At 61.2% G+C, this 55,520-nt stretch carries 55 protein-coding genes and 3 tRNA genes (2 of these 58 running past the window's edge); 43 read left to right on the top strand and 15 right to left on the bottom strand.

The window, feature by feature from the left end; genetic code table 11:
* The 10 genes from hisB to tatC form a co-directional block, all read left to right on the top strand.
* A protein-coding gene (gene hisB, locus ABEA02_RS01645) for an imidazoleglycerol-phosphate dehydratase HisB (RefSeq protein WP_345531084.1) crosses the window boundary here: on the top strand, positions 1 to 208 show its 3' end. It extends 395 nt beyond the left edge of the window; 208 of the gene's 603 nt are visible here — the last part of the coding sequence; its start codon lies off the left edge, out of view; its stop codon occupies positions 206 to 208.
* A 30-nt stretch (positions 209 to 238) separates the two neighbouring features.
* A complete protein-coding gene (gene hisH / locus ABEA02_RS01650) occupies positions 239 to 883 on the top strand; it encodes an imidazole glycerol phosphate synthase subunit HisH (RefSeq protein ID WP_345531085.1) in 645 nt (214 codons plus the stop codon).
* 92 nt (positions 884 to 975) lie between these two features.
* Positions 976 to 1,722, top strand: coding sequence for a 1-(5-phosphoribosyl)-5-[(5-phosphoribosylamino)methylideneamino]imidazole-4-carboxamide isomerase (gene hisA / locus ABEA02_RS01655; RefSeq protein WP_345531086.1), 747 nt, complete (start codon positions 976 to 978; stop codon positions 1,720 to 1,722).
* 28 nt (positions 1,723 to 1,750) lie between these two features.
* A complete protein-coding gene (gene hisF, locus ABEA02_RS01660) occupies positions 1,751 to 2,509 on the top strand; it encodes an imidazole glycerol phosphate synthase subunit HisF (protein WP_345531087.1) in 759 nt (252 codons plus the stop codon).
* A complete protein-coding gene (gene hisI, locus ABEA02_RS01665; protein ID WP_345531578.1) occupies positions 2,503 to 2,931 on the top strand; it encodes a phosphoribosyl-AMP cyclohydrolase in 429 nt (142 codons plus the stop codon). The genes hisF and hisI overlap by 7 nt, the downstream gene beginning before the upstream one ends.
* Positions 2,924 to 3,250: a phosphoribosyl-ATP diphosphatase gene (locus tag ABEA02_RS01670; protein WP_345531088.1), complete on the top strand. Its 327-nt coding sequence runs from the start codon at positions 2,924 to 2,926 to the stop codon at positions 3,248 to 3,250. The genes hisI and ABEA02_RS01670 overlap by 8 nt, the downstream gene beginning before the upstream one ends.
* On the top strand, positions 3,250 to 3,597 hold the full coding sequence (locus tag ABEA02_RS01675; RefSeq protein ID WP_345531089.1) for a histidine triad nucleotide-binding protein: 348 nt from the start codon (positions 3,250 to 3,252) through the stop codon (positions 3,595 to 3,597). Before ABEA02_RS01670 ends, ABEA02_RS01675 begins: the two co-directional genes overlap by 1 nt.
* A gap of 12 nt (positions 3,598 to 3,609) precedes the next feature.
* The gene (gene tatA, locus ABEA02_RS01680) at positions 3,610 to 3,822 is read left to right on the top strand and encodes a Sec-independent protein translocase subunit TatA (protein ID WP_345531090.1); all 213 of its coding nucleotides are present in this window, start codon (positions 3,610 to 3,612) and stop codon (positions 3,820 to 3,822) included.
* Between the two features lie 78 nt (positions 3,823 to 3,900).
* The gene (tatB, locus tag ABEA02_RS01685; protein WP_345531091.1) at positions 3,901 to 4,368 is read left to right on the top strand and encodes a Sec-independent protein translocase protein TatB; all 468 of its coding nucleotides are present in this window, start codon (positions 3,901 to 3,903) and stop codon (positions 4,366 to 4,368) included.
* Positions 4,368 to 5,099 carry a twin-arginine translocase subunit TatC gene (gene tatC / locus ABEA02_RS01690; RefSeq protein ID WP_345531092.1) on the top strand — a complete coding sequence of 244 codons (732 nt, stop codon included), beginning with the start codon at positions 4,368 to 4,370 and terminating at the stop codon, positions 5,097 to 5,099. The genes tatB and tatC overlap by 1 nt, the downstream gene beginning before the upstream one ends.
* 49 nt (positions 5,100 to 5,148) lie before the next feature.
* On the opposite strand, the gene ABEA02_RS01695 is transcribed toward tatC, so the two are convergent.
* The gene (locus tag ABEA02_RS01695) at positions 5,149 to 5,436 is read right to left on the bottom strand and encodes a hypothetical protein (protein WP_345531093.1); all 288 of its coding nucleotides are present in this window, start codon (positions 5,434 to 5,436) and stop codon (positions 5,149 to 5,151) included.
* A 129-nt stretch (positions 5,437 to 5,565) separates the two neighbouring features.
* A complete protein-coding gene (locus ABEA02_RS01700; protein WP_345531094.1) occupies positions 5,566 to 6,729 on the bottom strand; it encodes a trypsin-like peptidase domain-containing protein in 1,164 nt (387 codons plus the stop codon).
* A gap of 29 nt (positions 6,730 to 6,758) precedes the next feature.
* Here ABEA02_RS01700 and ABEA02_RS01705 point away from each other — a divergent pair, with 29 nt between their 5' ends.
* A complete protein-coding gene (locus tag ABEA02_RS01705) occupies positions 6,759 to 7,505 on the top strand; it encodes a Nif3-like dinuclear metal center hexameric protein (RefSeq protein WP_345531095.1) in 747 nt (248 codons plus the stop codon).
* Between the two features lie 28 nt (positions 7,506 to 7,533).
* Here ABEA02_RS01705 and ABEA02_RS01710 read toward each other — a convergent pair whose 3' ends face one another.
* Positions 7,534 to 9,699: a type IV pilus assembly protein FimV gene (locus ABEA02_RS01710; RefSeq protein WP_345531096.1), complete on the bottom strand. Its 2,166-nt coding sequence runs from the start codon at positions 9,697 to 9,699 to the stop codon at positions 7,534 to 7,536.
* Between the two features lie 437 nt (positions 9,700 to 10,136).
* Between ABEA02_RS01710 and sucC the strand changes: the two genes are divergently transcribed.
* The 13 genes from sucC (at position 10,137) to ABEA02_RS01775 (ending at position 20,658) form a co-directional block, all read left to right on the top strand.
* Positions 10,137 to 11,297, top strand: a complete 1,161-nt coding sequence (sucC, locus tag ABEA02_RS01715) for an ADP-forming succinate--CoA ligase subunit beta (protein ID WP_345531097.1) — start codon at positions 10,137 to 10,139, stop codon at positions 11,295 to 11,297.
* A gap of 24 nt (positions 11,298 to 11,321) precedes the next feature.
* On the top strand, positions 11,322 to 12,215 hold the full coding sequence (gene sucD / locus ABEA02_RS01720; protein WP_345531098.1) for a succinate--CoA ligase subunit alpha: 894 nt from the start codon (positions 11,322 to 11,324) through the stop codon (positions 12,213 to 12,215).
* Positions 12,216 to 12,280: 65 nt separating this feature from the next.
* The gene (locus ABEA02_RS01725) at positions 12,281 to 12,988 is read left to right on the top strand and encodes a TerC family protein (protein WP_345531099.1); all 708 of its coding nucleotides are present in this window, start codon (positions 12,281 to 12,283) and stop codon (positions 12,986 to 12,988) included.
* 188 nt (positions 12,989 to 13,176) lie between these two features.
* Positions 13,177 to 13,890, top strand: coding sequence for a TerC family protein (locus ABEA02_RS01730; RefSeq protein ID WP_345531100.1), 714 nt, complete (start codon positions 13,177 to 13,179; stop codon positions 13,888 to 13,890).
* 49 nt (positions 13,891 to 13,939) lie between these two features.
* Positions 13,940 to 14,884: an ornithine cyclodeaminase family protein gene (locus tag ABEA02_RS01735; RefSeq protein ID WP_345531579.1), complete on the top strand. Its 945-nt coding sequence runs from the start codon at positions 13,940 to 13,942 to the stop codon at positions 14,882 to 14,884.
* Positions 14,885 to 14,939: 55 nt separating this feature from the next.
* On the top strand, positions 14,940 to 15,692 hold the full coding sequence (locus tag ABEA02_RS01740) for an FHA domain-containing protein (protein WP_345531101.1): 753 nt from the start codon (positions 14,940 to 14,942) through the stop codon (positions 15,690 to 15,692).
* Positions 15,693 to 15,716: 24 nt separating this feature from the next.
* Positions 15,717 to 16,484: a 3',5'-cyclic-nucleotide phosphodiesterase gene (locus tag ABEA02_RS01745; protein WP_345531102.1), complete on the top strand. Its 768-nt coding sequence runs from the start codon at positions 15,717 to 15,719 to the stop codon at positions 16,482 to 16,484.
* Between the two features lie 102 nt (positions 16,485 to 16,586).
* Positions 16,587 to 18,947, top strand: a complete 2,361-nt coding sequence (locus ABEA02_RS01750) for a GspE/PulE family protein (RefSeq protein WP_345531103.1) — start codon at positions 16,587 to 16,589, stop codon at positions 18,945 to 18,947.
* 144 nt (positions 18,948 to 19,091) lie between these two features.
* Positions 19,092 to 19,673 (top strand): peroxiredoxin, encoded by a 582-nt coding sequence (locus ABEA02_RS01755; protein ID WP_345531104.1) that lies wholly within the window; start codon positions 19,092 to 19,094, stop codon positions 19,671 to 19,673.
* Positions 19,639 to 20,118, top strand: coding sequence for an FKBP-type peptidyl-prolyl cis-trans isomerase (locus ABEA02_RS01760; protein WP_345531105.1), 480 nt, complete (start codon positions 19,639 to 19,641; stop codon positions 20,116 to 20,118). Before ABEA02_RS01755 ends, ABEA02_RS01760 begins: the two co-directional genes overlap by 35 nt.
* A 201-nt stretch (positions 20,119 to 20,319) precedes the next feature.
* A tRNA-Pro gene (locus ABEA02_RS01765) sits at positions 20,320 to 20,396 on the top strand.
* Between the two features lie 64 nt (positions 20,397 to 20,460).
* A tRNA-Arg gene (locus ABEA02_RS01770) sits at positions 20,461 to 20,537 on the top strand.
* Between the two features lie 45 nt (positions 20,538 to 20,582).
* Positions 20,583 to 20,658, top strand: a tRNA-His gene (locus ABEA02_RS01775).
* A gap of 73 nt (positions 20,659 to 20,731) precedes the next feature.
* Here the strand turns inward: ABEA02_RS01775 and ABEA02_RS01780 are convergent.
* Positions 20,732 to 21,394, bottom strand: coding sequence for a glycine zipper domain-containing protein (locus ABEA02_RS01780; protein ID WP_345531106.1), 663 nt, complete (start codon positions 21,392 to 21,394; stop codon positions 20,732 to 20,734).
* A gap of 127 nt (positions 21,395 to 21,521) precedes the next feature.
* On the opposite strand from ABEA02_RS01780, the gene ABEA02_RS01785 reads away from it, so the two are divergent.
* Positions 21,522 to 23,339, top strand: coding sequence for a M61 family metallopeptidase (locus ABEA02_RS01785; protein WP_345531107.1), 1,818 nt, complete (start codon positions 21,522 to 21,524; stop codon positions 23,337 to 23,339).
* Positions 23,340 to 23,342: 3 nt separating this feature from the next.
* On the opposite strand, the gene ABEA02_RS01790 is transcribed toward ABEA02_RS01785, so the two are convergent.
* Positions 23,343 to 23,921 (bottom strand): hypothetical protein, encoded by a 579-nt coding sequence (locus ABEA02_RS01790; protein WP_345531108.1) that lies wholly within the window; start codon positions 23,919 to 23,921, stop codon positions 23,343 to 23,345.
* A gap of 388 nt (positions 23,922 to 24,309) precedes the next feature.
* Between ABEA02_RS01790 and ABEA02_RS01795 the strand changes: the two genes are divergently transcribed.
* Positions 24,310 to 25,455 carry an ROK family transcriptional regulator gene (locus ABEA02_RS01795; protein WP_345531109.1) on the top strand — a complete coding sequence of 382 codons (1,146 nt, stop codon included), beginning with the start codon at positions 24,310 to 24,312 and terminating at the stop codon, positions 25,453 to 25,455.
* Here the strand turns inward: ABEA02_RS01795 and ABEA02_RS01800 are convergent, their stop codons facing one another.
* Complete coding sequence (locus tag ABEA02_RS01800) at positions 25,456 to 26,211, bottom strand: spermine/spermidine synthase domain-containing protein (protein WP_345531110.1); 756 nt, start codon at positions 26,209 to 26,211, stop codon at positions 25,456 to 25,458.
* A 249-nt stretch (positions 26,212 to 26,460) separates the two neighbouring features.
* Between ABEA02_RS01800 and ABEA02_RS01805 the strand changes: the two genes are divergently transcribed.
* Positions 26,461 to 27,138, top strand: coding sequence for a pectate lyase (locus ABEA02_RS01805; RefSeq protein WP_345531111.1), 678 nt, complete (start codon positions 26,461 to 26,463; stop codon positions 27,136 to 27,138).
* A 49-nt stretch (positions 27,139 to 27,187) separates the two neighbouring features.
* Here the strand turns inward: ABEA02_RS01805 and ABEA02_RS01810 are convergent, their stop codons facing one another.
* The gene (locus tag ABEA02_RS01810) at positions 27,188 to 29,278 is read right to left on the bottom strand and encodes a sialidase family protein (protein ID WP_345531113.1); all 2,091 of its coding nucleotides are present in this window, start codon (positions 29,276 to 29,278) and stop codon (positions 27,188 to 27,190) included.
* Between the two features lie 181 nt (positions 29,279 to 29,459).
* Here ABEA02_RS01810 and ABEA02_RS01815 point away from each other — a divergent pair, with 181 nt between their 5' ends.
* Genes ABEA02_RS01815 through moaE form a run of 5 tightly spaced genes read left to right on the top strand, consistent with a single transcriptional unit; the run spans position 29,460 to position 32,984 of the window.
* The gene (locus tag ABEA02_RS01815) at positions 29,460 to 30,524 is read left to right on the top strand and encodes a LacI family DNA-binding transcriptional regulator (protein ID WP_345531114.1); all 1,065 of its coding nucleotides are present in this window, start codon (positions 29,460 to 29,462) and stop codon (positions 30,522 to 30,524) included.
* Between the two features lie 3 nt (positions 30,525 to 30,527).
* Positions 30,528 to 31,088 (top strand): molybdopterin-guanine dinucleotide biosynthesis protein B, encoded by a 561-nt coding sequence (gene mobB / locus ABEA02_RS01820; RefSeq protein WP_345531115.1) that lies wholly within the window; start codon positions 30,528 to 30,530, stop codon positions 31,086 to 31,088.
* A gap of 18 nt (positions 31,089 to 31,106) precedes the next feature.
* Complete coding sequence (locus ABEA02_RS01825) at positions 31,107 to 32,291, top strand: molybdopterin molybdotransferase MoeA (RefSeq protein ID WP_345531116.1); 1,185 nt, start codon at positions 31,107 to 31,109, stop codon at positions 32,289 to 32,291.
* Entirely contained in the window at positions 32,288 to 32,536 is a 249-nt protein-coding gene (moaD, locus tag ABEA02_RS01830; protein WP_345531117.1) for a molybdopterin converting factor subunit 1, read from the top strand. The genes ABEA02_RS01825 and moaD overlap by 4 nt, the downstream gene beginning before the upstream one ends.
* A gap of 1 nt (position 32,537) precedes the next feature.
* Positions 32,538 to 32,984: a molybdopterin synthase catalytic subunit MoaE gene (gene moaE / locus ABEA02_RS01835; RefSeq protein WP_345531118.1), complete on the top strand. Its 447-nt coding sequence runs from the start codon at positions 32,538 to 32,540 to the stop codon at positions 32,982 to 32,984.
* A gap of 17 nt (positions 32,985 to 33,001) precedes the next feature.
* Here the strand turns inward: moaE and ABEA02_RS01840 are convergent, their stop codons facing one another.
* Both ABEA02_RS01840 and ABEA02_RS01845 read right to left on the bottom strand, forming a co-directional pair.
* Positions 33,002 to 33,649, bottom strand: coding sequence for a type IV pilin protein (locus ABEA02_RS01840; protein WP_345531119.1), 648 nt, complete (start codon positions 33,647 to 33,649; stop codon positions 33,002 to 33,004).
* Positions 33,650 to 33,651: 2 nt separating this feature from the next.
* Positions 33,652 to 34,164: a type II secretion system protein gene (locus tag ABEA02_RS01845; RefSeq protein WP_345531120.1), complete on the bottom strand. Its 513-nt coding sequence runs from the start codon at positions 34,162 to 34,164 to the stop codon at positions 33,652 to 33,654.
* Positions 34,165 to 34,337: 173 nt separating this feature from the next.
* On the opposite strand from ABEA02_RS01845, the gene ABEA02_RS01850 reads away from it, so the two are divergent.
* The 5 genes from ABEA02_RS01850 to ABEA02_RS01870 all read left to right on the top strand — a co-directional run bounded on the left by ABEA02_RS01850 (position 34,338) and on the right by ABEA02_RS01870 (position 38,924).
* Positions 34,338 to 36,491 carry a WD40/YVTN/BNR-like repeat-containing protein gene (locus ABEA02_RS01850; protein ID WP_345531121.1) on the top strand — a complete coding sequence of 718 codons (2,154 nt, stop codon included), beginning with the start codon at positions 34,338 to 34,340 and terminating at the stop codon, positions 36,489 to 36,491.
* A 380-nt stretch (positions 36,492 to 36,871) separates the two neighbouring features.
* The gene (locus tag ABEA02_RS01855) at positions 36,872 to 37,210 is read left to right on the top strand and encodes an ArsR/SmtB family transcription factor (protein ID WP_345531122.1); all 339 of its coding nucleotides are present in this window, start codon (positions 36,872 to 36,874) and stop codon (positions 37,208 to 37,210) included.
* The gene (locus ABEA02_RS01860; protein WP_345531123.1) at positions 37,207 to 37,704 is read left to right on the top strand and encodes an ArsI/CadI family heavy metal resistance metalloenzyme; all 498 of its coding nucleotides are present in this window, start codon (positions 37,207 to 37,209) and stop codon (positions 37,702 to 37,704) included. Before ABEA02_RS01855 ends, ABEA02_RS01860 begins: the two co-directional genes overlap by 4 nt.
* A 54-nt stretch (positions 37,705 to 37,758) precedes the next feature.
* Complete coding sequence (locus ABEA02_RS01865) at positions 37,759 to 38,250, top strand: arsenate reductase ArsC (RefSeq protein WP_345531124.1); 492 nt, start codon at positions 37,759 to 37,761, stop codon at positions 38,248 to 38,250.
* A gap of 2 nt (positions 38,251 to 38,252) precedes the next feature.
* Complete coding sequence (locus ABEA02_RS01870; protein WP_345531125.1) at positions 38,253 to 38,924, top strand: aquaporin; 672 nt, start codon at positions 38,253 to 38,255, stop codon at positions 38,922 to 38,924.
* 49 nt (positions 38,925 to 38,973) lie between these two features.
* Here ABEA02_RS01870 and ABEA02_RS01875 read toward each other — a convergent pair whose 3' ends face one another.
* From ABEA02_RS01875 to ABEA02_RS01890, 4 genes are all read right to left on the bottom strand, one after another.
* A complete protein-coding gene (locus ABEA02_RS01875) occupies positions 38,974 to 39,669 on the bottom strand; it encodes a pectate lyase (protein ID WP_345531126.1) in 696 nt (231 codons plus the stop codon).
* 371 nt (positions 39,670 to 40,040) lie between these two features.
* A complete protein-coding gene (locus tag ABEA02_RS01880) occupies positions 40,041 to 41,831 on the bottom strand; it encodes a tetratricopeptide repeat protein (protein ID WP_345531127.1) in 1,791 nt (596 codons plus the stop codon).
* Positions 41,828 to 44,218, bottom strand: coding sequence for a tetratricopeptide repeat protein (locus ABEA02_RS01885; RefSeq protein WP_345531128.1), 2,391 nt, complete (start codon positions 44,216 to 44,218; stop codon positions 41,828 to 41,830). Before ABEA02_RS01885 ends, ABEA02_RS01880 begins: the two co-directional genes overlap by 4 nt.
* Before the next feature lie 182 nt (positions 44,219 to 44,400).
* Positions 44,401 to 45,090, bottom strand: coding sequence for a pectate lyase (locus tag ABEA02_RS01890; RefSeq protein ID WP_345531129.1), 690 nt, complete (start codon positions 45,088 to 45,090; stop codon positions 44,401 to 44,403).
* A 717-nt stretch (positions 45,091 to 45,807) separates the two neighbouring features.
* Between ABEA02_RS01890 and ABEA02_RS01895 the strand changes: the two genes are divergently transcribed.
* The 6 genes from ABEA02_RS01895 (at position 45,808) to ABEA02_RS01920 (ending at position 53,338) form a co-directional block, all read left to right on the top strand.
* Positions 45,808 to 48,114 (top strand): putative bifunctional diguanylate cyclase/phosphodiesterase, encoded by a 2,307-nt coding sequence (locus ABEA02_RS01895; protein WP_345531130.1) that lies wholly within the window; start codon positions 45,808 to 45,810, stop codon positions 48,112 to 48,114.
* 113 nt (positions 48,115 to 48,227) lie between these two features.
* Positions 48,228 to 48,869: a DedA family protein gene (locus ABEA02_RS01900; RefSeq protein ID WP_345531131.1), complete on the top strand. Its 642-nt coding sequence runs from the start codon at positions 48,228 to 48,230 to the stop codon at positions 48,867 to 48,869.
* A gap of 112 nt (positions 48,870 to 48,981) precedes the next feature.
* Complete coding sequence (gene purN, locus ABEA02_RS01905; protein WP_345531132.1) at positions 48,982 to 49,638, top strand: phosphoribosylglycinamide formyltransferase; 657 nt, start codon at positions 48,982 to 48,984, stop codon at positions 49,636 to 49,638.
* Between the two features lie 225 nt (positions 49,639 to 49,863).
* Positions 49,864 to 50,685: a DUF3108 domain-containing protein gene (locus tag ABEA02_RS01910; RefSeq protein WP_345531133.1), complete on the top strand. Its 822-nt coding sequence runs from the start codon at positions 49,864 to 49,866 to the stop codon at positions 50,683 to 50,685.
* A 102-nt stretch (positions 50,686 to 50,787) separates the two neighbouring features.
* On the top strand, positions 50,788 to 52,053 hold the full coding sequence (locus ABEA02_RS01915; protein WP_345531134.1) for an RsmB/NOP family class I SAM-dependent RNA methyltransferase: 1,266 nt from the start codon (positions 50,788 to 50,790) through the stop codon (positions 52,051 to 52,053).
* Positions 52,054 to 52,057: 4 nt separating this feature from the next.
* Positions 52,058 to 53,338 (top strand): mechanosensitive ion channel family protein, encoded by a 1,281-nt coding sequence (locus tag ABEA02_RS01920; protein WP_345531135.1) that lies wholly within the window; start codon positions 52,058 to 52,060, stop codon positions 53,336 to 53,338.
* A 163-nt stretch (positions 53,339 to 53,501) separates the two neighbouring features.
* Here the strand turns inward: ABEA02_RS01920 and ABEA02_RS01925 are convergent, their stop codons facing one another.
* A complete protein-coding gene (locus ABEA02_RS01925; protein WP_345531136.1) occupies positions 53,502 to 55,394 on the bottom strand; it encodes a DUF1631 family protein in 1,893 nt (630 codons plus the stop codon).
* Positions 55,395 to 55,480: 86 nt separating this feature from the next.
* Positions 55,481 to 55,520 carry the 3' portion of a 2-isopropylmalate synthase gene (gene leuA / locus ABEA02_RS01930; protein WP_345531137.1) on the bottom strand. The gene runs 1,646 nt beyond the window's last position, so the window shows 40 of its 1,686 coding nt (coding positions 1,647–1,686); the start codon falls outside the window, past its right edge; it ends in the stop codon at positions 55,481 to 55,483.

Raw genomic sequence — 55,520 nt, forward strand, 5'->3', positions numbered from 1 at the left:
CGACTTCGATGTCGACCTCGTGCGCGAGTTTTTTCAGGGCTTCGTCAATCACGCCCTCGTGACCCTGCACATCGACAACCTGCGCGGCATCAATGCCCATCACCAGTGTGAGACCGTGTTCAAGGCTTTCGCCCGCGCCCTGCGTGCGGCGGTAACGGTCGATCCGCGCGCTGCGGGCAGCATTCCTTCCACCAAGGGGGCGCTGTAATCAGGGAAGCCTGAGGTAGCGGTGACAAGCATGAAAGTAGTGATCGTGGATTACGGCATGGGCAACCTGCGTTCGGTGGCCAAAGCCGTCGAAAAGGTGGCTCCGCAGGCGCAGGTCATTGTCAGCGATCAGCCACAGACCTTGCTGGACGCTGACCGGATCATCGTGCCGGGGCAGGGCGCCATGCACGACTGCATGCGTGAATTCCTGGCACGCGGGTTGCATGATTCGCTGCTGCGTGCGGCCGAAGACAAGCCGTTTCTGGGGATTTGCGTGGGTATGCAGATGCTGTTCGACCATAGCGAAGAAGGCGATACCAAGGGCCTCGGGCTTTTGCCCGGCCGTGTGCGCCGCTTTGCGGGTGACATGGTGTCACCGGATGGAGGCCATCTGAAGGTGCCCCACATGGGTTGGAACGAAGTGCTGCCGTCGGCTCCCCATGTCCTGTGGGAGGGCATCGCCACGCCTGAGGGGCAGGGCGAGCGGTTCTATTTCGTGCATAGCTACTACTGCGAACCGGCAGACAGCGGCGCCACGGCGGCTCGCACGGTTTACGGCGTGCCCTTTACCTGTGCAGTGGCCCAAGCTAATATCGCCGCCATCCAGTTCCACCCCGAAAAGAGCGCCGCCGCTGGCTTGCGTCTCCTGTCGAATTTTATTGCCTGGCGACCCTGAACGTACCCGACTGTTTCGTACGCCCCCATCCGGTTCCCTTCCGCCAGGCCAAACCTCTCCAATCCCCTTCTCTCACCGCCCCCGACTTCATCATGTTGCTGATCCCCGCCATCGATCTCAAGGACGGACATTGTGTGCGTCTCCGTCAGGGTGATATGCAGGATGCCACCGTGTTCTCCGAAGACCCCGCCGCCATGGCGCGCCATTGGGTCGAGCAAGGGGGGCGACGCCTTCATCTTGTGGACCTGAACGGTGCGGTGGCTGGCAAGCCCAAGAACGAAGCTGTCATCAAGGCCATCATTGCCGAAGTCGGTGATGAGATCCCCGTGCAGCTCGGTGGAGGTATCCGCGATCTGGACACAATTGAGCGCTACCTTGACGACGGCATCAGCTACGTCATCATCGGAACCGCGGCGGTCAAGAACCCTGGCTTTCTGCACGATGCCTGCGGCGCTTTTCCGGGCCACATCATCGTTGGCCTCGACGCCAAGGATGGCAAGGTTGCCGTGGACGGTTGGTCCAAGCTGACTGGTCACGACGTCATCGACCTCGCCAAGAAGTTCGAAGACTACGGTGTCGAGGGCGTTATTTACACCGATATCGGTCGTGACGGCATGCTGGGCGGTGTCAACATCGAAGCCACCGTCAAGCTTGCGCAGGCGCTGCGTATTCCCGTCATCGCCAGCGGTGGTGTGACCAATCTTGACGACATTGATGCGCTCTGCGCCGTCGAAGAAGAAGGCGTCATCGGTGCCATCACTGGTCGCGCCATCTACGAAGGCACGCTGGACTTCAAGGCCGCGCAGGCGCGTGCTGACGAACTCAACGGCGAAACCTGAACCCACCGCCGCGAACGCGGCTATTCCCATGCTAGCCAAACGCATCATTCCCTGTCTTGACGTCAACGCTGGTCGTGTCGTCAAGGGCGTCAATTTCCTGGAACTGCGCGACGCTGGAGACCCGGTCGAAGTGGCGCGACGTTACGACGAGCAGGGCGCTGACGAAATCACTTTCCTGGATATCACCGCTAGCTCCGATGAGCGGGACATCATCCTGCATATCGTTGAGCAGGTTGCGAACCAGGTGTTCATTCCCCTGACCGTTGGTGGTGGCGTGCGCAGTGTGGCTGACGTGCGCCGCCTGCTCAACGCGGGCGCTGACAAGGTGAGCATGAACAGCGCGGCCATCAGCAATCCTGACCTTGTCGCCGAAGCTTCCGGCAAGGTGGGTAACCAGTGCATCGTCGTGGCGATTGACGCGAAGCAGACTTCACCCGGCAAGTGGGAAGTTTTCTCTCACGGCGGCCGCAAGAACACGGGTCTTGACGCCATTGAATGGGCACGCAAGGCCAATGAACTGGGCGCTGGGGAGATCCTGCTGACCAGCATGGATCGTGACGGTACCAAGAGTGGCTTTGATCTCGAACTGACGCGCGCCGTGGCCAATGCCGTCAGCATTCCCGTGATTGCCAGTGGTGGCGTGGGCTCGCTAGCTCATCTTGCGGACGGCGTACAGCAGGGGCGTGCCGACGCAGTGCTGGCAGCCAGCATTTTTCATTACGGTGAGCATACGGTGCGCGAAGCCAAGGCCTTCATGCGAGATCGTGGCATCGAGGTGCGATTGTGAGCGATACACGCTGGCTCAATCAGGTGGCTTGGGATGAGCAGGGGCTCGTTCCTGCGATCGCGCAAGACTATGAATCCGGTGAGGTCCTGATGTTCGCGTGGATGAATCGCGAGGCACTGGAGCAGACCGCGGCTTCAGGCGAGGCCGTGTATTGGTCGCGCTCGCGCCGCAAGTTGTGGCACAAGGGCGAGGAGTCTGGTCACATCCAGCGCGTGCACGAGTTGCGCATCGATTGCGACAACGATGTGGTGCTGCTGCGCATCGAGCAGGTCGGCGGTATCGCTTGTCACACCGGGCGTCGCAGCTGCTTCTTTCAGAAATATCTGACTGATGAGGGCTGGCAGACGGTGGACGGCGTGTTGAAGGATCCAGCTGCCATCTATGGCAAGGCGAAGCAAGATGGGGAGCACAATCATGATTGATCCCGAAATTCTGCAACGTTTGTCCGCCACACTGGCCGAACGCAAGGGAGCAGCACCGGAGTCATCCTATGTTGCCAAGCTTTACAGCAAAGGCACGGACGCGATCTGCAAGAAGGTGGCTGAAGAGGCTGCCGAGACGATCATGGCGGCCAAGGACGGAGATTTGCGACACTTGGTTTACGAAGTGACGGACCTGTGGTTTCACTCTCTGGTCCTGCTGTCGCATTTCGGCTTGTCGGCAGATGATGTGCTGGTCGAGATGCGTCGTCGCGAAGGCATCTCCGGTATCGACGAGAAGAACGCCCGCAAGGAGAAATGATGTCGGACTGCATTTTCTGTCGCATCGTTGCGGGCCAGATTCCTGCGACCAAGGTTTTCGAGGATGAGGACGTCGTGGCGTTTCGCGACATCCATCCGCAGGCTGCATTGCACGTACTGATCATTCCCAAGAAACACATCGCCACGCTGTTCGATGTGGTACCCGAGGAGGATCAGGCCGTGCTGGGAAAGATGCTGGCGCTGGCCCCGCGTATTGCTTCGGAAAACGGGAGTGCCGATGGCTTCCGTACGATTATCAACACCGGCAGGCTGGGTGGGCAGGAGGTGTATCATCTCCACATCCACGTTGTTGGCGGGCAAGCCATGCCGGCCATGCTGAAATATTGAGGAGAGTTTCAAATGGGTTCCTTTAGCATCTGGCACTGGTTGATCGTTCTGGTCATCGTCCTGCTGGTTTTCGGCACCAAGAAGCTGCGCAACATCGGCGAGGATCTCGGTGGTGCGGTCAAGGGCTTCAAGCAAGGCATGAAGGACGGCAACGAGTCGGGTGGTTCGACCGCGTCGACAGACGCCAAGACCATCGAAGGCCAGGCCAGCGAAAAGAAGAGCTGAACCGAGTTGCCTGGATACTGCGGGGCGCTGCGAGCGCCCCGCTTGTTTTCAGCACAGTGAATTTGCCGGACAGGATCCATGTTTGATATCGGTATTTCGGAGCTGGGTGTCATCGGCGTGGTGGCCTTGATCGTCATAGGGCCAGAGCAATTGCCGCGCGTGGCCAGAACAGCTGGTCATCTGCTGGGGCGTTTGCGTCGCTATGTGTCTGACGTGAAGTCAGATATCAGCCGTGAGATGGAGCTGGCTGATTTCAAGCGCATGCAGGAAGAAATCCAGACGGCTGCCGGGCAGTTCGAGCAGAACATGAATCAGGGCATTGCAGCGGTGAACGAACAGGTGGGGGAGATTGCTGCCCCGGTAGTAGCCGCTGCACAAGAGGTTTCAGACTCTGCGAACCAGGCGTTGCAGAATGCCGCTGCGCCGGATGGTGGAACGGAGGATGTGCCCGCTGTCGATGAGAATCAGCCGGACCTTTTCGCCCTGTCTGAATCGGCTCAGCCCGCACCAGCACCGAAAATTGCTCCGGACGGGGAGAAGCACTGATGGCGTTCGGTGAAGACAGTTTCCTCTCCCACCTTGTCGAGTTGCGCAACCGACTGATCAAGGCCGTACTGGCTATCGTAGTTGTCTTCCTGTGCATGATGCCGTTTGCCAGCAAGATCTACGATTTGCTGGCCTTGCCCATGCTGCAGAACCTGCCCGAAGGCACCAAGATGATCGCGACAGGTGTCGTTGCACCGTTCTTCGTGCCGATCAAGGTGACCTTGCTGGCGGCCTTCGTGGTGGCGCTGCCGGTGGTGCTTTATCAGGCTTGGGCCTTTGTTGCCCCGGGGCTTTACGCTCATGAGCGCCGCTTTGCGCTGCCGATGATTGTGGGCAGCACCGTGCTATTCCTCTCTGGCATGGCGTTCTGCTATTTCTTCGTGTTCGGGATGGTGTTCAAGTTCATTGCCAGCTTTGCGCCGACAAGCATTACCGTTGCGCCGGACATTGAACAGTACTTGTCTTTTGCGATCAGTATGTTCCTGGCGTTCGGTGTCACCTTCGAGGTGCCGATCGTTGTGCTGATCCTGGTGAAAACGGGGCTGGTGACTGTGGCGCAGCTGCGCGAAGCACGGCGCTATGTGATAGTGGGCGCCTTTGTCGTTGCCGCCGTGGTGACGCCGCCGGATGTCACATCCCAGCTTCTACTGGCTATCCCGATGTGCCTGCTTTACGAGGTGGGGGTGCTGCTGGCCGCGATGATGAAGCGGGGCGACCCCAGTCCGACGTGATCCAGGCCTTGCAGGGCGCCTTAGGGCGCCCTGATCACATGAAGACTGCTCAGTGAGCAGTCTTCAGGCGTGCGGCGAAGTTGCCTTCGGCCGACGAGGGGAAGCTGTGGCGGGCGAAGAGGTTTTGCAGCGCGTCCTCATCGATGGACTGGCCGTCGTCGCTTTCGAAGCGGATGCCCAGCGGCTGGCCGTGCGCGGCCAGTGTCATGAACGCCATGTGCCACAGTCGTGCTTCGACCAGGCGCTCGCGCAGTTCTTGTTCGTTGCTGATCTTGACGCCGGCGCGTTTGAGCGAATCCAGGAATGCGTCAATCGTTTCGTGGCTTTGCTGCCCCATGTTCATTCGTCCTGATAACCGGTCATCTGACCGACACTTCCACTAACGCGGCAGTTTCGGGGAGGTTGACGCCCAGATGAAAAAACCCGGTCAAGAAGCGCAATGAGTCGTTGAACTGGTTGTAAAGCCTCATTCGGCGCGCTGGTTGTCCGGGCCTGGACGTTTGGCAACAGTCATCTTGAGCTCGATGGCTTGGCCTTTGCGAATGAATCCGACCCGAGCGCTCTTGCCTGGCTGCAGCGCAGCAATGCGTTCCAGCATGGCCTGCACGTCTCGTATGGCTTCGCCCTCAATACTCACCAGCGCATCGCCTGGCAGAACGCCAGCCGTGTCGGCCGGGCTGTTGCGGGCCACGCCGGCGATCAGAGCCCCCTGACGCGGCACCTTGAAGGCCTCCGACAGGTCCGGGGTGATTTCCTGGACTTCGACGCCAATCCAGCCGCGGGTAACTCCGCCAGTGCGGATGATCTCCTGCATGATCTTGTTGGCCGAGTCTGACGGGATGGCAAAGCCGATGCCCAGCGAGCCGCCGGAGCGCGAGTAGATGGCGGTATTGATACCTACAAGCTGCCCTCGAATATCGACCAGGGCGCCGCCCGAGTTGCCCGGGTTGATGGCTGCATCGGTCTGGATGAAATTCTCGAAGGTGTTGATGCCAAGGTGCGAGCGGTTGAGCGCGCTGACGATGCCCATTGTGACTGTCTGGCCCACGCCGAAGGGGTTGCCGATGGCGAGCACGACATCGCCAACATGCAGCGCTTCGCTGCGTGCGAAGGTGATCGCGGGCAGGGGGCGGTCGACATCCACGCGCAGTACGGCGAGATCGCTGTCCGGATCGCGCCCGATGATGCGCGCCATACGGCGGCTGTTGTCCGGTAACGAGATTTCGATTTCATCAGCAGCCTCGACAACGTGGTTGTTGGTGAGGATGTAACCGTCAGGACTGACGATTACGCCGGAGCCAAGACCTGACGCGCGACGGGTGCCGCTGTCCGGACGCTCGCCGAAGAAATGGCGGAACAGCGGATCGTCCAGAAACGGATGACGTTGCTGTTTGATGGCTTTGCTGGTGAAAATCGGCACGACGGCGGGCAGGGCTGCTTGAGCCGCCTGCGCATAACCCGTTGCGGGCAGCGCAGCGGAAGCCGTGCTGGGTGGAGCGCTGAGCACCTGGACTGCGGGTGCCGGCGCATCGCCACGAGGCAGCCAGTCTGGCCGCAGGACGCTCACGACGAGGAGCAGGGCAAGAGCGATCGTGACGGTTTGTGCGAAGATGAGCCACAGGCGCCGCATGCTTGGTATCCGCCCCCGGAATGATTGTTATGAACCGACAAGAGCTGCAAACACATCTGGATGAATTATTGGCGTGTTCGCGCGTCAAGGATTATTGCCCAAACGGCTTGCAGGTGGAAGGAAAGGCCAGCATTCAGAGGGTGGTTTGCGGCGTGACGGCGAGCCTCGCGTTAATTGAGCGGGCCGTGCTTGTGCAAGCTGACGCGATCATCGTCCATCACGGCTGGTTCTGGCGTGGCGAGGACGGCCGGGTGACAGGACATCGACGCCAGCGGATGGCGACGTTGATGCAACACGACATCAATCTGTTTGCGTACCACTTGCCGCTGGACCTGCATCCGGAGCTTGGCAACAACGCGCAACTTGCAAAGCTTTTCGGTTGGCCCGTGACGGGGCGTTGTGGCGAGAGGGAGTTGGTGTTCTTTGGTGATTTGCCCGAGCCCGCCCCGGCTTCGTGCTGTGCGGCGCAGGTCGCTGCGGCGCTTGGTCGTCAGCCGCAGCTGGTGGGCGATGCAGACAGATTGGTAAAGCGAGTGGCGTGGTGCACCGGGGCGGCACAAGGCAGCTTCGAAGAGGCCATCATGGCCGGCGCAGATCTTTACCTGTCGGGCGAAATTTCGGAGCCCACCGTGCATCTGGCGCGCGAAAGTGGCGTCCCCTATCTGGCGGCCGGGCACCATGCGACTGAGCGCTATGGCGTGAGGGCCCTGGGTGCTTACCTCGCGGAGCGCTTTGGTCTGGATGTCATGTTTGAGGACATCGACAACCCGGTGTGAAAGACCGGCTCGTTGCGCTGTGCCGAGATCAGTCCAGGTCCAGACGACGAGGCTCCATCGAGGTGCGCGTGTCGTCGCTATCAGGCAGATCGTCGAGGTTGATGTGCAGGGTGCGCGTCAGGTCTGCCGTTTCTGTGCCCAACTCAAGATCAGGGAATGTCGGCGAGGCGTTGCGCGTAAGCGTGGTTTCGGTAAGACGCGTAGTGGTCGTGGCAACTGTCGCGGGAAGGGCAGTCAGTGGTGTCTCCTGCTCTGGATCATGTTCCGGGCGGTAAGGCCCCAGGCTGGCTTCCAGGATCGCCAGTAGCAACAGGATTTCATCAACGATGGCAAGCGGGAAACCCTGGCGCGTGCCTTGCCGGTTATCTCGCAGTAACTGATGCAGCCAGGCCTGACACTCACGCGTGCCCCAAACCCTGCAGAGTCGTTCCTGCACGTGGGGAATATGTTCCAGTGATTCCGGTGCGCGCATGGCGATTTCAAAGTCGTCCCACGCGACCGGCTTCACATTGAAGGTTTTATTCAGTTGCAGCGTCAGCGCTTCGAACTCGGCGCGCATGTCGCCCGCCTTATAGACCTCGAGGAGCTTCACCCAGGGTTTGACGGCTTGCAGCGGGTTGGCACGGATGTAGTCGGCGAGTGTCTGCGCTGCACCTTGAACACGACCGAAAGACAGCATGATTTCAGCGAGTTCGACGGCCGAGTCATGTTCTTCGACATCTTCGACGATGTGCAGTACGGAAGCCGGACCATGCTCGCTCAGCGAGGGAAGGTCCGCCAGCTCCGGCCGGGTTGCGGGAGACTTTCCGGGCGCCAGATCAGGCCAGATGTCATCTTCCGATAGCGGCTCGAACAGATTGTCGGCGGCCGTTTCACTGGCCTGCGCAGATTCGGGTTGGGGCGACAGGTTCGACGCGGTGTTGTCAGTACCTGTGCGTGTTCTCCACTTTAGCCAGACCAACACCAGCGCACCGACAATTGCTGACGCGAGGGCGGTGATCACCCACCAAGGGAAGGCACTTTCAAGGCCGGGTTTCTGTGCGATTACCTTTGGGGTAATGGCGATGGTGGGGGCTGTGCTGGCGGCCGGGGCGCTCCCTGCTACGCTGGCTGAAGTGGCCAACGTGCTATCGGCCGCTGGAACGAGCGCGGACTGCTGTGCCTGCAGTTTCGATTCGAGGGCCTGGACATCCGATTGCAGGCGGGTTTGCAGGGCTTCCAGCTGGCGCAGCTTTTCGCTGAGCTCCAATTGCGTGGCAATTTTTTCATCCAGTGTGGCAATCAGCTGCAGTTCAGTTCGCAGGCGTTCGCGTTCGACTTCCGACAGTTCTTTACGCCCCTCCAGTTGGGTTGCCATCTGCAAAGAGCTGTCGCCGCGCCCAAGTACCAGCCGCGGCTGGGGGCGAGGAGCAGGGCGCTCGGCGACAGGGCGCGGCGTATTTTTACGCTCCAGGCTGCTTGCCTGCACCGGGCGAGGTGCCAATGTTTGCGCTGCTGGCGTTGCGGCGCTGTTCATGACAGCACCGATCTCCGGGGCGGCGAGCTCCGTGTTAGGAGGCAGCGGTGTGTGGTTCTGGAAGGTGTTCAGCTTGCCGGGGTTCTGCTGGCGCAACATCGTGATGTAGCGCGCTTGCAGCCCACGGTCGTTGGGAAAAAGGCTGCCCGCAATGGACTGCAGGGTCTCGCCTTGCGTGGTGCGAAGGGTTCCCGCATTGGGCGACGGCGGGGTCTCGATGGGGGCGGAAGGCCTGCTCGCCGGGGTATCGACGACCTCGGCGGGATTCAACAGCAGGGTGTATTCGCGGCGCAGTGCGGTGCCACAGTCCACGCGGATCGCAAACATCAGGATCGGTGAGCTGATCGTGTCTACCGAGCTCACGATGATCACGGGTTTACCATTGCGGCTTTCCAGCCTCAGTCGGCCGGTGCGCAGCCATGGCAAGTCTTCTCCTGCATCACGGCGGGGGCCCTCCAGCCGGATGCAGTCGGCCGAGATCTCCTCGTCGACGTTGGCCTGAACGGCAATACGAGCATGCAAGAGTTGCCCCAGGCGGCTGCTGGTCTCGGCATCTCCAAGTCCCACTGCCTGAGCCAGGCCGAACCAGCTGGTTCCGCAAAGCGCCACCACACATCTGCGCAGGCGTGCAGTACCGCCAGTCGAGACTGCGGCGAGCGGACTGCGGGATTTCCACATCCACCCGGTATTGCGGCGGCGAAAGGGAAGTGGCGGGATTGGCGTCATTTGGCCCGATTCTAGACGACACGCCCGCGCCGCAAAGCCGGAAAAGCCTCGCCAAGCCGCATATTTTCAGGTTTTTGTGCGGTATGACAGGCTTCCGTCGCCTTCCAGGTGGGTCCCTCGTTGGCAGGTGGGCGATCTGTTCCGGGGCGTGGAGGGGGCTCCTGAGCTTTGTGCGGAACAGCATGCCTTTAGGTACAATCACGGGCTGCATCCAGCAGTAAGCCGATTCAGCCTCCCCCTGACAAGAAGCTGTGTTCGTGTCCAGTGACCGCCGCCACGCAGTGCCAAAACGGCGGATCTGGTACCGGCCAGGATGTCCGCGTCAAATTCCAGGTGATCCAATTGCAGCAACGTCCTCGTCGGACGCGGGCTGCGTTTGAAGGACAAACATGAAAATTCACGAGTACCAGGCAAAAGAGATTTTGCGCAAGTTCGGGGTGGTAACGCCTCGTGGCATCCCCTGTTTCAGCGTTGATGAGGCCGTCGCTGCGGCCGACACGTTGGGCGGTTCGATCTGGGTGGTCAAGGCCCAGATTCATGCGGGCGGCCGTGGCAAGGGTGGCGGCGTCAAGCTGGCTCGTTCCAAGGACGAAGTACGCACGATCGCCGGCCAGATCCTCGGCATGCAGCTGATCACGCACCAGACCGGTCCGGAAGGCCAGAAGGTCCGTCGCCTGATGATCGAAGAGGGCGCTGACATCAAGAAGGAATACTACGTTGCCGCGCTGACCGACCGCGCTTCGCAGAAGGTGGCCATCATGGCTTCCTCCGAAGGCGGTATGGACATCGAAGAAGTCGCCCACAACACGCCCGAGAAGATCATCAAGGTCTTCGTTGATCCGGCCACCGGCCTGACCGACGCGCAGGGTCTGGAGCTCGCCAAGGGCATCGGTGTTCCCGAAGGTTCGCTCGACAAGGCTGTCGACACCTTCAAGAAGCTCTACACCTGCTACATGGAAACCGATGCTTCGCTGGCGGAAATCAACCCGCTGATTCTCGAAGGCAACGGCAACATCAAGGCGCTGGACGCCAAGTTCGATTTCGACTCGAACTCGCTTTTCCGTCATCCGGAAATCGTCGCCCTGCGCGACATCGAAGAAGAAGATCCGGCTGAAATCGAAGCTTCCAAGTTCGACCTGGCCTACATCTCGCTCGACGGCAACATCGGCTGTCTGGTGAATGGTGCCGGTCTGGCCATGGCGACCATGGACACGATCAAGCTGTTCGGCGGTGAGCCGGCCAACTTCCTTGACGTCGGTGGCGGCGCCACGACCGAAAAGGTGACCGAAGCCTTCAAGATCATGCTCAAGAACCCCGAAGTGAAGGGCATTCTGGTCAACATCTTCGGCGGCATCATGAAGTGCGACACCATCGCCAACGGCGTGGTGACCGCAGCCCGCGAAGTGAAGCTGGCTGTGCCGCTGGTGGTGCGCATGAAGGGCACGAACGAAGACCTGGGCAAGAAGATTCTTGCCGAGTCCGGTCTGCCCATCATCGCTGCCGACACCATGGCAGAAGCCGCCCAGAAGATTGTTGCTGCCGTGGCGTAAGCCGGGCACTCAGGAGTTCAGAAAATGTCGATTTTCATCAACAAAGATACCAAGGTCATTACCCAGGGCATCACGGGCAAGACCGGTCAGTTCCACACTGAAAAGTGCCAGGAATACGCCAACGGCAAGAACTGCTTCGTTGCGGGTGTGAACCCCAAGAAGGCAGGCGAGTCGATTTTCAACATTCCCATCTACGGTTCCGTCAAGGAAGCCGCGGGTGCAACGGGCGCTACCGTGTCCGTGATCTACGTGCCGCCCGCAGGGGCAGCCGCAGCGATCTGGGAAGCCGTGGAAGCCGACCTCGATCTGGCCATCTGCATTACCGAAGGCATCCCCGTGCGTGACATGCTGGAAGTGCGTAACCGCATGAAGGCGAAGGAAGCCGCTGGTGGCAAGAAGACCCTGTTGCTGGGCCCGAACTGTCCCGGCCTGATCACGCCGGACGAAATCAAGATCGGCATCATGCCGGGCCACATCCACCGCAAGGGCCGCATCGGCGTCGTCTCGCGTTCCGGAACCCTGACGTATGAAGCTGTGGCTCAGCTGACCGAAATCGGTCTGGGCCAGTCCAGCGCCGTCGGTATCGGTGGTGACCCCATCAACGGTCTGAAGCACATCGATGTGATGCGTGCTTTCAACGACGATCCTGAAACCGATGCTGTGATCATGATCGGTGAGATCGGTGGTCCGGACGAAGCTGAAGCCGCCCAATGGTGCAAGGCCAACATGAAGAAGCCGGTGGTTGGCTTCATCGCAGGCGTGACAGCGCCGGCCGGCAAGCGCATGGGCCACGCTGGTGCGCTGATCTCCGGCGGTGCCGACACCGCAGACGCCAAGCTCGCCATTATGGAAGAGTGCGGCTTCAAGGTGACGCGCAACCCGTCCGAGATGGGCAAGCTCCTCAAGAGCGTGCTTTGATCTGAGTCGTTGCAATATGCGGGCAGCCGAGTGAGGCTGCCCGTTTTCGTTTAAAGAGGTCCTGAGTGGATACCAACTTGCTGATGACCGGCGCATTCTGGATGGGCTTGGTCAAGATCATCTGGGTCAACATCCTGCTGTCCGGCGATAACGCGGTCGTGATCGCGCTTGCAGCGCGTTCCCTGCAGCCCTCACAGCAGAAACATGCCATCGTGTGGGGCTCTGCTGCGGCAATCGTGCTGCGTGTGGTGCTGACTATCTTTGCGGTCAAGTTGCTTCAGCTTGAATGGCTCAAGCTGATCGGTGCGTTGCTGCTCTTGTGGATCGGGGTGCAGTTGCTGGCCAGTGAGGACGATGAGGCAGATATCAAGCAGTCGGGCTCCCTGCTCGGTGCCATCAAGACCATCCTGATTGCAGATCTGGTCATGAGCCTTGACAACGTGCTTGCTGTAGCGGCGGCGGCTGACGCGGCGCCGGCTGAGGCTAAGCTTGTCCTCCTCGTGCTGGGGCTGGCGATGTCGATTCCTATTGTCATTTTTGGTAGTGCCCTGGTTCTCAAACTGATGGAGCGTTTCCCCGTGGTCATTACTCTTGGCGCCATGCTGTTAGGCTGGATTGCTGGCGAGATGGCGAGCAGTGAGCCAGTGGTGGAACGCTGGATACATATCGATCTGATCCTCCACTTTGCTTTTGCTTCGGTCGGGGCTGCGTTGGTGTTGGTAGTGGGTCGGGTCATGAACGCACGCTCTGCAGCCAGAGCAGACGGTCGATAATTGATCCAGTGGCGGGTTTATGTGGATACGCGGGGCACTTCAGGTGTCCCGCGTTGTCCCAAGGTTGCGAAATTTGACCGCTGATGGATGAGCACGGTGATATGCCGGCGAGTTGGTACCGATTTCAGCCTTAACGCTTGGCCTGTAAGCAGGCTGATGAATACCCATAGATTGCAACGGAGAAACGTATGGAGCAGTTTCTGACGCCCGAGTTTTTGCTCGCGGTTGGCCAGATCATCATGATCGACATCCTGCTGGGAGGCGATAACGCAGTTGTGATCGCCCTTGCATGCCGACAGCTGCCAAGCAAGCTGCGCACGCAGGGCATTATCTGGGGCACGGCTGGCGCGGTGTTGCTGCGGGTTGTTCTGATCTTCTTTGCTCTGACCTTGCTGCAGATTCCCTATCTCAAGCTGGTGGGCGGCCTACTGCTCGTTTGGATCGGTGTGAAGTTGCTGACCCAGGAGGAGGAAGGGCACGAAGAGATTCCCGGAAGCGATCGCCTGCTGTCCGCCATCAAGACGGTCATTGTGGCGGATCTGGTGATGAGCATTGACAACGTTCTGGCAATCGCCGGGGCAGCCGAGGCTGCAGGTTCTCATCAAATGCCGCTGGTGATCTTCGGGCTGCTGGTCAGTATTCCAATCATAGTTTTCGGTAGCCAACTGGTCCTCAAGCTGATGGAGCACTTCCCCATCATCATCACCTTGGGCGCCATGCTGCTGGGCTGGATTGCCGGCACGATGGCGATTACCGATCCGGCCGTGATGACCTGGCTGGGTGCGACCGAGGTGAGCGATGCATTGAAGTACGGTTTCGGTATTGGTGGTGCATTGCTGGTGTTTGCAGTGGGCAAGCTTGTGGTTGCTCGTCGCCCGGCGGCGAAAGCAGATAAGGGATGATGTGACCGCGCGCTTTCTCAGTGAGGCGGACGTTGCGCCCTTTCTCGACATGGGCAGGGTACTGCCTGCTGTCGAGGCGGCGCATCGTGCGCTGACAATGGGTGAGGCGATCGACGTGCCACGTCGGCGCGTGCGTGGCGGTGGCGCCATGCAGCATCTGCTGCAGGCAGCCTGGCCGGTGCGCGGCGTGATGGGGTTCAAGACCTACACCTCGACAGCCAGAGGGGCACGCTTCTGGTTGCATCTGTTTGACGCTGATAGTGGCGCACCGCTCGCTGTCATGGAAGCCGACCAGATCGGCATCATGCGGACCGGCGCGGCAGCTGGACTGGCTGCCCGCGCATTGTCCCGCCCCGATGCGGCGGTTGTCGGTCTCTTGGGGGCTGGGCGCCAGGCTCGCGGTCAGATGCTTGGGCTCACTGCGGTCAGGACCGTCCGGCTGTTCAAGGTCTACGCGCGTCGGGCAAATGAGCTGGCGGAATTCTGCGTGCGCATGGCTGCAGAGCTGGGTGTCCCGGTGGAGCCTGCCGTGAGTGCCGAGGCTGCTGTACGCGACAGCGACATTGTGGTGACGGCTACAACTTCGTCAAAACCTGTACTCGAGGGCGGGTGGCTCGCCGACGGAGTGCATGTCAACGCGATCGGCTCTAACTCATTGCTGCGGCGCGAGCTGGACGAAGTCGCTGTGCTGCGCGCAGGCCTGGTTTGCGTAGACAGCCGTGATACGGCGTTGCTGGAGGCGGGCGATTTGACCGCCTTGATGGAGAAGGGGCGCCTGGCGCCACGTGAGCTTGTCGAGTTGGGTGATGTACTGACAGGACGCCACCCGGGACGGCAAGATGTGAAACAGATCACGCTGTTCGAGTCACAGGGCCTGGCGATTCAGGACATCGCCGTTGCTGCGATGGTGTTGCAAGATGCGGGCTTGTCGGATAAGTTGTCCGCAGCGGAGAACGGCTCAGCCAGTCACTGCGGGCAGCAACTGCCTTATTGATGCCTCTCAGGCAAAGTCTGCGGACGCGCACAAGTAAATCGGGGTTGAGGAGAAAATGGCGAAGCTTGTTCTAAGCATGGATGGTCTGGTGCTCAAGGAAATCATGTTGAGCAAGGAGCGCACCTCCATTGGCCGCAAGCCGCACAACGATATCCAGATCGACAATCTGGCAATCAGTGGCGAGCATGCTGTCATCGTCTGCATTCTCAATGACGCTTTCCTTGAAGACCTGAACAGTACCAACGGTACTTACGTCAACAGTCAGCCCGTGAAGAAGCATGTGCTGAAGGATGGGGATGTGGTGGAACTCGGCAAGTACCGCCTCAAGTTCATCAAGGACACACCCGAGTTCGCAGCAGGCAGCACCTTCGAAAAGGCTTTTGTGCCGGCGCCTGAGGCGGCAAAACTCACCAATACTCCGCGTGGCCACACTGACACCATGGTGGGTTTCGGCGTTGAAACCTCGGTGAGCGACGCTTCTTCGACAGGTGGCTGGAGCGGCCCTGCCGGCGAACAGAACCGTCCGCGCGGCGACGAAGCGATGGGCATGGTGCAGATCCTTTCCGGTCGCAATGCCGGGCGAGAGCTGGAACTCTCGAAATCCCTGACCACGCTTGGCAAACCGGGCACTCAGGTGGCTGTGATCACGCGGCGACCGCACGGTTACTTCATTACCCACGTTGAGGGTGACAGCTTCCCGATTGTTAATGGTCGGCAGCTCGACGCGCAGGCGCATCTGCTGGCGGATCAGGATGTGATCGAGATTGCCGGCGTCAAGATGGGCTTCTACTTGCGGCCGCAGGGCTGATCGGACCCCAGACGGCGCGCCCGCATGGAAATCCGGGTTCTAGGCTGTAGTGGCGGGATTGGCGGTATGGAGAACCGGACGACGTCGCTGCTGGTCGATGAGGACATCCTGATCGATTGCGGCACCGGCCTTGCGGTCGTTCCATTCGAGTCGCTGCTCAAGATCGACCATGTGTTCCTGACGCACGCGCATCTCGATCACATTGCGATGTTGCCCATGCTGGTCGACACGGTGGGTGACTTTCGCGATAAACCCATCACCGTACATGCGACCGAGGAAACCCTGCGCATCCTTCGCTCGCATATCTTCAACTGGCTTGTATGGCCTGACTTCAGTGCGATCCCGGATCGTGACAATCCGTTCTTGCGTTTTCAGACCCTGGCTGTGGGTGAGAGCTGGCAGCAAGGTAGCCGCGAGATTCGCGCTTTGCCAGCGTCGCATGCGGTTCCTGCCGTGGGCTACAGCCTGAGTGACGGGGCTGGGGGCTTGGTGTTCTCTGGCGATACCGGACCGTGCGATGCCCTGGTGGATGCGTTGAACAGTATGCCGGACCTGCGCTATTTCATTGTCGAGACAGCTTTCCCCGATGGTCAGCACGATCTGGCCATGGCAGCACGTCATCTGTGTCCCAGCATGCTGTCCGTCATGCTGGATCGTCTGGTTGCTACTCCCGAGATCTTTATCACCCACCTCAAGCCGGGCATGAGCGAGCAGATCGTGCAGGAGATTGTCGACAAACTCGCGCGCTTCCAGCCCAGAATTCTGGAGAACGGGCAGATCTTTACGATCTGATTGTGAAGGTTTCCCGTTCCAGGGCCGATATGGAGCGTGAGATGTACCCGATTTGAAGCGCCAGCGCTGACCGAGCAGCCAGACGTTGATAGGTACAAAGGCATGAGCACCCGCACTCCGAGCACCGGAAAATCCAATGCCATGGCACGCCGGCTGGCCTTCTTCAAGGGGCTGCAGGCACTGACCACGCGTATTCACGAAACGCACGACATTGACGAGATCATTTTCGACGTCTCAATCGAGATCTGTGCATTGTTTGGTGCCGAGCGCCTGACCGTATATACGATCGACGAGAGCGGCGCCTATCTCAATGCCCGCGTCAAGACCGGGTTGGACGAGAGCCGTTCGATTCGTCTTGCGGTGGCGGATGACAGCGTCGCCGGGTATGTTGCCGCGCACCGTCAGACACTCAACCTGCGCAATGTCTATGACCGGGAAGAGCTGAATGCGATTTCTCCGGATCTCGAGTTCCGTCAGGAGATGGATCAGCGCCACGGCTTCCAGTGCCGACAGATGCTGGCAACGCCTTTGGTCGACACCGAAGATGAGGGCTTGATCGGCGTTGTGCAGCTGATCAATACGCACGATGCACAGCCGTTCTCTCCCATTGAGGAAGAGGGGGTTCTGGCGCTTGCACAGACACTGTCGATCGCGTTCGCGCAGCGCCTGCGGGCCGAAATGCCCCTACGTTCGCGCTTTGATTACCTGGTGCGCAGCGGTCGTCTCGACGCCGAAGAAATGGATGCGGCCCAGGAGGCAGCGAGGTTACGCGGCGTTGCGCTAGAAGACTATCTTTGCGATGAGTTGGGGTTGTCGCTGGCGGAGCTTGGCGAAGCCATGTCGCAGTTCTATGGTGTGCCCTACGAACCCTTCCGGCCCGACCGCATCCGCCCCATGGACTTGCTGCGCAACCTGAAGCGCGAATACGTCATGCGCAACCACTGGCTGCCACTGGAAGAAGGGCCGGACGGGATTGCTGTGCTGGCCGTCGACCCCGAGCAGGTGATCGGCACTCGCGTCGTGCACAACGTTTTCCACGGTGCGTCGCTGCACTACAGGGTCTGCTCGCAGCGCGAGTTCGAGCGGACCGTTGCGCAGTACTTCGATCAAAGCGGGGATGAGCTTTCTTCCGTCGGCGATCTGCTGTCCGAGATGGCTGAGGAGGGGGATGCCGCGAATCATGAAGATCTCGCCGCAGCAGCCGACAACGAGCTGGTCAAGCTGGTCAATCGCGTGATTGTCGATGCGCATCGCCAGGGTGCCTCGGATATCCACATCGAGCCACGCCCCGGCAAGGAAAAGACCCTGATCCGGTTCCGCAAGGACGGTGCGTTGATGCCCTATGTCGAAGTGCCTGCGAGCTATCGCAACCCCATGGTGGCGCGCATCAAGATCATGGCCGACCTCGATATTTCCGAGCGTCGCAAGCCGCAGGACGGCAAGATCAAGTTTCGCAAGTATGGCCCGCTAGACCTTGAGTTGCGGGTGGCGACGGTCCCCACGGCAGGCGGGATGGAGGACGTCGTGATGCGCTTGTTGGCGCAGGGCGAGCCGCTGCCATTGGATGCGCTGAACCTGTCCGTGCAGACGCTCGCACGCCTCAAGGAAACGGTGGCCAAGCCTTACGGCATTTTCTTCGTTTGCGGCCCGACTGGTTCAGGCAAGACCACTACGCTGCACTCGATCCTCAAGCACATCAACACGCCGGACACCAAGATCTGGACGGCGGAAGACCCGGTGGAAATCACCCAGAAAGGTTTGCGCCAGGTGCAGGTCAATCGCAAGGCGGGGCTGGACTTCCCGGTCGTCATGCGTGCCTTCCTGCGTGCCGATCCCGACGTGATCATGGTGGGCGAAATGCGTGACCGCGAGACCGTCACCATCGGCCTCGAGGCATCCCTGACGGGGCATCTCGTGCTGTCTACGTTGCACACGAACAGCGCGCCGGAGTCCATCGTGCGCCTGTTGGACATGGGTATGGATCCCTTCAACTTTGCGGATGCCCTGCTGGGGGTACTGGCACAGCGCCTTGCGCGCCGTGTCTGCCGCCGTTGCGGCGAGGCGCATTCGGCAACTGATGCAGAGCTGGATGCCTTGCTGGACGAATACTGCGAAGACCTTCGTCAGACCCCGGGATTCGCGGCTGACCCGGCGGCAGCTCGCGCTGCGGTGCGCGCAGACTGGCTTGAGCGCTTTGCAGATGGGGCCGGCCGTATACAACTAATGCGCCCCAAAGGCTGCGACGAGTGTAGTGGCACCGGCTATCGCGGCCGTGTCGGCCTGCATGAACTCATGCTCGGCTCTGACTCTGTCAAGCGTCTCATCCAGACCCGGGCCAGGGTTGCGGAACTGATGATCACGGCCCTCGATGACGGCATGCGTACGCTGCGGCAGGATGGCATAGAGAAAGTCCTCGCGGGGCTGACCGATATGAGTCAGGTGCGCAAGGTGTGCATCCGCTGAAGCCTGCGGGTCGTCGCTTGTGAAAAATGTGACAGACGGCGTGATCGTGAAGGATTGTGGAATGGCTGCGCAATAAACTTGTCTCTCGCCGTGTCGTTGACTATCTCAAGAGAAAGCCCCTGGGAGATTTCAATGGCGCGACTGATGGAACTCGACTCGAACCGTTCGCAGCGGACGCTCTCCAGCGTACAATCGACTACGCATGGCATGGTCGCCGAATTGACCACCGGAAGCCCCGCGCCGCTTTTTTCCCTGCCGGACGCAGACATGGAAATGTTTGACCTGCGGGAAGCGTTGAGCCGACACAACGTCGTGCTGTACTTCTATCCCCGTGACGGCATGCCGTCGAGCACCCAGCAGTCCATCCTGTATTCCGATCATGAATCGGAGTTCATGGACTGTGATGCTGAAGTGGTAGGGGTCAGCCTTGACGACTGTCTGCGGCACGCGGATTTCCGGGACGAGCACGGCCTGTCCATGCGGCTGCTCTCCGATGAAGATGCTGAGGCTTGCCGTCTCTACGGCGTCTGGCACCAACAGGAGATCGGTGGGGTGCCAAAGGCTTCGGTGCAACGGAAAACCTTCATCATCCGGCGCGACGGTGTGATTCACCGCGTGTTTCAGGATGCGGGCTCACGAGAACACCTGGCAGCGGTGCTGCAATCATTGAAAGAACTGACCAGGAGTGAGCATGGAAATCGTCAAGAACACCGTCGTAACGCTTGATTACACGGTTCGTGATCCGGACGGCAACGTGGTGGACGAAGGCAAGCAGCCGTTGGTCTACCTGCATGGGGGCTACGACGGCATTTTTCTGTTGATTGAGGAAGGCCTGCACGGCAAGAAACTTGGCGAAAAGCTTGAGATCAAGCTGCAGCCGGACGATGCGTTTGGCGAGTACGACGAGAGTCTGGTGATGATCGAAGACGCCCAGCTCTTCCCGCCCGATATCGAAGTCGGCATGGCTTTCGAGCGAGTGGGTGAGGACGGCGAGGAGGATCTGATCTTCCGCATTACCGACATTGAGGACGGCAAGGTTGTCGTCGACGGTAACCATCCCCTTGCGGGCACGGCGTTGGTGTTCAGCATTACAGTGGCGGAAGTGCGTCAGGCTACGCTGGAAGAAATCACCCACGGGCATGTGCACGGTCCCCACGGCCATCACCACTGAACTTCACGGATCAAGCTACTGCGCGGGCCAATCTCGAAATTCCGGCGCTCAACGTACTAGCGTACGTCTCCGCTCCTCATTTCGACCTGGACCCGCTCGCCAGGATTTCTCCGAGAATCTTTTCATGGCAGTAGAAGAGGGCGCGGAAGTCGTCACAAACGTTTGACGCGCTGCATCGATTCACATAGAATTCGCCCTCCTCGGGGTGTAGCGCAGTCCGGTAGCGCGCTTGCTTTGGGAGCAAGATGTCGGAGGTTCGAATCCTCTCACCCCGACCAAGGTTCCCGGCAAGTGAGTGCGGGAGCGGCGACCCGAGAGCTGTCGAAGGACCGCGAGCCAGAACTGCCCGTAGCTCAACTGGATAGAGCAACGGCCTTCTAAGCCGTAGGTTAGGGGTTCGATTCCCTTCGGGCAGGCCAAGAATTCGTAGTACCGACGTTGAACAGGTTTTGTAGTACCCAGTGGCGGCATTAGCTCAGTCGGTAGAGCATTGGATTGTGATTCCAAGTGTCACCGGTTCGATCCCGGTATGTCGCCCCAAACAAAAAAGCCCGGCCTCTGGCCGGGCTTTTGCATTTCTATTTCTGTATCCGTGCCGTGATACCTCGCCGCGTCACACTTCAATGTGGCTCTGGTTCTTCGCTTCGATGGTCACCCGCTGAAAGCCAGCCGGAACCTGCGGGTCGATGACTTCGACCCGTTTGACCTTGCCTTTGCCGGCGACCTCGATGCTTTCCTTCTGTGTCACCTTCACAGCTCGTGCGCCACGGGCAGGCGGGTTGGCGACCTGGAACTCAATGGTGTCGGCACGCGTATCGGCTGTTTTGGCGGCATAAGCTTCAAGCTTGCGCATGGCGGCCTTGCCTTCGTTCGTGTCGAGCTGGTTCAGAGGGATATCGACGGATACGGTGCGGAAGGCCTGCACGGTTTCAGTCTTCTTGGTTTGCTTGTCCAGCACCTGGATACTTTGAGTCTGCACTGGCGTGGCCTTGGCGCCTGGTACATCGGCGGCGACCTGGTTGGTTGCTGTCTTGGCTTCCTCGACTTCAAGGTTGCGGGCGCGCATGTAGCCGACGGCGCCGCCGACGACGGCACCGGCCGCGCAACCGAGTGCGGCATCGTTCTTGGTCAGTTTGGCCGTTGCCGCACCCGCGACGCAGCCGATGGCGGCACCCAGTGCGGTACTGCCGGTCTTGGTATTGAGCTCGGCGCAGCCCGCTTGGAGCAGCGCGGCGGCTGGCAGGCAGAGGGCGAGAGCGGCGGGACGCAGGTTCATGTGGTGACCTCCGGAGCTGTTGATTCTGGAGAGTGTATTGATTTGGCGCCCCCGATCAAGTTCCCATGCCTGCATGGGCGGGGCATAGGCGCCATAATCCCTATGTCTGGTTCCAATGCGGGTTGAAATGAAGAAGCCTTCCTCGAAGAAGCCGTCTGTGCCGTCGGCACTGCGTTACACAGTCGAAGTGGCCGATGCGGCAGCCCACCTGTTCCGCGTACGCCTGTTGGTGCCTGACCCTGATGAGGCGGGCCAGAAGCTGAGTTTGCCTGTCTGGATTCCAGGCAGTTACATGATCCGCGAGTTCGCAAAGAACATCGTCAGCATTGCGGCGCGGCAGGCTGGCAAGCGCATCGCATTGAACAAGCTCGACAAGCACGCCTGGCAGACGGCGCGTCTGCGAGCTGGCCAGGCGCTGGAAGTGGAGATGACGGTCTACGCGTGGGACTTGTCCGTTCGCTGCGCACACCTGGATCAAACCCATGGTTTTTTCAATGGCACGCAGCTGTTTCTGCAGGTTGCGGGGCGTGAGCATGCTCGTCACCTGGTTGAGCTGGTGCATCCGGCAGGTGAGGCCTTCAAGGACTGGCGTGTCGCAACGACGCTTGGTACTGCGCAGGGGCTCAAGGGCGCCGCGCGTGTCGGGGGATTCGGTCTTTACGCCGCTGCCGATTACGACGAGTTGGTGGATCACCCGGTTGAGATGGGAATGTTCCGCTTGCTGCGTTTCAATGCTGGGGGCGTGCCGCACCAGGTGGCGGTGACAGGCCGGGTTCGCTTTGACGAGAAGCGCCTGGCGGCCGATCTGCAGAAGATCTGCCAGGCGCAGATCGACATGTTCGGTGGCAAAGCGCCGTTTTCGCGCTTCCTGTTTCAGGTGATGGCTGTTGGTGAAGGTTACGGTGGGTTGGAGCATCGCAGCTCCACGGCGCTGCTGTGCTCGCGCAACGATTTGCCGGTGCCCGGTGTCAGCAGCATTGATGAGCGTTATCGCGGTTTTCTGGGACTATGCAGCCACGAGTATTTTCACTCCTGGAACGTCAAACGCATCAAACCCGCGGCCTTCCTGCCTTATCGGCTGGATGTCGAGAACTACACGCGCCTGCTGTGGGTATTTGAGGGCTTTACCTCGTATTACGACGATCTGATCCTTGTGCGCAGCGGTGTCATTTCGCAAGCGGATTACCTTGGAATCCTTGCCAGGACCATCTCGGGCGTGGAGCGCACGCCGGGGCGTTTGCGTCAGAGCGTAGCGGAGTCGTCTTTCGATGCATGGACCAAGTATTACCGCCAGGATGAGAACAGTCCGAACGCCATCGTCAGCTATTACACCAAGGGCGCCTTGATCGCGGCGGGCTTGGACCTGAGCATCCGTGCCGCGACGCAAGGCAAGCGTTCGCTCGACGATGTGATGCGCCATCTCTGGCAGCACGTATATCTCGCAGGTCTTGGGGTGGAAGAAGGTGCGATGCCGGCAATCGTGAAAGCGGCGACGGGTGTCGATGTGAGCCGTCAGATCGCAGCATGGGCTGAAGGGACGGTCGATGTGCCCTTTGACAAACTGCTCGCTGCGGTAGGCGTCGGGCTGGAACGCAAGCGTGGCAATCTGCTCTCGGGTATTGGCATCCGGACCAAGGCGGATGGTGGTGCGCTGAAGCTTACGCATGTGATCGACGGTGGCAGCGCGCAACGTGCTGGCTTGTCAGCCGGTGACGAGCTTGTCGCGATTGATGGATTGCGTGTCACGGGCAGCAATCTTGAAAGCCTGTTGCTGCGCTACGGTGTCGGCGACAAGCTGGAAGTACAGTTCTTCCGGCGCGATGAGTTGATGCAGACCCGATTGACATTCGCAGCGCCGAGGAATGACGAGTACGTATTGATCCGCCAGCCGAAGGTCAGCGCCGCCGTGCAGCGTTTGCGCGACGACTGGCTACGTGCCGAGTAAGGGCTAGCCTGGCTGGCGCAGGGCCTTGTGCTTACGCCAGCGTGAGCGCCAGAACGCGAAGGCGAGCCAGCCAAGTGCGGTGGCTCCCATGAACCAGAAGGCGATTCCTTGCCAGTAGCCGAGAGGGTCAAAGTGCTGGCTGACTTCGGTGGCAGGGAACTTGTAGCGGATTTGCCCTGTGGACAGTGCTTTGAGCGGGGGATAGCAGGCCAGCAGCGCTGGCAAGGCGGTGACGAGAGCCGCCAGTGCGAGCAGGGGACGATCTCCCCTTGACGCGTGACTGCGCTTCAGGAAGATGCTCTCGGTACGCATGAACAGCGCGGTCAGCAAACCGCCGATGGCGAGCAGCGGGCCTGCTACCAGCAACAAGCCAAAGCCCAGTGCGGCGAGCGAGAACGCGGCGCCCTCCAGTCTGGATGTAGCGAGCCACAGCGGGGTGGCATAGGCATAGACCGGGATGCTGACAATCAAGCCGGTAAGTCCGCAAATGAACGCGATGCGCGACTTGCGCTGCAAGTGGTCGCCTGGGAATACGGCTTGGCTGGGTTGCAGATTACGACTGTTGTGGGTGGTGTTCGTCACTTTGCTCGCCATGAGATCGATACGGAAATTTTACCGCGACATGCCCCGCGTCAAGCGTATCTCTGCATCGAGAGCGCTGCATTGGATTGCAGTGGCGGATCGCGTCGAAGCGTCAGATTCAGGTGTGCCAGGATTGCGTTGATCTTTATGACAAAGAGGCAGTCGCTCGTTGGCAAGGATGCTGTCATTTCAGCGTGCTGACGCGCGGCGCCAAGGGCGTTTACGGGCTGCCAGCGTGCTGCAATGGGGCCTGCACTGGCCGTGACAATGCAGCTACAATCATCGGCGGATTGTCAGCAGCATAGCGTTGTTCAAAAAATATTTTGTCGATGCGGCAGTCGGCCCGGCGGGATGCACCCACCGCTGGGGCGCGACCTTGGAGAGATGTGTGGCAATTGCCGGTGATCAGAGTTTCCTGAAGAACATCAACCGTATGGCGCTTATCCGGTTGATCCGTGGCGAGCCTGGCTTGTCACGCGCAGATTTGTCGGAAGTGACTGGCCTGACGAAATCGACCGTCAGTCAGCTGGTTCAGGAGCTCATCGACGAGGGCTGGCTGACCGAAGACGAGGCGCTCGCGACGGGCAGCATTGGCCGCCGTCCCACGCCTCTTCGCCTCGATACGGAACGCCTGGCACTGCTGGGTGTCGATGTGACGGTGAATGCCATCGAGGTCGTCGCGACCAACCTGACCGGTGATGTCATCGTCTCGCGCGTTCGCAAACTTTCGACACGGGATCTTGATGGCGTGGTGGCCGAAGTGGTCGCATTGATTGCCGAAGTGGTTACGGCGGTCAGTGCAATGGGGCGCCGAACACTCGGTGTGGGTGTAGGTGTGCCGGGGCCCGTGCACGCAAGCAGTGGCGTGCTGCACTATTCGCCCAATTTCGGTTGGAAAGATGTGCCGATGCGCGAAGTGCTGCGCAAGGCACTGGTTGCACACGGCCTGCATGATCTGCCGATTTTCGTGCAGCGGCGTTCGGGAATTGCCGCGCTGGGTGAAGTGGAGTTCTCTTGCGACGACGTCGATGAGCCACTGCTGTTCATTCATCTGGGTAGCAATATCGGCGCAGGCGTTTTCATTTCTGGGCGCTTGTTGAGTGGGCATGGTGGCTTCGCCGGAGACGTCGGCAATCAGCAACTCGTCCTGAATGGTCGTACGGCGTCAGCCAATGCATCCATCGGCATGGCTGCGATGGCGGGCCGCTTGGGCGTCAGTGAAGAAATCTTCTTCAGCCGCGTGCAAGCCGGCGAGCCGGAAGCAACTGCCGTGGCACGTGAAGGCGCCCAGTTTCTTGCTGTGTTGATCCACAACCTGTGGGCGACTTTTGACCCCGCGCATATCGTGCTTGGCGGTGGTGTCGCGCGCATGCTCACGCCAGGCTGGTTGGCGGAAGTAGAGGCCGAGCTGAAGAACCAGGTGCAGGGCAGCCTCGTCAAACCGCCGCCAGTGACTGTTGCGCGCTTCGGTTTGCAGGCCGTCGCCGTAGGTGCGACCGCCTTGGTGTTGCATCAGTTCGTTCGTCCCGTCTGATCAGATCCGTAGCAGGCCGTCTTCGACGAGGCCTGAGGCTACCAGCCGCTTGACCGTTGGGCGCAGATCCAGCCCCGTGTTGGTACGCAATGCGGCTGCGCGCTCCTTTAGCTGGGCGAGTTCGACCGTGGTGCTGGTGTTGCCCGCAAAGGCTACGACATTTCCGCTGTCGCATGAGGGGAAAGCCAGTGTGCGTCCGTCGAAGGCCTCAGCCAGGCGTTTGAGGCTGGGGCCGTAACGGTTGCTGCGCCCGAACAGGTTCACGCTGACGAGGCCTTCAGGCGCCAGTCTTGCGCGGCAGGCCTGATAGAAAGGGAGCGAGTCCAGTGCGCCGACACGAGCATTCTCGTCGTAGCCATCGACGAGGATGTAGTCGAACGCGGGGCCATCCTGACAGATGTATTCCACGCCATCCCCAATCGTGATGCCGAGTCGCCGATCCGTGTCCGGCATTTTGAAGAAGTGGCGCGCTGCCGCGACGACCTCGGCATCGATTTCGACGACGCGTAGCTTGCTGTGCGGCAGCTTCCAGTAACAGAACTTGGTCAGCGATGCGGCGCCGAGGCCAATCAGCAGGATCTTTTTCGGCCAACGCGTCGCGTCGCGCAGCAAAAGGCCCGCCATCATTTCGCGTGTATAGGCCAGTTCAAGGTCCACGGGGCGGCGGATACGCATGGCGCCCTGCACCCATTCCGAGCCGAAATGCAGGTAGCGGACGCCGTCTTCTTCGCTGATGTCGATGGAGGTGGATGGCATGGTGAAACGCACCGCAAAGGAAGGCGACTCTACATGAAGTGGCTGTATTTCACGTTCGACCTGTATTTATTTGGCGTCCCGGTCAAATTTGCCAGATCACCTTGCGCTGCAGATTGACGTGACTTTGGCCGAACTAGAGAGTTCGCCCAGCCAACCAGACTTGGCATCCGCCCGCAGAGGGGTGTTGCAGCACAGGGTTTGTGTGGCCCGCAGAAAAATTCCAAGCAGACAACATCAAGGAGACTAAAGATGAACATGAAGTACATCGTCGGTGCCGTGGCTCTGGCGCTCGCTTCTTCCGCCACCTTTGCTGCAACGGGGGCATCGTGCAAGTCCACCGGTTCGGTGCCGGTTGCTGAAACAATCAAGATCGACGGCGGCACCTATGACGGCGGTTGCAAGACCTTCAACGGCACCTCGGCACTCGGTGATGGCAGCCAGGGCGAAGCCCAGAAGGCCTACTTCCGCATCATGAACGGCGCGACGCTGAAGAACGTCATCATCGGCAAGAACGGCGCCGATGGCATCCATTCATGGTATGGCGGCACGCTGGACAACATCACCTGGACCGACATCGGAGAAGACGCATTCTCGGTGAAGAAAGCCGGTAACGTAACGCTGAAGAACATCACCGGCAAGGCTGGCGAAGACAAGTTCATCCAGCAAAATGCGGAAGGCACGATCACCGTGACCAACTGCATCCTCGATGGCGCTGCCAAGTTCTATCGTCAGAACGGCGGCAAGACCTTCAAGACGACGATCAACGTCAGTGGCTGCGACATCTCGAACCTGAAGGAGGGGGTGTTCCGTACCGACAGCCCGACCAGCGTGGCTTCGCTGAAGAACAGCCGCATCCGTAACGTGCCGACGATCTGTATTGGCTACGCAGCGGGCAAGTGTACTTCTTCGGGCGTCACCAACTTCTGATCCGTTGTTTCTACGGACAGTGAAGAACACGGCCTGCGGGCCGTGTTTTTTATGGCTGGACGGGAGCCAGGCGCACGATGCGCTGGCCGATGGCAATCAGTGCGCCACTTTGCGGGTGGAAGATTGCATTGCGAAAATGCGCGGCGGTATGACTTTCCAGCGCTTGCCAGTTCAACCCTCCGTTCTGCGAACGCAGGATGCTGCCGCCACGACCGATGAGCACGATGTGGTCTGTTCCGGGCTCGACAAGTGGTACGCGCAGGTCTTCATCGGTGCCCGCGGCGATCTTTTGCCAGTCGCTTTGCCCGGGTGCCTGACGCAGGATCGTGCCGCCACGACCGACAAGTAGCAGAGCGCCGGTGCGTGCATCGAACTGGAAAGCCAGCAGCACGGTAGTCACGTCCGAGACGATGCGGCGCCAGTGCAGGCCGTCGTCGTCACTGCGCAGGATCACGCCGTCTTCGCCCGCCAGCCATAGCGTGCCGGTCTCAGGGTCTGCATGGCTTGCGAACACATTCGCAGGGTTATCAAGTTGTACAGCCTGCCAGGTGTCGCCGCCATCGGTGCTGCGACGCAGGCTGCGGCCCTTGCCGTAGAGCAGGATGCTGCCGGTCTTTGCCGAGACCAACCCGTTGCGGAAGAGATCTTCGTCATGCGACAGGCCGCGCTTCTCCCAGTGCTCGCCGCCATCGCGTGAGCGGTAGACGTAACCATGCATTTCCAGTGTGAAGAACTGCTCGCGTGCGGGATCGGCAAACATCGCGTAGAAGCCCTCGGCCTGCTCGAAGGGGGTGTGGTGCACGATTTGCCAGCTGCGGCCTGCGTCGCCCGAACGCATGATGGTGCCGGGCGGGCCTGCCGTGATGAAGCTCTGTGTGCCGGGCACATGCAGTACGGCTTTGAAGCCTGCGGGATAGCGTTCGTCCGGGAAGCGCACTGGCACGGTCTGCCAGGTCTGACCGGCGTCGTCTGAGCGGGCGATTGCGCCCGCATCGCCGAGGGCCACGACCACCGGGCTGTCGGGTAAGGCTGCCAGTGCAACCAGATATTCCCCCTGGTTGGCGCGCAGGCGTTGCCAGGTGCGGCCGCTGTCGTGTGACTGGTAGAGCGCGCCTTCATCGCCGGCGGCGATGTGCAGCTGGCGTTGCCGGTCATGCAGCAGGGTCTGGAAGCTAGGTTGCTCGGGCAACAGGCTGCTGTGCCAGCTGCGGCCGCCGTCATCCGAGCGCGCAACAAGACCACCGAGACCAGCGCCGACCACGCAGCGACGGCCTTCGTCATAGCTCAAGGCCGACAGTTGCACTCCGGCCTTCACCACGCGACGCTGCCACTGTTTGCCCTCCGCGTCGCCCAGCAGCACGTCGCCACTGTGCGTGGCCAGTACCCAGCGTTGGTGGGCCGCGTCGAAGACGGCATCCGTGACGTAGCCCTGTGATGCCGTCTGGATCAGTTTCCAGCTGAGCCCGTCATCACTGGAGCGCCATAGTCGTCCCTTGGCACTGGCTGCAAGAAGGCTCCTGCCGGCGTTGATGAAACGCGTGACAGGGGGCGTGTTGCGATCGCGCGACTGGACCAGCTGCCAGCTTTGCCCCTCGTCGCTGGAACGCAGGATCGTGCCTTCCTCGCCGCCTACCAACAGGCTGCCGCGCGTGCTGCGTGCAATGGTGTTGAGTGTGATGGCCTTGCCGAGTGAGCCGCTCTCCCAGTGCATGCCATCGTCGACGGAGCGCAGCAGGCTGCCCTGGCTGCCCACGGCCAGCCATGCCTGATCCGGGCGCAGCTTGAAGACCTGACGCAAGCTGGCAGACGAACCGGACGCCATGCGCTGCCAGTGCTCGCCCGCATCGGTCGAACGCATGATCAGGCCGTTGTCGCCCACTGCGATGAGGCTGCGCCCTGCGGCAAGGTGCTGGATGGCGTCCTTCGCTTCTGTGGTCGCGGCTTGCCATTGGCGCGCATCCCGGGAGCGCAGGATGCTGGCGTCGCCTCCGGCAACGATGAGTGCGCTGCTGGCTGGCTCGATGAGGCCAGTGACGAAACCCGGATTGAGCACCTCAGCCACGTAGGCAGGGGCTGGGGCCGCCGCGAGGGCGAACGAGGGGAGTGCGCATGCCACGGCGCGCAACAGCGTCTGCATCATCGTCGTCTCCTGTGAGGCTGGCGATCTGCGCCGCCAGTCGCAACGATTATCCCTGAATGGGACTGCAGGGTGCCGTAACGTCCGTGAAACAGGCGATAATCCGCATGTTTTCCCGGTTCTCCGGGCAGACCAGGAACAGGCAGCAGACACAACACACCATAGATCTCGGGGAAACCAGACAGTGGACAGCAGCGCAAAATTGACCCGGCGCGTCACGCTTGCAGACGTTGCCAAGATGGCAGGCGTATCAAAGCAGACCGCCTCACGGGTTGTTAATGACAGCCCCAATGTGACCGACGAGACTCGGGCGCGCGTGAAGCAATGCATTGAGGCGCTGGGTTTCCGTCCCAGCGCCCTGGCGCGCCAGCTGAACACCGGCCGCAGCCACACACTGGGAATCGTGAGTAACGCTTCGGTGGGCTATCTCGTGTGTGGCGAGGCCTATGTCGGCATGCTTCAGCAAACCGACAAGATGGGCTATGCCTTGCTCAACAAGCTGGTCACCGACTTTGCGCCAGACAACGTGACGTCCTTGATGGACGGACTCATCGAGCGCCAGGTTGATGGTGTCATCTGGGCCGGTCCGGATATCGGCGACAGCCACACCTGGATGGACAGTTACCCGATGGAGCGTCTGCCGATGCCCATGGTGGCGATCAATACCCGTCCGCGCCCCGGCATCGACGTGGTGGGCTTCAACAACTTCCTCGGCGGACAGAACGCGACGCGACACCTCATTGGCCTCGGGCGCAAGCGTGTGGCACACCTGTCGGGCCCGCTGGATCGCTGGGTGGCGTCGGAGCGCGTGCTTGGCTGGCGCAAGGCACTCGAAGAGGCGGGGCTCGGCGATTGCCAGCGCCTGTTCGTGGAGGGCAACTGGGAAACCTCGGGCGGTGGTGAGGGATTGCGTCGGCTGCTGGAAATCGATCCCAAGATCGACGCGATCTTCGTCAGCAGTGACCGCATGGCGCTTGGTGTGTTGCTGGAGGCCCAGCGTATGGGTATCCGCGTGCCGGAGGACATCGCTGTCGTCAGTATCGACAATGATCCGCAGAGTGCATTTTTCAACCCGCCCCTGACCACCATGACGCAAGACACGCCGGCGATGGCTGAAGCGGCTTTGTGCCTGCTGGTGCGTCGCATCTGCGAGCGCCATGGTGAGCCTTATCCCGCTTTGTGCGCGGAGATGCCGAACACCTCGTTCGAACATCAGTTGATCGTGCGCGGCAGTACGGTAGCAAATTGAGGAGTGGCTTTGACGCGCAGTGAGGGTCAGGCCGCCCGGACGGGAGCCCCTGCTTTCGGATTCGCCGGCTATTCGGGATCAGGCAAGACCACACTGATCGAGCGGCTGATACCGATCTTCAGCGGAGCGGGTCTGCAGGTGTCCCTGATCAAGCACACGCATCATGGTTTTGACATCGACCGCCCCGGCAAGGACTCCTTTCGTCTTCGTGAGGCGGGCGCATCGCAGGTCATGCTGGCCGGTGAAAAGCGCTGGGCCTTGATGACCGAGCTGCGCAACCTGCCGCAGCCGACGCTGGCCGAGCTCAAGGCGCAGCTGGCCCCTTGTGATCTCGTGTTGGTCGAAGGTTTCAAATCGGCCGATCTGCCGAAGATCGAAGTCTGCCGTCCCTCTTTGGGACATCCTTTCGTGCATAGCAGCTTTCCCGGCGTGGTGGCGGTCGCCAGCAATGAGCCGGTCGATTGCGGTTTGCCCTGTCTGGATCTTGATGATCCGCTTGCGATCGCAGAATTCGTTCTACGCTTCCTGGATATTCCCGCGCAATTGGCCGGGGTTGTTGCCTGACAACCGAAGAGATTGAACATGCTGAGTTTCGAGGCTGCGCGCGATGCCCTGCTGGCATCTGCTACCACCATTTCTGCAACAGAGAGCGTGCCATTGACCGAGGCTGTTGGCCGCATCCTGGCTGCCGATGTCGTGTCGGCTATCGACGTGCCGCCCGCGGACAATTCTGCCATGGATGGTTATGCCGTCCGGGTGGCGGAGCTGGGCGACGGTGTGTTGCCCGTCAGTCAGCGCATCCCCGCCGGCAGCAAGGCAGAGCCGCTGCAGCCCGGTAGCGTGGCGCGCATCTTCACTGGTGCGGCGATTCCGCCGGGTGCGGATGCCGTGGTGATGCAGGAGCGTTGTGAAGTCGACGATGCTGGTGTGCGCGTGCAGGCCGCGCCCGGCGTTGGTGAAAACATCCGCCGTCGCGGCGAAGATATCGCCCGCGGTGCGGTCGTGCTGCGCGCGGGTGAGCGCTTGAGCCCGGCTGCATTGGGACTGGCTGCTTCGATCGGCATTCCGCGTCTCACGGTGTATCGCCGCCTGCGCGTCGCAACATTCTTCACCGGCAGCGAGCTGCAGGAGCCCGGAACGCCGCTGGCTGCGGATCACATCTACAACTCCAACCAGTACATGCTGGCGGGGTTGTTGGCCGAGTTGGGTTGCGAAGTAATCAGTCTGGGCATCGTGCCCGACGATCTGGCCGCCACGCGTGAGGCCTTGCGCAAGGCCTCGCGCGATAGCGATCTCGTGCTGACCTGCGGCGGTGTGTCGGTAGGTGAAGAGGATCACGTCAAGGCGGCTGTCGAAGCAGAGGGGGCGCTGGAGAGGTGGCGTGTGGCCATTCGTCCGGGCAAGCCGCTGGCTTCGGGTCGCATCGGGGAGACGCCCTTCATCGGCTTGCCGGGCAATCCGGTTTCGAGTTACGTGACTTTCCAGATGCTGGTGCGCCCTTGCCTGCGGCGTCTTCAGGGCATGACCGACGTGTTGCCGCGGCCGCTGAGCCTGCGTGCGGCCTTCGACTGGCGCAAGAACGTGCCAGTACGGGAGTTCCTGCGTGTCCGTGTCGATGCGGACGGAGCGCTGCAGCTCTTCCCCAATCAGGGCAGCGCGGTGTTGAGTTCCTGTGCGTGGGCCGAGGGTTTCGTGAGCAATCCGCCGCAGACTGCAATTGCCAAGGGCGATGTCGTCCAATTCATCCCGCTCGGGGGACTCGCATGAAGGTGCAGGTGCTGTTCTTCGCCAGCCTGCGCGAGGCGCTGGGTACGGCTGGCGAGACTCTGGAGGTGGGCGAGGGCTGCGATGTCGCGGCCGCACGCGCGTTGCTGGCGGCTCGCCGTGGCGAGTGGCAGCGTCTGGCTTCGCCACGCATCCGGGCGGCCGTCAATCAGGCCTTGGTGGCCGAGGCGCATGGGCTTGCCGAGGGTGATGAACTGGCATTTTTCCCGCCGGTGACGGGAGGCTGACATGGCCATATCGGTGAGTGTGCAGAGCGAGGATTTCGATGTGGGTGTCGAGGTGCGCGCGCTGTCGATAGCCGGTGTGGGTGCTGTGGCGAGTTTTGTCGGGCGCGTGCGCGAATCGCAGAGCGGCCTCTTCGCCATGACGCTGGAGCATTACCCGGGCATGACCGAGCGTGCCTTGCACGAGATCGCGGTGGAGGCCGAGTCGCGCTGGCCGATCGCTGCGGTGCGCATCGTCCATCGCGTCGGTCGTTTGTTGCCGGGCGAGCAGATCGTGTTTGTCGGTGTGTCCGGCCCGCACCGCGGCGAAGCGTTCGCTGCGTGCGAGTTCGTCATGGATTACCTCAAAACGCGAGCCCCCTTCTGGAAGAAGGAAGAGGACGCGAACGGCGCACACTGGGTGGATGCGCGGGAGACGGACGATACGGCCGCTGCGCGCTGGCAGCGCTGAACAGGGCGACCAGCTACTCACTGCCCGAAGTTCAGGCCTTGCCCCGGAGCGCCCTGGCTTTGCGCTTGGTTTTGCTGACTCTGCTGATCACCGGCCATGGGGAGTGAGCCTGCGGCCGGGATGCCGCCGGCAGCCGGGGGTTGACCGTCCTGGTTGGGCAGTTCGCAGCCGTTATCGGTACACACGACGCCATAGACGAAGACCCAGTCGCGATAGCGCTTCTTGTTCTTGAAGTGGAAGAACTCGTCGGGGAAGTTGTCTTTGCGGATAGGTTCGCCTTCGGCCTTGCTGTAAACGCCGAGGATGCCGCCCTCGGGTGAGCGGATGATCCCCCAGTCGGTACTGCCGGTCAGTGGGTCCGCGTAGATTCGGCGCAGGTAGCGTTTGACGCCCGGATATCGCTTGTCGCGTATCAGGTCATCGAGCGAGCGGGGCGCCACGGCTGGCATTCCTGCGGGCGTGTTCTCGAAATAGCCTTTGACGGCGCGCTTGAATTCAAGCCCGACGGCGAGCAGCTGGGCCTCGGCTTCACGTCGCTGTACTACCGCGCCGTACTGCACGGCGGTGGCAGCGATGAGTGCGATGACAGCCAGCACGATCATCACGCCGATGTAGCTGAAGCCATGCGCCGCTGCGCGGCCGGAAAACCGTTCAGGGAGATGCATGCTTACCAGCGCCGGTAGGGGATGCCGTTGAGGCCGATGGCTTCCGACTTCGAGTACACGTCGTAGACCTCTTCCCCCTCTTTGGGGTCATTGGCCTCGCTGGTGTAGGAACGCAGCCCCCAGGTCTGTGAATCCGGGATGCTCGGGTCGTCGCTCAGCGGATCGCGCGGGATGCGGCGCAGGAAGTAGATCTTTCGGCCCGAGGAGTTGCGCTGGTCCGGCTTGCCCAGCACCAGATCGTCAAGCGTTTTGGGGTAGCCGGGCGAGCCGACCTCGGTGGCGATGATCCCCTGGTCGGCCGCCTGTTTGTAGGCATCAAGTGCAGCACGTATCTCGCGCAGTGCCAGCCGCAGTTCGTGTTCACGGGTGCGTTGCACGCCCACCTGGGCCAGCGGGATCGTGATGCTGGCGAGCACGCCGAGGATGGCCAGGGTGATCAGCAGTTCGATAAGACTGAACCCTTTGGGACTGAACCCCTGGGAACTGAAGTCCTTGGGCGGGCGGAGGCAGATCAATGGCACGTTCGGCAGCGCAGAGGTGGGAGCAGAGGGCGCATTGTGCCCGCGTGGCCTGTCAGCGTCCATGTGCTGTGCCGCAATACCGGATCAGGCTGGTGCTCAAGTAGACTTGGCGGTCTAAATGCCTGCTGCCAAGAAGCAGCGCGAGACAACACAGGAGGAAGACAAGGATGTATCCAGCAGCTCTGGGCAAGGTTTCGGTGTTTGCGCGTGGCAGCCTGATTGCGCTGATCTGCCTGTCTATGTTTGCGTGCAGCAAGAAGGACGGCGCCGATGGCGTCGTAGCACTGCCGGCGGAGGCGCCGACCTACCGCACGGTTGTGACCAATCCCAACCTGTTCCAGCTTGCCAACGATGGCGAAGGGAAGAGCGTCATCGTGGTCGGTACGGACGGTGCCACCTGGCGTTCGACTGATGGTGGGCAGACCTGGCAGATCGCCAATGCCGTGACCAGTGAGCAGATTGGCGCGATTACCGCCGTTGGCAAGAGTGGTCGCATGATCGCCATCGGGACCAATGGCCTGGTGCTGCGCTCCGACAACAATGGTGAGTCCTGGGTGACTGTCGATACGGGTACACAGGCCGCGCTGCGTGGCCTTGCCGTTGCCCCTGATGGCAAGACCGTATTCGTTGCCGGCATGCAGGGCACCCTGCTCAAATCTACCGACGCTGGCGAACACTGGACTGCGCTCAAGCCAGGCACCGGCGCATTCCTCGGTCACGTAGTCGTCAATGAAAAATTCGGTACCGTGCTGCTGGGTGGCGAGAAGGGCGCTTTGCTGGTGTCGCAGGATGCCGGTGCTTCCTGGCATGGACTCAACATCGGAGAGATCACGATTTCCGAACTGATCGTCGACCAGAAAACCGGCACCGTGTACGCCGGCACCGAGGGTGGTGAAGTCCTCAAGTCGGTCGACGGCGGTGGTAGTTGGGCCGTGACCGATACGCGTCTCAAGACCTACGTAACCCGCCTATTCGTTGCCGAGGATGGCGTGGTATACGCGCTGAGCAGCGGTGGTGACGTGGCGCGCACGGCTGATGGCGGCAAGACCTGGCAGAAGCAGCATATTGCCGATAACACTTATCTGGCGCGCATGGTGCAGACGCCGGACAAGGTGTTGGTGGTCGTGGGTGATCAGGGCGTTGTACTGCGCTCGGAAGACAACGGTAAGTCCTGGCAGAAGATGGCGTTGGAGTGGGGGGCTGGCAAGAACATCGACAGCGTATTGCGCGATGCAGCCAGCGGCGCACTGATCCTGGTCGGTCCTGGTGGGCAGATAGCCCGTTCGGCGGATAGCGGCAAGACCTGGACACGTGTTCGGCAAGGCGCTGGCGACTATGTGCATGGCATTGCGGCGCATCCGTCGGGGGCGTTGATTGCCGTCGGTGCGCGTGGGTTGCTGCTGCGCTCCGAAGATGGTGGCTTGCGCTGGCAGGGCGTAAAGAGCATGGAAGGCTTCCCGCTACCCTACCTGTTCAAGGTGGCTTATGAGCCGGTGGTCAACAAGCTCGTGGCGGTCGGCGCAGGCGGGACACGCATCCTCTCGGCTGACGGTGGCATCAACTGGGAAGCGCATCGCAGTGATGATCTACCGACTTTTCAGGGCTTCGTCACACACAGCAAGACCGGCAATATCGTCATGCATGGTGATATCGGCGGGCTGGGCCTGCTAGCTACTGATGGCAACTTCTCGACGCCGCAGAAGTTCGGCGAAAGCGCACTCTGGCGTGGCGTCGAGGACGCGTCCTCCGGCAAGCTCTGGCTGGTGGGGGACGATGGCAGCGTCGCCATGTCGGCCGATGCCGGGCGCAGTTGGCGCAAGATGCCCACGGGCAGTATGGCCAAGCTGTACAACGCCCTGATCGATGCTGACAAGAAGCTTTACCTTGTGGTCGGTTCGCAAGGGACCATCCTGCGCTCGGAGGACGAAGGCAATAATTGGGCGGCCGTCGAGAGTGGTGTGGTGCATAGCCTCAACTCCATCATTGCGGATCCGAAGTCCGGCGCCATCGTGGTGGTGGGGGACAAGGGCACCATCCTGCGCTCAGAAGACAAGGGCAAGAGCTGGCAAGCCGTCAGCAGCGGCAATGAAAACCTGCTGCGTGGCCTGATGATCGAGCCGGGAAGCCGTGCGCTCATCCTCGCTGGCCGCAACGGCACAGTGATGCGCAGTGTAGATGGCGGAAAGACCTGGCAGGCTATCGACCTGCACACCACTGGCCATATCAAGACGCTAGCCGTGCTGCCTGCGTCGGGCAATCTGCTGGCCTACGGTGATCGCGTCGTGCTGCTCGAACGGACCAGTGCCAAGCCGACTGAATAGGACGTTTGCGCCATTCCAATCATGACGGGGTCGGCTATCCAGCCGGCCCCGTTTTGTATGGGGGGCTGGCATGACCAAATCAGAACGTAGCTACCAAAAAAAACCCCGCCGGGTGGCGGGGTTGGTCTTGGACCAAGAGACAGCTTCGCAAAATCGGGTTGCCGCCCACGCCAGCCGTAAATTTTTGTAGTTTCGACAGGCGTTGGTACCGGTAACAAAATATTCCGCATTCTGAGTTTTGATACCGGTAACAGTCAAGTGTTTTCGTCACATTTCACGGTGGAGTGGGGAGCGACTGCATCATCGCGCCGCAGCAAGAATGGGGGTGTTTTTGAATCACCCGCTTGGCTTCGCAAAAATAATTCGATATTATTGGAAATATGGAATCAATTGATGCAACCAATCAGTTGGCAGCCTTGGCGCAAGAGAGCCGGCTGGCCGTGTTCCGCCTGCTTGTGCAGCACGGGGAGGCTGGGCTGACGGTGGGGCGGATTGCCGAATCGCTGGGGCTGGCCAATGCAACCCTGTCTTTCCATTTGAAGACGCTGGCGCAGGCGGGCTTGATCCTGCCGCGTCAGGAAGGGCGCTTCATTTATTACGTAGCGAACTACGCGCAGATGAATGCCTTGATCGCTTTCCTGACCGAGAACTGTTGCGCCGGCGAGCCCTGCGGTGTCAACGCCACGTCCAACCGCTGTTGTCCGGAGAACACGCTATGAAGCGCTTCCACATACACGTATCAGTGGCCGATCTGACTGCCAGCGTCCGTTTTTATTCCTCCTTGTTCGGCCGCGAACCGGCATTGCTCAAGGCTGATTACGCCAAATGGATGCTCGAGGATCCGCGAATCAACTTCGCGATTTCGCAGCGCGGGGCCGCCGTAGGACTTGATCACCTTGGGATTCAGGTGGACAGCGCGGAAGAACTCGCCGCCTTGCAAGTGCAGTTCCAGTCAGCGGATTCGGGCGCGGTGAGCGAGAGCGGTACGGCCTGTTGCTACGCGGAGTCCGACAAGCATTGGGCGCAGGATCCTGACGGTATCGCCTGGGAGGCCTATCACACACTGGCGAGCATCCCCACGTTCAATCGCGCCGAGAGCACGTCTACATCGGCTGCTTGCTGTGCACCGAAGGCTACGTCTCAGACCGTGCCAATCGCCGCGATCAAGACCACATCGCAAAACCACTGCGCACCCGGTGGCGGATGCTGCTGACCTGTTCCTTAATGAGCCATAACGTCGAATTCATTACGCCGAAGCCATAACGACATGACTACCCACGTTCTCATTCTCTGCACCCACAACTCCGCTCGCAGCGTGCTCTCCGAAGGCATGCTCAATCATCTCGCACAGAAGCTTGGCAAAGACGTCCGCGCCCACAGCGCAGGCAGTGCGCCGAGTGGACGCATCAATCCTTTTGCCATCGAGGCGCTGAACCGTGCCGGCGTCGATACGTCCAGCTATCGCAGCAAGAGCTGGGATGAGTTCTCGCAGCCGGATGCGCCGCAGATGCGCATCGTCATTACGGTTTGCGACAACGCAGCTAACGAGGTTTGCCCGATCTGGCCGGGCAGTCCGGTGAAGATGCATTGGGGCTATCCTGATCCTTCGAATGCCGAAGGAGAGGACGCCAAGCGTCAAGCCTTCGAGATCACGCGGCAGGCAATCGGCTATCGCATGTTGCAACTGTTGGCGTTACCGCTCGACACGATGAGCAATGCCGAGTTGCAGGCTGCGCTGACGCAGATCGCAAAGAGCTGACCGTGCAAGAGGCACGCAAACTCCTTGCCGAATTGCTCGGCACAATGCTCCTGCTCTGCGTCGTGATCGGCTCCGGGATCATGGCTGAACGCCTGGCGGCAGGCAACGTGGCTGTTGCCTTGCTGGCCAACACACTCGCGACGGTAGGTGGGCTCTATATCCTGATTGAGGTGTTTGGTCCCATCAGCGGCGCACATTTCAATCCCGCAGTCAGCGCGGTGATGGCGGTGCGCGGTGAATTGCATGGCCGCAGTTTGCTGCCTTACGTTAGTGCGCAGCTTTTGGGTGCCGTGTTGGGGGCCTGGCTGGCGCATGCGATGTTCGACATGACAATCCTGCAGTGGTCGACCAAGCTGCGTGACGGCACTGGGCAGTGGATTGCCGAGGCGGTAGCCACCGCGGGTTTGCTCCTGGTGATCCTGCGTGCGCCGCCGGGGCGTGCCTCCGCCATGGTGGCGGCATATATCGGCGCGGCTTACTGGTTTACAGCCTCTACGTCGTTTGCCAATCCGGCGGCGGCTTTCGGACGCATGTTCAGCAATAGCTTCGCGGGCATTGCGCCACAGAGTGTCCCCGGCTTCGTACTGGCACAGTTAGCGGGTGCTGTGACGGGCTTGCTGATTCATGAGGCTTTGTGCGCGCGGAAGCCGACAGGTCTGACGGATCCCCAATGAAAAAGCCCCTTGCCGGTGGGCAAGGGGCTTCGACAACTGGTCGGATGGATCAGTTGTAGGTGATGTCGGACTTGCTGACGTCGCAGTTGGCGGTGTTCCACTTTTCGCCGATCCTTGGCGACTCAGAGCCTTTTTGCACACCCGTGTACGCCACGCAGACAGCCGTTCCGGTCTTGACCGTCAGCGTACGGATCGTGGCCTTGTCGCCAAAGTTGCTGTTGAGGCCAATCGCGTCGCCCGAGGAGGGCTTGGTGGTGATCTTCGTGCTGCTGACCTGCATGTAGCGCGGGCCTCCGTTGTTCGAGCAGTTGCCGCATGAGCGGTACAGCTTGCCGATGGTGGTGGCGGTGAACCCGCTGATGGAGATCTTGCTGCCGATACCGTTGTGCTGGAAGACCTTGTCCGAAGCATTGGCTGCAGAGCCGCCTGTCACCGTCATGGTCTTGCCCGAGCCGCCCTTCATGGTGGCAGCATCTTCACAGACGTCTGGCCACTTCACGTTCGACAGGGTGCAGTTGCCGGCACAGTGCACGCCGTCAGCGGCAGCACCAGCCTTGATCACGACGTTCTTCAGCGTGGCGCCATCGGTCAGGTAGAACACCGGAGCCTGGCTCTCGGATTGGCCGTCGCACGAGGTGCCGACGGTGGCGCCGCCGTAGTCCTTGGTGCCGGTGATGGTCGTGGTGGCCGAAGCGCTGGCCATGGAGGCGGTAAGGCAAAGGCCCAGAAGCAGTTTGCTGTACATCGTTTGTCTCCTTTATCAGGTGTTGTGCTGCATGTGTCGTTTGCTGCAGTCATCACTGGTTAATGTTTGTTACCGGTAACCAGCGGCGCGAGTTTGTTATTGATACCGGTATCAGTCAAGCGGTTGTCGGGAATTCAGGCGAAATTTCCATATTGCGACTGCGTCAGGAGCGGGACTGGTGAGGGCGTATTTTTTTGATCGATCAGTTGCTTACGGCGTACTGCATTGCAGAACAAAAAGTCTGCTGACTGACGAACGTTTGATATGGGAACGCCGGATCCGGTGGCACTGCGAATAGGGAATAGAGGCAAAACCAACCCGCGAGCCGGCGTGGCTCGCCCGACGCCGCCGCGCGCGTGACCCGAAACGAATCAGGCGTGGTGGGGAAGATCCGCCAGCGCAGCGCTGACCTGGGCGAATACGGCATCCCAGGCGCCGGGAGCCGGTTGCCGGAACAGGCGGGCGCCGGGATACCAGGGGCTGTCATTGCGTTGAAGCTGCCAACGCCAGTCGGGGGCAAAGGGCAGCAGGATCCAGGTCGGTATCCCGATTGCGCCGGCGAGGTGTGCGACCGAAGTGTCAACGCTGATGAGCAGGTCGCAATGGCTGAGCGCTGCTGCGGTGTCGCAGAAATCGTGTAGATCCTTGCGCAGGTCAAGGATGCTGAGGTCGTTCAGCACAGCTTCGTCGCTGGCACGTAGATCCTTCTGCATCAGGATCAGTTGGCGACCTTCTCCCGCCAGTGCACCAAAGCGGGCAAGGGCTACGGAGCGGTTGTGATCGTTGGCGAGTCGCGGGTTGCCCGAGCAGCACAGGCCAATGCGCAAGGGTGCGGCGGGCAGCCGTGGCAGCCAGTCGGCGCGCTCGCACTCTGTCGCGGCAAGGTAGCGGGTGGCAAAAGGCAAGGCGTCTGGCGTCAATGCCAGGCGCGCCGGCAGACTCAGCAAAGGGCAATGGAAGTCGGCCGCTGGTGCGGTGTCACCGCGCGCGAACACCGTGATCTGTGGCAGGCGTGACAGTAGTCGTTTCAGCGCAGGCTGCACTTCGAACGTGACCCGCGCACCGCGTTCGACCAGCCCTTGTAAGAGGCGGCAGAACTGCAAGGTGTCGCCCAGCCCTTGCTCTGCCCACACGATGATGTGCCGGTCCGTCAGCGCCTGCTTGCCAGTCCATTCCGGGCAGTCGAAGTGTCGGCGCGCTTCCGCATGCTTGAGCCGCCAGCGCCATTCGTAATGCTGAAAGCCGGCGGTGAAGTCGCCCAGCAAAAGCTGAGATAGCGCTGTATTCCAGTTGGCGTCTGCATGCGCGGGCTGCAGTTGTAATGCCAGTGCATAGTCTTGCAGGGCTTCGATATGGCGGTTCTGCGCGCCAAGGTTGTTGCCGCGGTTGTAGCGCGCTTCGGCGTAGTTCGGGTCGATGGCCAGGGCGGCATCGTAGGACTGTTGTGCTTCGTCGAAGCGCAGTAGATCCTTGAACACATTGCCGCGATTGTTCAATGCTTCGGCGTAACGCGGGCGGCTGGCAAGGGCTTGCGCATAGCTGTCCAGCGCGGCGCTGTAGTCCTTGCGGGCGGCGAGTGCGAGGCCGCGATTGTTAAGCGCTTCCGCGTACCCGGGCCGTTGCTGCAGGGCCTGATCGAGCGCTGCTATGGCTTCGTCGTAGCGCTCCAGCGCGCGCAAGGCATTGCCGAGGTTGTTGAGGGCCTCGGGGAAAACGGGTTGGTATTGCAGTGCCTTGCGGTAGGCAGCGGCTGCTTCTTCGTGGCGGTCCAGCGCAGCCAGCGCCACACCGCGGTTGGTGTGGGCCGCAGGTTGGCGCGGTTCCAGGGCCAGCGCGCGGTCAAGGCGCTGCAGGGCATCGGCATGACGCTTGAGACGCAACAGTCCGTTGGCGAGATTGGTCAGCGCATCGGCCGACTCGCGCTGTTGCAGCGCGCGCTCGATGAGTGCGACGCCGCTCTCGGCGCGGTTGCTCTGCATGTGCAACACGCCGCAGAAGTGCAGCGCATCGAAGTGCGTGGCTTGCTGCTGCAGGATGTGCGTGTAGATCTGCTCCGCCTGTGCCAGCTGGCCTTGCTGATGCGCCCCGAGTGCCTGAGCCAGCAGCGGTGCGAGCGGATCAGGGCGCTGCCCTGCATTCTTGTGCTTGCCAGACTTTTTCATGCCTTGATGAAGCTATCCAGATGCCTGCCGACCGTGGCGATCAGACCATCCCAATCGCCGGGCGCACTTTGTCTGAACAGGCGCGCCGTGGGATACCAGGGACTATCGCTACGATCCAGAAGGTAGCGCCAGTCAGCGGCGTAAGACAGCATGATCCAGGTTGGCCGGCCTAGCGCACCCGCAAGGTGGGCCACAGAAGTGTCGACGGTGAGTATCAGATCGAGGTTCTGCATGACCGCAGCCGTTTCGGCGAAGTCGGTCAGTTGTGGGCGCAGGTCGTGAACTTCCGGATGCGCCAGCAGCCAGGCCTCGTCTTCAGCACGCAGGTCTTTCTGCACGATGAAGAACTGTGCCTCGGTGCCGAGTAGGGGCGCGATGCGTGCCAGCGAAGCTGAGCGGTTGTGGTCGTTTGACTGGCGCGGGTTGCCGGAGACGCACAGACCGATTTTCTTCTGTGCAATGGTGCGAAAGGTTTCACGCCAGGCGTCGATGCGCTCGGGTGGCGCTGCGAGGTGCGATTCGGTGCGCGACAGGTTTTCCAGCGTGACGCCCAATACGGCAGGTACGCTCATCAGTGGGCAGTGATAGTCCGTCGCAGGCAGCGGACCATCTTTCGCCACGACCTCATGCGCGCCAGCTTGCGAACGCAGCAAGGTGATGAGGGGCGGCTGCACGGCGAGGATCACGCGTGCGCCCTGCGCGGCGAGGTCGGCGGCAAAGCGGCAGGTCAGCAGGGTGTCACCGAAGCCCTGTTCGGACCACAGCAGGATGCTTCTGCCGGACAGCGACTCGCCTTGCCAGCGTGGGCAGTCCAGCGCCAGCGGGACTTCGGCCGTGGCGTGTTGCCAGCGCCATTCGTAGCGCGGGAAGCCAGCTACCCAGTCGCCACGCACCAGTTCCACGACGCTGCGGTTGAGCTGGGCCCCGGGGTGCTGCGGATCGCAGTCCAGCGTGCGGGCGTAGTGCTTCAGCGCGTCGTCGTAACGGTTCAGCAGGGCGGCTGTAACGCCTGCATTGTTGTGGGCGCTGGCATAGTCGGGCTGGATGGCGATGGCGCGATCGTAGCTCGTGAACGCCTCGTCATAGCGCCTGAGCGCTGCCAATACATTGCCGCGATTGCTCCAGGCGTCGACGTCGTCCGGGTGTTGTGCGAGCAAGGTATCGAAAGCGGTCAATGCTTCGTCGAAGCGTGCCAGATGCGTCAGTGCCAGGCCGAGGTTGTTGCGCGCAGCGGCGTGATCCGGGTGCCTGTCGAGCACGTTCTGTGTCAGCGCGAGCGCCTCTTCGGGGCGGCGCAGATTGAGCAGGGTGCTGGCGGCGTTGTTCAGCGCGTCCAGGTAGTGAGGGCGTAGCTTGACGGCGCGGTCAAAGCAAAGCACGGCTTCCTGATAACGGCGCAGCGCGCTCAGGGTGTTGCCCCGATTGTTGAGGCCTTCCGCGTAGTCTGGCTGGAGAGACAGTGCTGCATCGTAGCTGGCGAGTGCAGCTTCATACTGGCGGAGAGCTGCCTGGGTCAGTCCGCGATTGTTGAGCGCAGCAGCGTAGTCGGGGCGAAGATCGAGGGCTGTGGCGAACGCCGCCAGCGCTTCGTCCGGACGCTTGAGATTGCGCAGCACATTGCCGCGGTTGTTATGTGCTTCGGGGTATTGCGGGCGCAGGGTCAGTGCACGGTCAAAACTCTGGAGCGCCGCTTCCAGCTGCCCCATGTCCTGCAGGGTATTGCCGCGGTTGTTCAAGGCTTCGGCGAAGTCTGGATGCAAGGCGAGCGCTGCGTCGTATCGCTGCAGGGCTTCCTCATGCTTGCCAGCTGCGGCAAGCGTGAGCCCGAGATTATTGAGTGCCGAAGCGAAGCGGGGGTTGATGGCAAGTGCTGACTCGAAAGCCTTGCAGGCTTCCTCAAACTGCCCCAGCGCGCGGAGTGCATTGCCACGGCCATTCCAGGCCTCGATGTTGCGTGGCTCGATCTGTAATGCCGCATCGTATGCCGATACGGCTTCATCTAAGCGCCGCAGCCCTGCCAGGGCCAAGCCAAGGTTGTAACAGGTGTTCGCGTTGCCCGGTTGCAGCCGCAAAGCCTGGTCGAAACTCTCGATGGCCTCGGCGAATTGCTTGAGCTGGATCTGGCCATTACCAAGGTTCGTCCAGGCATCAGCCGAGTTGCTATGTTGCGCAATCGCGCGCTGAATGAGTTCGATGCCGCGAGGTGTTTGCCCCATCTGCATGTGGGCGACACCGAGCATGTGCAGGGCGTCGAAGTGCTTCGGATTGCGAGAGATGATGTAGTCGTAGAGCTTTTGCGCTTCCGCCAGATTGCCTTGCTGGTGAAATGCGAGCGCTCGCTGCAGAAAGGCTGCAAGAGGGTCTTGCTGCGCGCCAGCTCTGGTCATTTGATGGCTGCGTTTCTTCATGGGGATCATCACAACCGGTTGAGAGGAAGGGACGATAGCAAAAGATGGGGGACCGAAATGCTGTGCGGGAGGTTATGGCAGCCTTCTGATCCGGCATTAAAAAGCCCCTGGCTCGTGAGAGCCAGGGGCCAGCAACACAGGATGAAGCAGTAAGGCGGGTATTACTTGTAGGTCACGTCGGACTTGCTGACGTCACAAGCCGCGGTGTTCCACTTTTCGCCAACCTTCGGCGACTCGGAACCCTTCTGCACGCCCTTGAACTCGATACAAACGCTGTTGCCCTTCTTCACGGTGATGCTGCGGATCGTTGCCTTGTCACCGAAGTTGGCATTCACGCCTGCCACGCCAGCGCTGGCATTGGAGATGGTCGTGTTGCTGATGTTGACGTAGCGCGGGCCGCCATTGCTGGAGCAGTTGCCGCAAGAACGGTACAGCTTGCCGATGGAGCCAGCAGTGAAGCCGCTGATCTTGATGGTGCTGCCCTTGCCGTTGTGCTGGAAGACCTTGTCGTCGGCCTTGTCTGCCGAACCGCCGCTCACCGTCATGGTCTTGCCCGAGCCGCCCTTCATGGTTGCTGCGTCTTCGCAGACGTCAGGCCACTTCACGTTCGACAGGGTGCAGGAGCCTTCACAGTGCACGCCATCAGCAGCTGCGCCAGCCTTCAGGACGACGTTCTTCAGCGTAGCGCCATCCTTAAGCAGGAACACCGGAGCTTGGCTTTCGCTGCCGCCCGAGCACGAGGTACCGTAGGTCTTGCCGCCGCCATCGAAGGAACCCGAGATGGTGGAGGTGGCGTTGGCGTTGGTGATGACTGCGGCCAGGAAAAGGCCGAGAAGAAGCTTGGATTGCATCGAATGTCTCCTTGAATTGTTTTTTACTGCCGGAATTGGATTACTTCAGGACATCAGCCAAGCCCCCGTTTTCCTTTTTGCGTCGCACTGGGATCGGTAACTTGGTGGTGGCAGTCTGGTTGCACAGTAATAGTTCGTCAACAAAATGATGTTGTGCAACGCGGAGTCCAAGTCATTGAAAAATCAACAAAAAAACCAAATACAGAAGTAGTTTCGAGTGTTCCGGGGCGCCTGTTGATCCTGGCGTTCTTGTGGCCGGTGCCGCGCAGGCGTGGATGTCTCGAAAATTTGCACTGACAGATCAACTGCTTGGCGGAGGTTTGCGACGCAGTGGTCGTTGCGATTGGAACGATTTGGTGCAGCAAAGTCGTGGGGAAGCATTAAAAATTTCCGCTGCTGTGTTGCAGCAGAAAATTCTTTCTGTCAGGCCGGTGACGTGAGAATTGTCACGAATTCTCCCGGGGTCTCCGGGTTTTGCCTGCGATGCCGGGCGCTAATATTTCTGCCAAGATGAGATGGTTGTAATGGCTGTCTCCTCAAGTGCATGAGGATTCCGGGCAATATCCTTTCTCTTCAGCCCGGCGCGGATGTGCCGTCATATCGGGAGTGGCTTTGCGCTGTGAATCCGCATTGCGAGGCGGTTTAATGCACACTCGGTTGCACACGATCGTCCTGAGGGACCAAAGTCGCGAGATCGGGCTGAAAATGCAGACATCCATGAAAAAGATCTTGCTGCGCGGGGCGGAGGGCAGCCAACTGCACCCGGTGGATGCAGGTGCCGACAACGATGACCGCATCGTTTTTTCAGACGATGTGGAGGGCGATGCCGGAGACGAACTTGCCAAGGCTCAGATCGAGGCGTGGCGCATCCTGATCGCCGATGACGATGAAGAGGTGCATCGCGCTACGGAATTCGCGCTGCGTGGCGTGAAGATCGACGGCGCCCCCCTCGAATTGCTGCACGCCATGAGCGCGGCTGAAGCGCGCACCCTGCTGGCCAGCGAGCCGCGCATCGCAGTCGCCATGCTCGACGTGGTAATGGAAAGCACCGACGCCGGTCTGAAGCTGGTCGAGATCATCCGGCAAGAGCTTGGTCTGAAGAATCTGCGCATCATCCTGCGCACCGGCCAGCCCGGTTACGCGCCAGAGCTGGAAGTCATTCGTCGCTGCGACATCAATGACTATCGCACCAAGTCCGAGCTGACCCAGGTGCGTTTGATTACCACGCTGACTTCTTCGATTCGCGCCTATGCCCAGCTGGAGCAGATTGCCCTGGCCAGCCGTGGCATGCGCGATGTGGCGCGCAATTCCAACGCCTTGTTCCGCATCCACGACAGCGCGGCATTCGCCATGCGCCTGCTCGACACGCTGGGCACCATGCTCGATGTTGCACCACAGGGACTGGTTTGCTGCGGGGAGGTCATGGACCACCGCAACGACAGCACGTCGCCTCCCGGCGGGTTGCAGGTCGTCGGTGGTGCAGGCGCCTTTGAGGGCGTTACCGGACTGGCACTGGAGACCCTGGCGGATGTTGAAGTACAGCGCCTGATTTCGCGTTGTATTGCATCGCACGCCACCCAGATGGATGGCAGCCGGTTCTGTCTGTGGCTGGGTTACCCGGACCGCGATGCGGTGGTCTATTTCGACGCCGGCCGCGTACCAGATGAACTGGAGAGCCGGCTCATTGAATTGCTGGCCGCGAATCTGTGTGTGGGCTTCGAGAACGTCGACCTCTTCGAGCGACTCAACTTCTTCGCATTTTTCGATCCGCTGACGCGCTTGCCTAACCGCACGCGCTTCATCGCCGAAGTGGATCAGGACATCTACGCGAACAGCGGGACCCGGCGTTGCATGGCAATTGCCGACGTCGTGCGTTTCTCCGACATCAACGATGCTCTGGGACACCGCTGTGGTGACACGCTGCTGGCGGCCGTGGCCAAACGTCTGCGCGCTGCGGTTGGCCAGGGCGTGCGCTGCGCACGCATTTCGGGCGATGTGTTTGCCTTGTTTGGCGACGAGAACCTCATCGATCCGGCGGTGATCCGGCGTGCATTCGAGTCCCCCTTCTTCGTGCACGGGCACGCACTCTCTGTGGGCGTGCGACTGGGGCTGGTGCGTGTGGGCGACACCCGTGGCGGCGCCATGGATCTGGTGCGTAACGCCAATCTCGCGCTTAACGAGGCGCGCCACGCCAGCGGAGCCGGCTACGCCTGGTTCAGCAGCGAGCTGGCGGCAGATGTGCAGTCGCGCGTTGCGTTGCTGCATAGCCTGCGCGCCGCCATTGACTTCAAGCGCGGGCTGAGCCTGGTGTACCAGCCGCAGATCAACGCCATCACCGGCGAACTGCTGGGGGCCGAAGCCTTGCTGCGCTGGCACAGCGATTTCGGCGAGGCCGTTCCACCCGCGCAATTCATTCCTCTGGCAGAGCGTACCGGCATGATTGCCGAGCTCGGCCTGTGGGTGATCGAATCTGCCATGGACCAGCTGGCCGCCTGGCGCAAACAGGGTCTGAACACGCTGTGCATGAGCATCAACGTGTCGTCCGTACAGTTCCGTGCCGACGATTTCGCGCTGCGCGTGCGCAAACTGATCGATCTGTGCGACGTGCCGGCTTCGAACATCGTGTTCGAGATCACCGAATCGATCGCAGTCGAAGACCTGTCCCTGGTCATGAGCCAGATCTCGGCACTGCGCAATATGGGCATCCGTTTTGCCATCGACGATTTCGGGACCGGCTTTTCGTCCCTCAGCCAGATCGCCAGCCTGCCGGCCGATGAGTTGAAGATCGACCGCAGCTTCGTCGAGAAGGTCGACTTGTCGGAGGCCGACCGCGCCTTGTCCGCAATGGTGGTGGTCCTGGCGCGGGCGCGTTCCCTGACCGTAGTGGCCGAGGGGGTGGAAACCGATGCCCAGCGTGAGGCTTTGCTCGCCATGGGTTGCGAGCGCATGCAGGGCTACCTCTTCGGGCGTCCGATGACGGCGGAGCGGTTCGACGTCTGGCGACGCGAACGCAAAGCGGTCTGAAGCGCTGGGCCTGACCGGCAGGGTGTGAGATTTCAGCCGTTCCCCTGAAGGGAATTTTCCTCCCGGTAACGTGCTGCAGCTATCATGGCGGCCCCTTACTGGCGTGGCCCGACATGGACATCCTGCTGCAGTTCGTAGACATCATCCTGCACCTCGACAAGCACCTTGCGGTGCTGGCAGCCAATTACGGCGCCTGGATCTACCTGATCCTGTTTCTCATCATCTTCTGCGAGACCGGCCTCGTGGTCTGCCCCTTCCTGCCCGGCGACTCGCTGCTGTTCGTGGCGGGTGGGCTGGCAGCGACGGGCAATATGAACGTGCACCTGTTGGTGCTGCTGCTGTTTGTTGCCGCGGTGTCGGGTGACAACCTGAATTACTGGGTCGGCCGTTTCATGGGGCCACGGGTATTCCGCTGGGAGCAATCCCGATTCTTCAATCGCGCTGCGTTCGACAAAACCCATGCTTACTTCGAACAGCATGGTGGCAAGACCATCATCATTGCGCGCTTCCTGCCGCTGCTGCGCACCTTCGCGCCCTTTGTGGCCGGGGTCAGCAACTGGGAGTACCGCCGCTTCCTGCCGCTCGACATCCTGGGCGGCGCACTGTGGATCGGCTCGCTGACCTACGCCGGCTACTTCTTCGCCAACATTCCCATCATCAAGTCCAATCTCAGCCTGTTCATCCTGGGCATCATCGGCGTATCGTTGTTGCCAGTGATCGTGACCTGGTGGAAGGCGCGCAAGAGCGCGGCCTGATTCGAGCCTTTCCCGCATATTTCCTGAACCCCGGTTGCCTGTCACGGCGCCGGGTCGAGTCCTGTCAGCGCGCCGGCCGCTGATGCGTTAGCACTCCTATACACAATTCATCATGCAGAAGAATCTCGTCATCCTCATCTCGGGTCGTGGCAGCAACATGGAGGCCATCGTGCGTGCCGCGATTCCCGGTGCCCGCGTGGCCGCCGTAATCGCCAATCGCCCGGATTCTGCAGGTCTTGCCTTTGCCGAATCCCACGGCATTCCCACGGCCGTTGTCGATCACAAGCTGTTCGCCGACCGCAGCAGCTTCGACAAGGCGCTGGCCGAGACCATCGATGGCTTCTCGCCCGATCTCGTCGTACTGGCCGGATTCATGCGCGTCCTGACAGGCGAGTTCGTCGATCACTACGCAGGTCGTCTCATCAACATCCACCCCTCGCTGCTGCCATCCTTCCCCGGTCTGCACACGCACCAGCGTGCGCTAGAGGCTGGCGTGCGCGTGCACGGCGCGACCGTGCACTACGTGACGGCGGATCTCGATTGCGGCCCCATCATCATCCAGGCCGTCGTGCCGGTCAGCGACACGGATGACGAGAAGAGCCTGTCGGCGCGCGTGCTGCGGCTGGAACATCAGATTTATCCGCAAGCGGTGCGCTGGATTGTCGAGGGGCGTACCCGTATCGACGCCGGCCGCGTCAAGGTAGAAGGCGTTCGTACGGCCGAGGAAGGCTGGACTCTGCCGCCACTGGATGAAGGAGCGGGCAGCTAGCCCGGCGATGACATGAGGGCACGTCCGCTACTGATCGCTGCTGTTGTCTCGGCAATCGTTCATGCGGCGGCGTTGCTGTCCCCAGGCTGGCATTTGCCCGAGGATGTCCCGGATGCGCCGGAAGTCCTCATGGCGCGACTGCTTACGCGACCGGAAGATGCCCCACCCCCTCCCGTGCTGCGGCCGAAAAAGCCCAAAGCAAGGACGCCTGCCGTGCCGTCGCCAATGAGTCGTCCAGCGACCGAGACGGAGAGCGCCGCCAGTCTGCCACCTGCGCCGGATGTGCCGCTGAGTCCGACGCCTGATGAGGTGGCCACGCCTGATGTGGCTGAGGCCGGTAATGGGACAAACCCGTTGGCCCAGGCGCCGGCCGAGCCACCCCTCAATCTCGAAGCCTGGCCGCAACAGGGGCGTGTGCGTTACCAGTCCAGTTACTGGGGCATGCCGGTTGAGGGCGAGCAGCGTTGGTCGCATGACGGCGCGCGTTTCAATGCGTCGCTGACCGGCACTGTGCCGGTCAAGGGGGAGCTGCTGCGCCAGGCTGCAACGGGACATATTTCCGGCGGTCGTCCGGTGTCCGAGCAGTTCAGCGAGACGTTCAACCGCAATCAGTTCGAAACCCAGTTCGCCTCCGATGGCAGCAAGCTCATCCAGGTGCGCAAGGGCGCTCTGCGCGAAGTGCCGACGGAAGGCTATGCGCTGGACATGCTCGCGCTGACACATTTCGTTGCGATGCAGCCTCCGGACGTACCGGCTTTCGATGTCATGGTCGTGACGTTTCGTGGTTCGATCAGCAGGGTGACGGTGCAGCAGTTCCCCGCTGCCGAGATCGAATTGCCGGCCGGCAAGACCATGGCGCGTCGATTTCACGCAATGGGTAACAAGGGGCGGCTGAAGATCGACGTCTGGTTGTCGAGCGACTGGCGCAACGCGCCAGTACGTATCCGGGTCGAAGACGATGGCGGCGCCTACGACCTGAAGGCCGATGAAGTCGAGATCGACGGAGCCCTGCTCGCCAAGGCGCCGATCGGTAGCGGAGTGGATTGAGGGAGGGCCGGGCAGGGGGCACGGTATACTCCGGGCCTTTCCGGGTTGGCCGTGCCGCTGATGTCAGAGGTGATTGGGGCCCCCGTCTTCGCAGGTTTCCGCATGTCCCTCTCCCTCACCGATTCGCAGCTGCAGGCCGCGACCGACGTACTCGACGAAGTGCTCGATTTTCGTCATCCGGCCGACGCCGTGCTGTCCAACTTCTTCCGTGCCCGGCGCCAGCTGGGTTCGCGTGAGCGCGCTTTTGCGGCCGATGCCACGTATGGCGTCGTTCGCCACCTGCGCCAGCTGCGCCGTGTTGCAGGCGAGGGGGTCGGCCCGCGCAAGCTTATCTTTGCCTGGTTGATGCGTTGTGAGGGCCTCTCCATCCGTCAGCTTGAGCCTTTTCTGTCGGTCAGCGAGCGCGGCTGGCTGGCCGGGCTGAAGTCCGAGGCGAAGGAAGCCACGACGCTGGCCGAACGTTGCGATCTCCCTGACTGGCTGGCCGACCGCATGGCCGCCCAGTACGACGAAGCAAGCCTGTTGGCCCTGGCGGATGCATTGAACCAGTCCGCCCCCTTCGACATCCGCGTCAATCCCTTCAAGGCTGAGCGCGATACCGTGCTGGCGCGCTTGCAGGCGGAGGGGGTCAAGGCCGAGGCTGGCAGGTTTTCGCCTTACGCCATCCGTCTTGAGACGCGTGTGCCGCTGCAAAAGCATCCGCTTTTCGTCGATGGCAGCATTGAGGTGCAGGACGAAGGCAGCCAGCTGCTGGCCCTGCTGCTGGCGCCAAAGCGCAGCGAGATGGTGGCCGACTTCTGTGCCGGTGCGGGGGGCAAGACCTTGTTGCTCGGCGCTTTGATGCGCTCGACGGGACGCCTGTACGCCTTCGATGTGGCCGAGAAGCGTCTGGCGCGCATGAAGCCGCGTGTGGCGCGCTCAGGTCTGTCCAACGTGCATCCTGCCTTGATTGCCCATGAGAACGACCAGCGCATCAAGCGCCTGGCTGGCAAGCTGGATCGGGTGCTGGTGGACGCTCCCTGCAGCGGCATGGGGACATTGCGCCGCAACCCTGACCTCAAGTGGCGTCAGACCGAGCGGGACCTGCTGGAGCTGGTGCAGCGTCAAGCGGCCATCCTCGCGGCCGCGGCACGTCTGCTCAAGGTGGGCGGCCGTCTGGTGTACGCCACCTGTTCGTTGCTGAGGGAAGAGAACGACGCGATCGTCGATGCGTTCCTCGCCGCCCATCCGGCTTTCGCCGAAGAGCCTGCGAATGAAGTGCTGGCCGCGCAGAAGATTGCGCTGGATACCGGTACCCGCCTGCGCATGTCTCCCGTCACCCACGACACCGATGGTTTCTTTGCCGCTGTGCTGACCCGCAAGGAGTAAAGGCATGCAGTCGCTGTTCGACTTCCTCCGGCCGCTGTTCGACCCTGCTGTGTTGCGCGAGCTGTGCGTCGTGCTGCCCCTGCTGGCGGTGTCGGCCCTGATTGCGCGGCGCTTGCGGAAGACCGCTGCACTGGAAGGGCGAGCACTGCATGGGGAGGGCCTGCGTCGTCTTGCCTTCCCGTTGTTGAGCGTGTTGTTGCTGATGCTCGGGCGATTCGTGACGCATCACCTGGGTTGGTCGGGTCGTACCATCGGACTCGCTGTTCAGCTGGCGCTGGCCATGGCTGGCGTACGCATGGCGGTGTTCGCGCTGCGCCAGACGTTCTCGTCGTCGAGTGTGCTGGCGGGTTTCGAGCGTACGGTTGCCATGCTCATCTGGACCTTCGTGGCGCTGGATGTCATCGGCGTGCTGCCCGAGTTCGTCGAATGGCTGGATGGTTTTGTCCTGCATATCGGCAAGTCAGGTATCACGCTCTGGCAGATCCTCCAGGGTACCGTGACGGTGATTGTGTCTGCGCTGATTGCGATGTGGCTGGGCGGCGTGGCGGATTCTCGCCTGCAGGCTGCACAGGAGCTGGATATCAGCCTGCGCGTGGTGCTGGCCCGTCTCATCAAGGCTTTGCTGCTGTTCGTCGCGGTATTGCTGGGTATGTCACTGGCGGGTCTCGATATCACGACGCTTTCCGTGTTTGGCGGCGCGCTGGGCGTGGGTCTGGGTCTGGGCATGCAGAAGATTGCCAGCAACTACGTGGCGGGTTTCATCATCCTGCTTGAGCGTTCGATCAACATCGGCAACGTCATCCAGGTCGGCGCTGATCAACGTGGCGAAGTGTTGCGAATCACGACGCGCTACACGGTACTGAAGGGGCAGGGCAGCACGCATTACCTGGTGCCGAACGAGAATCTCGTTTCGTCGGTTGTACAGAACGACAGCTATGTGGATCGCACCGTCCGGCTGACGACGCGCATCCAGGTGGCGTACGACTGCGATATCGATCTTGCCATGCGCTTGCTCGAGGAAGCACCCCTAGGCATTGAGGGGTTGGTCGACGAGCCGTCGCCAGAGGCTTTGCTCAAGTCTTTTGATGACAGCGGAATCACGTTGGAACTGGTCTATACGATAGTCCGCGATGGCAGCTCGGCCGCGCGGATCCAGTCCGATGTGAATCTCGCCATCCTGCGCAAACTGCGCAATGCGGGCATCGAGATTCCGTTCCCGCACCGCGTTGTCCATCTGGCTGAGCCTATGAATGCGCCAGGCAATGTGCCCGGCGAAGTAGCCTGACTTTCCTGCATTGCGCGGCTGACGCGCGTTTTACTCTCGCGCTCAGAACAGACTCACTGTGTGGCGATTGCTGTCTTGAAGCCAAATCTTGGCGTCAAAACGGTCTGGTAGAGCAGCCGACCGGATAGCATTCGAGTCGGAGAGCAAGGCGAGGCCGTGCAGATCAGTCGGCGAAGACTTCCGGAATCAGCGTGAGCTGCAGCGAACCTGACTGATGCTGGCGTAGCAGCTCTGTCCAGGCGACCGCGAGCAAGCTGTCCTTGTCCAGCTCGCGTAGCAGGATGACGTTGCGGAACTGACTGAAGGCGACGATGCTGCCGCGGAACGAAACTTCACCCGGTAGCGCTAACTGCACGATTTCACCGACGCTGAGGTTGGCCAGCGAAGCCGGGGGGCTGGGCTCGGCGGGCAGGAAACCCGGCCGGCGCAGAATCTTCAGCTCGGGTTGGCCCATTGCGGGATCGAGGCGAGCTGGCTCTTCGGGAGGTGGCGCGACCGCGGGTTCGACACCGCGCGGGTCGCGGCCCTTTAGGGCTTCGGTGTGCAGTGTCGTGAAGCGCGCGAGCAGGCGGTCCCGTGCTTCGGGGCTGACGTGCAGACTATCCAGCCCACCCTGCAAGCCACGCAGCATGTCGGGCAGGACGCGCACCAGTTTCTCGCGCTCAGCTGTATCGATCTTGGGCTGCATGCTCCAGATCAGCATGTCGGCGAGTTTGAGGGCGTCTCGCCAGGCGTCACTCTTTTCGCCGGCCGTCAGCAAGGCGCGGCGTAGCACGACACTCCAGTAGTGTTCGAGGAACAGGCGTACCGTTACCGGCGGTTCTGGGGAGCACAGCGCGCGGATGGCGTTGGAGGCATTGCGACGCGCCAGCTCGTTGCGTTCTTCACGTGCGATGGTCTCGCTGGCGGCTTGGAGTTGCGTCGCCACCAAAGCGGTCTTGTTGTCGTGTTCCTTTGTCAGAGCGGTGAGCGGCTGCGCGAAAGCCTCCAGATCTTCCTGATAGTTGCCGGCAACTTGCGCGCAGACCGACGCCAGTTGTTGAACGCGGGTGTCATGAGCGCCCACGTTGGCGGGGAGCTCTGCCGCCATGCGCGTCAGCTGTTCGAGCAGCGCGCGCGCGGGGTGCGCAGCGTCGGTTGCCAGCGTCGTGTCGCGCAAGGCGACCTTGAGCATGGGGATGCGCAGCGTGTCCAGGGCCGTCTTGGCTGCGGCGGGGAGATCGCTGGCGAGAACCCGTTGCAGCGCGCGCTCGACGAGGTCGACGGCCTGTCGCGTATCTTCTGGCAGCAAGGTGGCGAGTTCAGTACTGCTCAGCTGTCGGGTGATGCTGTCGCGATCGCCGGCTTTGAGCTGATCTTCCAGCCAGGCAAGCATGCGGTCGCGCAATGCATCGGCGAGCATCGGGTCGATGCTGCGGGCGGGTGCGGCTACGGCAGCGCTTGTTGCGCGGCGCTGGGCGCTGTCCAGTGCCGGGTTGCGTTCGTTCGAGCGCAATAGCGAACGGGGTTCGATGCCCAGTTCGCCGAGACGCTTGTTGAGGAGTTCGTAGAGTGCCTTGAGACGTCGCCCGAGTTCTGAGCGCATGTCTTGCAGCATGCGGATACGCGCATCCGGATTCAGGCCGGCCTCGCTGGCCAAGGCGCGCAGGGCGCAGCCGATGGTCTCAGGCCCGACCGGCAATTGCTCGGGCGCGGCTTCGGACTGGTCCAGCAAGGTCATGAAGCGCAAGTGCAGCTGACCAAGCGCCTGTTCGCAGCGTTCGCGTAGCTGTTGTGAAAGATCGGCAAGGCGGATCGAGAACTCGAGATCTTCCTCGTGAACCAGGCTGATGCGAGAGGCGGTCAGGCTGCGTTGTGCGTCGAAGCTCTTGCGGTCTTTCAGCCCGACGAGGATGTCGAACTGTTCGCCGGCAGCGTTCAGAGTCGCAGCGATGACGTCGCTATCCTGGTATTTGAAGTCGCGCAATAAGCCCCCCAGCGTGTCGAGAAGGGCGCGTCGACTTTCGTCGAGTGCATGAGCCGTGATGCTGGCGGATGGGGAAGACAGTCCGGTCATGAGAGTGCTGATGCAGTGCGGTAGCTCTCTCAGTCTAGGGGATCCGGCGTCCCGCAGGACGCCGGATATCAGGCAGGCATTGCCGCTTATTGCACCGAAGCAAGTCGGGTCAGAATCGCGGGTTGC

Source organism: Viridibacterium curvum (assembly GCF_039544165.1).
GTDB lineage: Bacteria > Pseudomonadota > Gammaproteobacteria > Burkholderiales > Rhodocyclaceae > Viridibacterium > Viridibacterium curvum.

Excerpts from the sequence above, each read along its gene's own strand:
- sucC (WP_345531097.1), top strand. The coding sequence starts at position 10,137 with ATGAAAATTCACGAGTACCAGGCAAAAGAGATTTTGCGCAAGTTCGGG.
- ABEA02_RS01700 (WP_345531094.1), bottom strand. The coding sequence starts at position 6,729 with ATGCGGCGCCTGTGGCTCATCTTCGCACAAACCGTCACGATCGCTCTT.
- ABEA02_RS01675 (WP_345531089.1), top strand. The coding sequence starts at position 3,250 with ATGTCGGACTGCATTTTCTGTCGCATCGTTGCGGGCCAGATTCCTGCG.
- ABEA02_RS01755 (WP_345531104.1), top strand. The coding sequence starts at position 19,092 with ATGGAACTCGACTCGAACCGTTCGCAGCGGACGCTCTCCAGCGTACAA.
- ABEA02_RS01745 (WP_345531102.1), top strand. The coding sequence starts at position 15,717 with ATGGAAATCCGGGTTCTAGGCTGTAGTGGCGGGATTGGCGGTATGGAG.
- ABEA02_RS01900 (WP_345531131.1), top strand. The coding sequence starts at position 48,228 with ATGGACATCCTGCTGCAGTTCGTAGACATCATCCTGCACCTCGACAAG.
- moaD (WP_345531117.1), top strand. The coding sequence starts at position 32,288 with ATGAAGGTGCAGGTGCTGTTCTTCGCCAGCCTGCGCGAGGCGCTGGGT.
- ABEA02_RS01695 (WP_345531093.1), bottom strand. The coding sequence starts at position 5,436 with ATGGGGCAGCAAAGCCACGAAACGATTGACGCATTCCTGGATTCGCTC.
- ABEA02_RS01805 (WP_345531111.1), top strand. The coding sequence starts at position 26,461 with ATGAACATGAAGTACATCGTCGGTGCCGTGGCTCTGGCGCTCGCTTCT.
- ABEA02_RS01915 (WP_345531134.1), top strand. The coding sequence starts at position 50,788 with ATGTCCCTCTCCCTCACCGATTCGCAGCTGCAGGCCGCGACCGACGTA.
- ABEA02_RS01880 (WP_345531127.1), bottom strand. The coding sequence starts at position 41,831 with ATGAAAAAGTCTGGCAAGCACAAGAATGCAGGGCAGCGCCCTGATCCG.
- ABEA02_RS01670 (WP_345531088.1), top strand. The coding sequence starts at position 2,924 with ATGATTGATCCCGAAATTCTGCAACGTTTGTCCGCCACACTGGCCGAA.
- purN (WP_345531132.1), top strand. The coding sequence starts at position 48,982 with ATGCAGAAGAATCTCGTCATCCTCATCTCGGGTCGTGGCAGCAACATG.
- ABEA02_RS01760 (WP_345531105.1), top strand. The coding sequence starts at position 19,639 with ATGGAAATCGTCAAGAACACCGTCGTAACGCTTGATTACACGGTTCGT.
- ABEA02_RS01840 (WP_345531119.1), bottom strand. The coding sequence starts at position 33,649 with ATGCATCTCCCTGAACGGTTTTCCGGCCGCGCAGCGGCGCATGGCTTC.
- tatB (WP_345531091.1), top strand. The coding sequence starts at position 3,901 with ATGTTTGATATCGGTATTTCGGAGCTGGGTGTCATCGGCGTGGTGGCC.
- ABEA02_RS01910 (WP_345531133.1), top strand. The coding sequence starts at position 49,864 with ATGAGTCGTCCAGCGACCGAGACGGAGAGCGCCGCCAGTCTGCCACCT.
- ABEA02_RS01800 (WP_345531110.1), bottom strand. The coding sequence starts at position 26,211 with ATGCCATCCACCTCCATCGACATCAGCGAAGAAGACGGCGTCCGCTAC.
- ABEA02_RS01890 (WP_345531129.1), bottom strand. The coding sequence starts at position 45,090 with ATGCAATCCAAGCTTCTTCTCGGCCTTTTCCTGGCCGCAGTCATCACC.
- tatC (WP_345531092.1), top strand. The coding sequence starts at position 4,368 with ATGGCGTTCGGTGAAGACAGTTTCCTCTCCCACCTTGTCGAGTTGCGC.
- ABEA02_RS01860 (WP_345531123.1), top strand. The coding sequence starts at position 37,207 with ATGAAGCGCTTCCACATACACGTATCAGTGGCCGATCTGACTGCCAGC.
- tatA (WP_345531090.1), top strand. The coding sequence starts at position 3,610 with ATGGGTTCCTTTAGCATCTGGCACTGGTTGATCGTTCTGGTCATCGTC.
- ABEA02_RS01740 (WP_345531101.1), top strand. The coding sequence starts at position 14,940 with ATGGCGAAGCTTGTTCTAAGCATGGATGGTCTGGTGCTCAAGGAAATC.
- ABEA02_RS01785 (WP_345531107.1), top strand. The coding sequence starts at position 21,522 with ATGAAGAAGCCTTCCTCGAAGAAGCCGTCTGTGCCGTCGGCACTGCGT.
- hisA (WP_345531086.1), top strand. The coding sequence starts at position 976 with ATGTTGCTGATCCCCGCCATCGATCTCAAGGACGGACATTGTGTGCGT.
- ABEA02_RS01850 (WP_345531121.1), top strand. The coding sequence starts at position 34,338 with ATGTATCCAGCAGCTCTGGGCAAGGTTTCGGTGTTTGCGCGTGGCAGC.
- ABEA02_RS01730 (WP_345531100.1), top strand. The coding sequence starts at position 13,177 with ATGGAGCAGTTTCTGACGCCCGAGTTTTTGCTCGCGGTTGGCCAGATC.
- ABEA02_RS01735 (WP_345531579.1), top strand. The coding sequence starts at position 13,940 with ATGGGCAGGGTACTGCCTGCTGTCGAGGCGGCGCATCGTGCGCTGACA.
- hisH (WP_345531085.1), top strand. The coding sequence starts at position 239 with ATGAAAGTAGTGATCGTGGATTACGGCATGGGCAACCTGCGTTCGGTG.
- ABEA02_RS01925 (WP_345531136.1), bottom strand. The coding sequence starts at position 55,394 with ATGACCGGACTGTCTTCCCCATCCGCCAGCATCACGGCTCATGCACTC.
- moaE (WP_345531118.1), top strand. The coding sequence starts at position 32,538 with ATGGCCATATCGGTGAGTGTGCAGAGCGAGGATTTCGATGTGGGTGTC.
- sucD (WP_345531098.1), top strand. The coding sequence starts at position 11,322 with ATGTCGATTTTCATCAACAAAGATACCAAGGTCATTACCCAGGGCATC.
- ABEA02_RS01875 (WP_345531126.1), bottom strand. The coding sequence starts at position 39,669 with ATGTACAGCAAACTGCTTCTGGGCCTTTGCCTTACCGCCTCCATGGCC.
- ABEA02_RS01825 (WP_345531116.1), top strand. The coding sequence starts at position 31,107 with ATGCTGAGTTTCGAGGCTGCGCGCGATGCCCTGCTGGCATCTGCTACC.
- ABEA02_RS01865 (WP_345531124.1), top strand. The coding sequence starts at position 37,759 with ATGACTACCCACGTTCTCATTCTCTGCACCCACAACTCCGCTCGCAGC.
- ABEA02_RS01705 (WP_345531095.1), top strand. The coding sequence starts at position 6,759 with ATGAACCGACAAGAGCTGCAAACACATCTGGATGAATTATTGGCGTGT.
- ABEA02_RS01855 (WP_345531122.1), top strand. The coding sequence starts at position 36,872 with ATGGAATCAATTGATGCAACCAATCAGTTGGCAGCCTTGGCGCAAGAG.
- ABEA02_RS01810 (WP_345531113.1), bottom strand. The coding sequence starts at position 29,278 with ATGATGCAGACGCTGTTGCGCGCCGTGGCATGCGCACTCCCCTCGTTC.
- ABEA02_RS01920 (WP_345531135.1), top strand. The coding sequence starts at position 52,058 with ATGCAGTCGCTGTTCGACTTCCTCCGGCCGCTGTTCGACCCTGCTGTG.
- hisF (WP_345531087.1), top strand. The coding sequence starts at position 1,751 with ATGCTAGCCAAACGCATCATTCCCTGTCTTGACGTCAACGCTGGTCGT.
- ABEA02_RS01710 (WP_345531096.1), bottom strand. The coding sequence starts at position 9,699 with ATGTGGAAATCCCGCAGTCCGCTCGCCGCAGTCTCGACTGGCGGTACT.
- ABEA02_RS01780 (WP_345531106.1), bottom strand. The coding sequence starts at position 21,394 with ATGAACCTGCGTCCCGCCGCTCTCGCCCTCTGCCTGCCAGCCGCCGCG.
- ABEA02_RS01895 (WP_345531130.1), top strand. The coding sequence starts at position 45,808 with ATGAAAAAGATCTTGCTGCGCGGGGCGGAGGGCAGCCAACTGCACCCG.
- ABEA02_RS01750 (WP_345531103.1), top strand. The coding sequence starts at position 16,587 with ATGAGCACCCGCACTCCGAGCACCGGAAAATCCAATGCCATGGCACGC.
- ABEA02_RS01885 (WP_345531128.1), bottom strand. The coding sequence starts at position 44,218 with ATGACCAGAGCTGGCGCGCAGCAAGACCCTCTTGCAGCCTTTCTGCAG.